This window comes from Marinobacter antarcticus, assembly GCF_900142385.1.
GTDB classification, from domain to species: domain Bacteria; phylum Pseudomonadota; class Gammaproteobacteria; order Pseudomonadales; family Oleiphilaceae; genus Marinobacter; species Marinobacter antarcticus.
Genome location: NZ_FRAQ01000002.1, coordinates 57,672 through 115,342, shown reverse-complemented (window position 1 = coordinate 115,342; position 57,671 = coordinate 57,672). Strand labels below are relative to the sequence as shown.

Annotated in this window: 47 protein-coding genes and 3 tRNA genes (2 of these 50 cut by a window edge); 22 read left to right on the top strand and 28 right to left on the bottom strand. The window is 55.5% G+C overall.

Annotated features, from left to right (window positions below; genetic code table 11):
* Positions 1–828: the end of a gamma-glutamyltransferase gene (ggt, locus tag BUA49_RS11900; RefSeq protein WP_072798023.1), read on the top strand. Its footprint begins 939 nt before the window's first position; 828 of the gene's 1,767 nt are visible here — the last part of the coding sequence; the start codon falls outside the window, past its left edge; the stop codon is at positions 826–828.
* Positions 829–841: 13 nt separating this feature from the next.
* Here ggt and BUA49_RS11895 read toward each other — a convergent pair whose 3' ends face one another.
* From BUA49_RS11895 to yghU, 4 genes are all read right to left on the bottom strand, one after another.
* Positions 842–1,846 carry an XdhC family protein gene (locus BUA49_RS11895; RefSeq protein WP_072798021.1) on the bottom strand — a complete coding sequence of 335 codons (1,005 nt, stop codon included), beginning with the start codon at positions 1,844–1,846 and terminating at the stop codon, positions 842–844.
* Positions 1,847–1,851: 5 nt separating this feature from the next.
* On the bottom strand, positions 1,852–4,182 hold the full coding sequence (locus BUA49_RS11890; protein WP_072798019.1) for a xanthine dehydrogenase family protein molybdopterin-binding subunit: 2,331 nt from the start codon (positions 4,180–4,182) through the stop codon (positions 1,852–1,854).
* Entirely contained in the window at positions 4,179–4,643 is a 465-nt protein-coding gene (locus BUA49_RS11885) for a (2Fe-2S)-binding protein (protein ID WP_072798017.1), read from the bottom strand. Before BUA49_RS11885 ends, BUA49_RS11890 begins: the two co-directional genes overlap by 4 nt.
* A gap of 85 nt (positions 4,644–4,728) precedes the next feature.
* A complete protein-coding gene (gene yghU / locus BUA49_RS11880; protein WP_072798015.1) occupies positions 4,729–5,610 on the bottom strand; it encodes a glutathione-dependent disulfide-bond oxidoreductase in 882 nt (293 codons plus the stop codon).
* Between the two features lie 212 nt (positions 5,611–5,822).
* Between yghU and BUA49_RS11875 the strand changes: the two genes are divergently transcribed.
* From BUA49_RS11875 to BUA49_RS11855, 5 genes are all read left to right on the top strand, one after another.
* The gene (locus tag BUA49_RS11875; RefSeq protein ID WP_072798014.1) at positions 5,823–5,996 is read left to right on the top strand and encodes a DUF2897 family protein; all 174 of its coding nucleotides are present in this window, start codon (positions 5,823–5,825) and stop codon (positions 5,994–5,996) included.
* 209 nt (positions 5,997–6,205) lie between these two features.
* Positions 6,206–8,113 (top strand): ATP-dependent zinc metalloprotease FtsH, encoded by a 1,908-nt coding sequence (gene ftsH, locus BUA49_RS11870; RefSeq protein ID WP_072798012.1) that lies wholly within the window; start codon positions 6,206–6,208, stop codon positions 8,111–8,113.
* Between the two features lie 102 nt (positions 8,114–8,215).
* The gene (imuA, locus tag BUA49_RS11865) at positions 8,216–8,905 is read left to right on the top strand and encodes a translesion DNA synthesis-associated protein ImuA (RefSeq protein ID WP_072798011.1); all 690 of its coding nucleotides are present in this window, start codon (positions 8,216–8,218) and stop codon (positions 8,903–8,905) included.
* 5 nt (positions 8,906–8,910) lie between these two features.
* Complete coding sequence (locus BUA49_RS11860; protein WP_072798009.1) at positions 8,911–10,329, top strand: Y-family DNA polymerase; 1,419 nt, start codon at positions 8,911–8,913, stop codon at positions 10,327–10,329.
* Complete coding sequence (locus BUA49_RS11855; RefSeq protein ID WP_072798007.1) at positions 10,329–13,451, top strand: error-prone DNA polymerase; 3,123 nt, start codon at positions 10,329–10,331, stop codon at positions 13,449–13,451. The genes BUA49_RS11860 and BUA49_RS11855 overlap by 1 nt, the downstream gene beginning before the upstream one ends.
* 61 nt (positions 13,452–13,512) lie before the next feature.
* Here the strand turns inward: BUA49_RS11855 and BUA49_RS11850 are convergent, their stop codons facing one another.
* From BUA49_RS11850 to dbpA, 4 genes are all read right to left on the bottom strand, one after another.
* On the bottom strand, positions 13,513–14,835 hold the full coding sequence (locus BUA49_RS11850; protein WP_323807517.1) for a sodium ion-translocating decarboxylase subunit beta: 1,323 nt from the start codon (positions 14,833–14,835) through the stop codon (positions 13,513–13,515).
* A gap of 14 nt (positions 14,836–14,849) precedes the next feature.
* Positions 14,850–16,637 carry a sodium-extruding oxaloacetate decarboxylase subunit alpha gene (gene oadA, locus BUA49_RS11845; protein WP_072798004.1) on the bottom strand — a complete coding sequence of 596 codons (1,788 nt, stop codon included), beginning with the start codon at positions 16,635–16,637 and terminating at the stop codon, positions 14,850–14,852.
* 45 nt (positions 16,638–16,682) lie between these two features.
* Positions 16,683–16,934, bottom strand: coding sequence for an OadG family protein (locus tag BUA49_RS11840; RefSeq protein ID WP_072798002.1), 252 nt, complete (start codon positions 16,932–16,934; stop codon positions 16,683–16,685).
* Between the two features lie 217 nt (positions 16,935–17,151).
* A complete protein-coding gene (gene dbpA, locus BUA49_RS11835) occupies positions 17,152–18,525 on the bottom strand; it encodes an ATP-dependent RNA helicase DbpA (RefSeq protein ID WP_072798000.1) in 1,374 nt (457 codons plus the stop codon).
* A gap of 107 nt (positions 18,526–18,632) precedes the next feature.
* Here dbpA and BUA49_RS11830 point away from each other — a divergent pair, with 107 nt between their 5' ends.
* Both BUA49_RS11830 and BUA49_RS11825 read left to right on the top strand, forming a co-directional pair.
* A complete protein-coding gene (locus BUA49_RS11830) occupies positions 18,633–19,169 on the top strand; it encodes a DUF2058 domain-containing protein (RefSeq protein ID WP_072797998.1) in 537 nt (178 codons plus the stop codon).
* Positions 19,170–19,288: 119 nt separating this feature from the next.
* Positions 19,289–19,747 (top strand): hypothetical protein, encoded by a 459-nt coding sequence (locus BUA49_RS11825; protein ID WP_072797996.1) that lies wholly within the window; start codon positions 19,289–19,291, stop codon positions 19,745–19,747.
* A gap of 85 nt (positions 19,748–19,832) precedes the next feature.
* On the opposite strand, the gene BUA49_RS11820 is transcribed toward BUA49_RS11825, so the two are convergent.
* Positions 19,833–21,560, bottom strand: a complete 1,728-nt coding sequence (locus tag BUA49_RS11820; RefSeq protein ID WP_139248783.1) for a choice-of-anchor F family protein — start codon at positions 21,558–21,560, stop codon at positions 19,833–19,835.
* A gap of 296 nt (positions 21,561–21,856) precedes the next feature.
* Between BUA49_RS11820 and BUA49_RS11815 the strand changes: the two genes are divergently transcribed.
* The gene (locus tag BUA49_RS11815) at positions 21,857–23,713 is read left to right on the top strand and encodes a methyl-accepting chemotaxis protein (protein ID WP_072797992.1); all 1,857 of its coding nucleotides are present in this window, start codon (positions 21,857–21,859) and stop codon (positions 23,711–23,713) included.
* A gap of 6 nt (positions 23,714–23,719) precedes the next feature.
* On the opposite strand, the gene BUA49_RS11810 is transcribed toward BUA49_RS11815, so the two are convergent.
* Positions 23,720–24,460, bottom strand: a complete 741-nt coding sequence (locus BUA49_RS11810) for a 5-oxoprolinase subunit PxpA (RefSeq protein WP_072797990.1) — start codon at positions 24,458–24,460, stop codon at positions 23,720–23,722.
* Between the two features lie 241 nt (positions 24,461–24,701).
* Between BUA49_RS11810 and dsbD the strand changes: the two genes are divergently transcribed.
* The 6 genes from dsbD to BUA49_RS11780 all read left to right on the top strand — a co-directional run bounded on the left by dsbD (position 24,702) and on the right by BUA49_RS11780 (position 31,177).
* Positions 24,702–26,516 (top strand): protein-disulfide reductase DsbD, encoded by a 1,815-nt coding sequence (dsbD, locus tag BUA49_RS11805; RefSeq protein ID WP_072797989.1) that lies wholly within the window; start codon positions 24,702–24,704, stop codon positions 26,514–26,516.
* 12 nt (positions 26,517–26,528) lie between these two features.
* On the top strand, positions 26,529–27,341 hold the full coding sequence (locus BUA49_RS11800; protein WP_072797987.1) for a TlpA disulfide reductase family protein: 813 nt from the start codon (positions 26,529–26,531) through the stop codon (positions 27,339–27,341).
* A 256-nt stretch (positions 27,342–27,597) separates the two neighbouring features.
* On the top strand, positions 27,598–28,620 hold the full coding sequence (locus tag BUA49_RS11795; protein ID WP_072797984.1) for a TRAP transporter substrate-binding protein: 1,023 nt from the start codon (positions 27,598–27,600) through the stop codon (positions 28,618–28,620).
* Positions 28,621–28,715: 95 nt separating this feature from the next.
* Complete coding sequence (locus tag BUA49_RS11790; RefSeq protein WP_072797977.1) at positions 28,716–29,255, top strand: TRAP transporter small permease; 540 nt, start codon at positions 28,716–28,718, stop codon at positions 29,253–29,255.
* A gap of 4 nt (positions 29,256–29,259) precedes the next feature.
* Positions 29,260–30,564 (top strand): TRAP transporter large permease, encoded by a 1,305-nt coding sequence (locus BUA49_RS11785; RefSeq protein WP_072797976.1) that lies wholly within the window; start codon positions 29,260–29,262, stop codon positions 30,562–30,564.
* A gap of 55 nt (positions 30,565–30,619) precedes the next feature.
* Positions 30,620–31,177, top strand: coding sequence for a winged helix DNA-binding protein (locus BUA49_RS11780; protein ID WP_072798650.1), 558 nt, complete (start codon positions 30,620–30,622; stop codon positions 31,175–31,177).
* A 120-nt stretch (positions 31,178–31,297) separates the two neighbouring features.
* Here BUA49_RS11780 and BUA49_RS11775 read toward each other — a convergent pair whose 3' ends face one another.
* From BUA49_RS11775 to alaS, 9 genes are all read right to left on the bottom strand, one after another.
* Positions 31,298–32,692, bottom strand: a complete 1,395-nt coding sequence (locus BUA49_RS11775) for an MBL fold metallo-hydrolase (protein WP_072797975.1) — start codon at positions 32,690–32,692, stop codon at positions 31,298–31,300.
* Positions 32,693–32,705: 13 nt separating this feature from the next.
* Positions 32,706–33,614 carry an LOG family protein gene (locus BUA49_RS11770; RefSeq protein ID WP_072797974.1) on the bottom strand — a complete coding sequence of 303 codons (909 nt, stop codon included), beginning with the start codon at positions 33,612–33,614 and terminating at the stop codon, positions 32,706–32,708.
* 94 nt (positions 33,615–33,708) lie between these two features.
* Complete coding sequence (locus BUA49_RS11765) at positions 33,709–33,930, bottom strand: P-type ATPase (RefSeq protein WP_139248782.1); 222 nt, start codon at positions 33,928–33,930, stop codon at positions 33,709–33,711.
* 166 nt (positions 33,931–34,096) lie between these two features.
* Positions 34,097–34,173, bottom strand: a tRNA-Arg gene (locus BUA49_RS11755).
* A 56-nt stretch (positions 34,174–34,229) separates the two neighbouring features.
* A tRNA-Arg gene (locus BUA49_RS11750) sits at positions 34,230–34,306 on the bottom strand.
* A 74-nt stretch (positions 34,307–34,380) separates the two neighbouring features.
* Positions 34,381–34,470 (bottom strand) — tRNA-Ser (locus BUA49_RS11745).
* A gap of 126 nt (positions 34,471–34,596) precedes the next feature.
* Positions 34,597–34,797 (bottom strand): carbon storage regulator CsrA, encoded by a 201-nt coding sequence (csrA, locus tag BUA49_RS11740; RefSeq protein WP_072797972.1) that lies wholly within the window; start codon positions 34,795–34,797, stop codon positions 34,597–34,599.
* 147 nt (positions 34,798–34,944) lie between these two features.
* A complete protein-coding gene (locus tag BUA49_RS11735; RefSeq protein ID WP_072797965.1) occupies positions 34,945–36,183 on the bottom strand; it encodes an aspartate kinase in 1,239 nt (412 codons plus the stop codon).
* Between the two features lie 109 nt (positions 36,184–36,292).
* The gene (gene alaS / locus BUA49_RS11730; RefSeq protein WP_072797963.1) at positions 36,293–38,923 is read right to left on the bottom strand and encodes an alanine--tRNA ligase; all 2,631 of its coding nucleotides are present in this window, start codon (positions 38,921–38,923) and stop codon (positions 36,293–36,295) included.
* A 140-nt stretch (positions 38,924–39,063) separates the two neighbouring features.
* Between alaS and BUA49_RS11725 the strand changes: the two genes are divergently transcribed.
* Positions 39,064–39,603, top strand: coding sequence for an RDD family protein (locus BUA49_RS11725; protein ID WP_072797962.1), 540 nt, complete (start codon positions 39,064–39,066; stop codon positions 39,601–39,603).
* A 17-nt stretch (positions 39,604–39,620) separates the two neighbouring features.
* Here the strand turns inward: BUA49_RS11725 and lptG are convergent, their stop codons facing one another.
* Together lptG and lptF are read right to left on the bottom strand one after the other, a co-directional pair.
* Positions 39,621–40,682: an LPS export ABC transporter permease LptG gene (lptG, locus tag BUA49_RS11720; RefSeq protein ID WP_072797960.1), complete on the bottom strand. Its 1,062-nt coding sequence runs from the start codon at positions 40,680–40,682 to the stop codon at positions 39,621–39,623.
* Positions 40,675–41,778, bottom strand: coding sequence for an LPS export ABC transporter permease LptF (gene lptF / locus BUA49_RS11715; protein WP_072797958.1), 1,104 nt, complete (start codon positions 41,776–41,778; stop codon positions 40,675–40,677). Before lptF ends, lptG begins: the two co-directional genes overlap by 8 nt.
* A 248-nt stretch (positions 41,779–42,026) precedes the next feature.
* On the opposite strand from lptF, the gene BUA49_RS11710 reads away from it, so the two are divergent.
* The 5 genes from BUA49_RS11710 (at position 42,027) to BUA49_RS11690 (ending at position 48,635) form a co-directional block, all read left to right on the top strand.
* The gene (locus BUA49_RS11710) at positions 42,027–43,517 is read left to right on the top strand and encodes a leucyl aminopeptidase (RefSeq protein WP_072797956.1); all 1,491 of its coding nucleotides are present in this window, start codon (positions 42,027–42,029) and stop codon (positions 43,515–43,517) included.
* The gene (locus BUA49_RS11705) at positions 43,507–44,049 is read left to right on the top strand and encodes a DNA polymerase III subunit chi (protein WP_072797955.1); all 543 of its coding nucleotides are present in this window, start codon (positions 43,507–43,509) and stop codon (positions 44,047–44,049) included. Before BUA49_RS11710 ends, BUA49_RS11705 begins: the two co-directional genes overlap by 11 nt.
* 96 nt (positions 44,050–44,145) lie before the next feature.
* Positions 44,146–46,998: a valine--tRNA ligase gene (locus BUA49_RS11700; protein WP_072797953.1), complete on the top strand. Its 2,853-nt coding sequence runs from the start codon at positions 44,146–44,148 to the stop codon at positions 46,996–46,998.
* Between the two features lie 38 nt (positions 46,999–47,036).
* Positions 47,037–48,035, top strand: coding sequence for a ketopantoate reductase family protein (locus tag BUA49_RS11695; protein ID WP_228704500.1), 999 nt, complete (start codon positions 47,037–47,039; stop codon positions 48,033–48,035).
* 42 nt (positions 48,036–48,077) lie between these two features.
* Positions 48,078–48,635, top strand: a complete 558-nt coding sequence (locus BUA49_RS11690) for a cob(I)yrinic acid a,c-diamide adenosyltransferase (RefSeq protein ID WP_072797952.1) — start codon at positions 48,078–48,080, stop codon at positions 48,633–48,635.
* Positions 48,636–48,648: 13 nt separating this feature from the next.
* On the opposite strand, the gene BUA49_RS11685 is transcribed toward BUA49_RS11690, so the two are convergent.
* The 4 genes from BUA49_RS11685 to BUA49_RS11670 all read right to left on the bottom strand — a co-directional run bounded on the left by BUA49_RS11685 (position 48,649) and on the right by BUA49_RS11670 (position 54,739).
* Positions 48,649–50,679 (bottom strand): methyl-accepting chemotaxis protein, encoded by a 2,031-nt coding sequence (locus tag BUA49_RS11685; RefSeq protein WP_072797951.1) that lies wholly within the window; start codon positions 50,677–50,679, stop codon positions 48,649–48,651.
* A 102-nt stretch (positions 50,680–50,781) separates the two neighbouring features.
* Complete coding sequence (locus BUA49_RS11680; protein WP_072797950.1) at positions 50,782–51,669, bottom strand: histidine kinase; 888 nt, start codon at positions 51,667–51,669, stop codon at positions 50,782–50,784.
* The gene (ampD, locus tag BUA49_RS11675; RefSeq protein ID WP_084063595.1) at positions 51,670–52,269 is read right to left on the bottom strand and encodes a 1,6-anhydro-N-acetylmuramyl-L-alanine amidase AmpD; all 600 of its coding nucleotides are present in this window, start codon (positions 52,267–52,269) and stop codon (positions 51,670–51,672) included.
* Between the two features lie 124 nt (positions 52,270–52,393).
* Positions 52,394–54,739 carry a DUF1631 domain-containing protein gene (locus tag BUA49_RS11670; RefSeq protein WP_072797948.1) on the bottom strand — a complete coding sequence of 782 codons (2,346 nt, stop codon included), beginning with the start codon at positions 54,737–54,739 and terminating at the stop codon, positions 52,394–52,396.
* 235 nt (positions 54,740–54,974) lie between these two features.
* Between BUA49_RS11670 and nadC the strand changes: the two genes are divergently transcribed.
* The gene (gene nadC, locus BUA49_RS11665; RefSeq protein WP_072797947.1) at positions 54,975–55,814 is read left to right on the top strand and encodes a carboxylating nicotinate-nucleotide diphosphorylase; all 840 of its coding nucleotides are present in this window, start codon (positions 54,975–54,977) and stop codon (positions 55,812–55,814) included.
* Positions 55,815–55,844: 30 nt separating this feature from the next.
* Here nadC and BUA49_RS11660 read toward each other — a convergent pair whose 3' ends face one another.
* The 3 genes from BUA49_RS11660 to hda form a co-directional block, all read right to left on the bottom strand.
* On the bottom strand, positions 55,845–56,180 hold the full coding sequence (locus BUA49_RS11660) for a YqcC family protein (RefSeq protein WP_072797946.1): 336 nt from the start codon (positions 56,178–56,180) through the stop codon (positions 55,845–55,847).
* A gap of 11 nt (positions 56,181–56,191) precedes the next feature.
* Positions 56,192–56,989: a ParA family protein gene (locus BUA49_RS11655; protein ID WP_072797945.1), complete on the bottom strand. Its 798-nt coding sequence runs from the start codon at positions 56,987–56,989 to the stop codon at positions 56,192–56,194.
* An 84-nt stretch (positions 56,990–57,073) separates the two neighbouring features.
* Positions 57,074–57,671, bottom strand: the 3' portion of a protein-coding gene (gene hda, locus BUA49_RS11650; RefSeq protein WP_072797944.1) for a DnaA regulatory inactivator Hda. Its footprint extends 119 nt past the window's final position; only the last 598 of its 717 coding nucleotides appear in the window; its start codon lies beyond the right edge, outside the window; it ends in the stop codon at positions 57,074–57,076.

Genomic DNA, 57,671 nt, shown 5'->3' with positions numbered 1-57,671 from the left:
ATTCTTGAAGGCTTTCCGATCCAGGAGTTGGGTCACAACTCCGCCGATACGATTCACTACATGGCGGAAGCCATGAAACTTGCCTATGCCGATCGCGCAGAATATCTGGGCGATACGGATTATGTAGACGTGCCGTTAAAGGGCCTGACCAGCAAGTCTTACGCTGAAGAACTGCGCCAGGGCATAAAGCAGGACAAGGCACGCCCTGCAGACGAGATTCACCCCGGCCAGCCAGCCGGCTACGAAAGCCCGGAAACCACGCACTTTTCGGTTGTCGATCAATGGGGCAATGCGGTATCGAACACCTACACCATCAACTTCAGCTACGGCTCGGGGATCACCGTGCAAGGCGCCGGCTTTCTACTCAATAACGAAATGGATGATTTCAGCGCCAAGCCGGGTATCCCCAATGCCTACGGTCTGATCGGCGGCGAGGCAAACAAGGTGGAACCCGGCAAACGCATGCTCAGCTCCATGTCGCCCACCATCGTTCGCAAAGGCGAGCGCAACTTTCTGGTAACCGGCAGCCCGGGAGGCTCGCGCATTATCACCACCACACTGCAGGTGATCATGAACGTGATCGATCACGGTATGAACATACAGACCGCCGTAAGCGCACCCCGAATCCATCACCAGTGGCTTCCGGACGAAATCCGCATCGAGCAGGGTATCAGCGCGGACACCGTGCATTTGCTGGAAAGCCGCGGCCACAAAGTGGTGACCAATTCAGCCATGGGGGCCATTCAGAGCATAATGATAGGAGAAGACGGCACCCTGTACGGCGGCGCAGATCCGAGACGCAGCACCTCCTCGGCCATGGGCTACTGACACGCACGCTCCATCAAATTTTGCTCCTTGATAGATCAGAAAGACTTCGCCCTCGCCTTACGCGAACGATGTCCGCCATGATAGCCAGTGCAATTTCGGACGGAGTCTTGCTTCCAAGGTTGAGACCGATTGGCATATGAATCCGTTCGATTTCCGCCTCGCTGAGCCCACCGGTGCGACGAAGGCGCTCAGTGCGGGTTTGAGAGGTACGAATAGAACCCATGACACCGATATAGCTGACAGAGGTTTTGACGGCTGCCATCATGGCCAGATCGTCAATGCGGGGATCGTGGGTGACCGCAACCACTGAGGTGGATGGGTTGCAGGCGCCCGGTGACGCAATGTACAACGAAGGAAGCTGAGGGATGAACTCGACACCCTCGGGCAGATTAAGCCCCCGGGTGACTTCTTCCCTTGGATCGCAGAGCACCACCCGGTACCCCAGACTGATAGCGAAACTCGCACAGGCCTCGGCAACGGTTGAATACCCTGCCAGGATCAGCTTGGCGATGGGGCCAACACGAATGCTGACAAGCTCCTCAGCCTCTTCTCGTGCCACTCGCGGCCCAGTTGGCTCAGCCTCCTCCACCCAGTGGCTGCCATCCGTCAACCTGACATGCCGGGCGAGCTCCTTCTCACCCGACAAGGCATCCCTGACTAGCTCAAGATGGGCCAGGCTCTCACGCTTGGCGAGCATTCGCTCCACCAACACTTCCAGAATTCCGCCGCAAGGCAGGCGAATACGGGCGCTCTCTGGGCCGTCACCCGGTGCGCCATAGCGCACGATGACGGCAGGTAGCTCATACTCGCCGGCAGCCAGACGCTCCAGGAAGTCCTCTTCAACACAGCCGCCCGAGAGTGACCCCAGATGATCCCCACTCGAATTGGCAACCATCAAGGAGCCAGGCTCCCTGGGCGATGAACCGAAGGTGGACAACACCGTACACAGCCAGACTGTCCTGTCATTCGCCAGCCATTCGATGGCTTGTTCAACCACCCGATAATCCAGGCTTTGCATAGGCGTTAGCTCAGCTGGTTGCCGACAGGAAGACGCCGGATGCGTTTTCCGGTGGCCGCATAGATCGCATTGCACAGTGCGGGCGCCACCGGCGGCAAGCCAGGTTCGCCCACACCGCCCATGGCGTCGTCGGGATTGTCGATCAGGTGCACCCTGACCACTTTCGGTGCGTCCGGCATTCGTGGAATCAGGTAGCTGTCAAAGTTGTCCTGCTGGGCAACGCCATTCTTGAACGTCACCTCGCTTTGCAGGGCGACACCAATGCCCATCACGCAGGAACCCTCCATCTGCGACCGGATTCGTTCCGGATTGGCCTGGGGCCCGCAGTCGAAGGCAATGTCCGCCCGATGAATGGTCAATTTACCCTCATCGTCCACTTCCACGTCAAAAACAATAGCCGTGTAGGAGACAAAACTGTGATGGAAAGCCAGGCCCAGGCCACGCCCCTTCCCGGTCTTGCGACCCCAGCCCGCCTCTTCAGTGGCGCGTTCAATTACCCGGCGCATCCGGCCCACGTCTATCGGGTACTTGTCCGGGTCCTCACCGTAGTTCCAGCCATCACCGACGGTCAGGTTGTGAATTTTCCGGTCTGGCCCAAGCAGGTCCAGAACATAGTCCCGGTGGTCCTTGCCGGCTGCCACGGCCATTTCATGCGCAAAACTCTGGATGGCCCAGGCGTGTGGCAGATTGTACACCGAGCGAAACCAGCCAATACGCACATGAGCCGGCGCGGGTGGGTTTTCCAACCGGATAGCGGAAATATTGAATGGCATGGTGTTGAAGCCCATGCCCTGCTCGAATTCCGCTATATGCTTGGGATCCGGGGCAAAGAGCGAGGTGATGCTGGGAGACAGGGTCCGGTGGCGCCAGCTGGTCGCCTTGCCCTCCCCGTCCAGACCCGCTTCCAGATGATCTACGGAGACCGTATGGAAGTAGGTATGGCTGATATCATCCTCGCGGGACCACTGCAGTTTGATGGGCTGCCCCTCAAACTCCTTCGCAAGTCGAGCCGCCTCGATCACGAAATCCGGTTTCGACTTGCGGCCGAAGCCGCCACCGAGCAGTGTCTGATGAAGGGTTACATTTTCCAGATCTATGCCCAGCATCCCCGCGATACCTTCCCGGGCCGCCCTTGGATGTTGAACCGGAGCCCAGGCCTCGGCCTTACCGTCCTTGATCATCACCACTGCCACTGGGGGCTCCATTGGGGCCTGTGCCATGTGGGGCATATAGTAAGTTGCTGACACACGCTTTTTAGCCTTTTGCAGGGCGGCCTCGACATCGCCGGATTGGCGGATAACTTTGCCGGGGGATTGTGCCGCCTTTTCCAGAGACTCCCGGTAAGCATCGGAGGTGTAGTCGGCATTATCCCCGGCCGGAGCATTGTCCCACTCGATCTTCAGGGCCCTGCGGCCTTCCATGGCGGCCCAGGTATTGGTAGCCACCACGGCAATACCACCCAACGGATTGAATGCCGCGGGCTGACCAGTGCCTTCAATGCGGATCACTTTTTTGACACCGGCAACTTTCAGTGCATCTCTGTCATCGACGTTTTTTACTTTGGCACCGTAAACTGGCGGGCGAGCCACGACCGCGTAAAGCGTATTATCCAGGTCGACATCGGCACCGAAAATCGCCTTTCCGGAGACAATATCTTCACCATCAATGGCCTTGGGGTGGGCGGATTTCAATTCACCGTTAATCAGCCCGGATTCCTTGCCAATAAAGCGCAGCTCACTGTCGGATTTCAGAACCAAGTCATGCCGACCGGGAACATCCAGCTCTCTCGCTGCTTCTGCGAGGTCGCCGAAGCCGAGTTCCCGGCCTGTGGCTGGATGCACTACTTTGTGGATCCCGGCCCGCACCTCATGCACCGGTACATTCCACTGGTTGGCCGCGGCCTGCTCAAGCATCAGTCTGGCCGCGGCCGCAGCCCGGCGCATGGGCTCATACCAGTGACGCATGCTGCGGGAGCCATCGGTATTCTGGTTGCCGTACTTATCCTGGTCTCCCTCCGCCTGTTGCACCTGAACCTGATTCCAATCCGCGCCCAGTTCGTCGGCAGCCACCATAACCAGACTGGTACGGATACCCTGCCCCATCTCGGCACGGTTGTTGACGATGGTGACCAGGCCGTCCGAATCGATATGAATAAACACATTCGGGTTATCAATCCAGCCACCGGGCATAGCGCCGGCGCCAAACTGGGCCTGCTCATTGGCCAGCGCCAGATCCCAGCGGGCTGCCAAGAGCAGCGCAGAGCCCCCTGCCAATCCTTTCAAAAGACCGCGACGGCTGACATTGGCGAGTAACAATTTATCGTCTGGCTGGCTCATGAGCTGGCCTCCTCTGTGTCCGCAGCCCGTTCAATGGCCGCCAGGATGCGATTGTAGGTTCCACACCGACACAGATTGCCTGCCATGGCGTCGACAATTTCCTGGGTTTGTGGTGCCGGCGTTTTCTTCAGCAGAGCCGTGGCGTTCATGATTTGGCCACCCTGGCAATAACCGCATTGCGCCACGCCCAAATCCAGCCAGGCCTGCTGGACTTTCTGGCCAACGGGATCGTCGGCCATAGCCTCAATAGTTGTTATCTCGCCCTTGGCGGCGGAGACCGGCGTGACACAGGACCGTATCGCTACCCCGTTCAGGTGAACGGTACAGGCACCGCACTGAGCAATACCGCATCCAAACTTGGTGCCTTTCATGCCGACAACATCCCGAATGGCCCAAAGCAGCGGCATGTTATCGGGAACGTCCAGCTCGTGCTGTTGTCCGTTTATGGTCAGGTTAATCATTGATCTCTCCCGTCATGATGTTGTCGGAGCTCGGGCAGCAGGCGTGGATATGGAACAACTGGGTCCCGAAAAATCGCCTGCCCCGTCAGGCGTGCCCAAGGCTCGCGGCAAGTTTGTCCTGGGTTTTATTTTCAAAATCGCTTGCATCATGGCGCTCATGAAGCTGATCTTCAGGCTCGCCCCAGGCACGATTCACTAAACGTCCGCGCTGAACACCCGGTCGCTTTTCAATCTCTTTGGTCCAGCGCTGCACATGGTTATAAGTATGCGCCTCAAGAAACTCTGCGGCATCATAAACCTTGTTGAGCACCAGAGCGCCGTACCAAGGCCAGATCGCCATATCTGCGATGGTGTATTCGTCACCGGCAATATATCGGTTGTCCGCCAGCTGGCGATCCAGCACGTCCAGTTGCCGCTTCACCTCCATGGTATAACGATTGATGGGGTACTCGTACTTCTCGGGAGCATAGGTAAAGAAATGCCCGAAGCCGCCGCCGACAAACGGCGCACTGCCCATCTGCCAGAACAACCAGTTAAGCGCCTCAGTGCGTCCGGCAATATCCGAGGGCAAAAACTGGCCAAACTTTTCTGCCAGATAAAGCAGAATGGAGCCTGACTCAAACACCCGGACAGCGGGATCCTGAGTGCAGTCCAGCAGCGCCGGAATCTTGGAGTTCGGATTGACGTCCACAAATCCGCTGCCGAACTGCTCGCCCTCGTTAATGCGTATCAGCCAGGCGTCGTACTCGGCACCGCTGATGCCCTGCTCAAGCAACTCTTCCAGCATAATCGTGGCTTTCACACCGTTTGGCGTAGCCAGCGAGTACAGCTGCAAAGGATGCTTGCCTACAGGCAGTTCTTTGTCGTGAGTCGGCCCTGCAATGGGGCGGTTAATATTTGAAAAAGCGCCGCCGCTTGCAGACTCCCACTTCCAGACCTTTGGTGGGGTGTAGCTGGAATCGCTCATACTTGGGGTCCTTGTTTGCCTGAGTGCTTGCTATCGGATTTATCTATGCCAAGCCCTTGAGTCTCGCTGTGTGCTTTTCAAAATAAGCTTCAGCCGCCTCCCCGGTTTCCGGCATACACTGCCATAATGGTGAAAAGAAATGGAATGTTCCGCCAACCTGGCTGTTGATGTTCCACTATAAAGAAATTCTTCCGAACAAAGGAGCCAGACGTATGCCAGTAATAGGTTGGGTTTTTCTGCTCGCTGCCGTGACTCTGATCGTAGGAGGCCTTGTCATACTGCGGAACTCTGCAAACAGCGGGCATATCCCGAAGGACAAAATGGATAAAATCCGCAAGCGTAAAGCTGAACTCGAAGCGCAGGAAAAAGCAGATGATCAGTGGTAAGCGGCGTCCGTTCTCGCGGTCACAAAGTGGTGACCCATTCGGCTATGGGGGTCATTCAGAGTATCATGACTGGAGATGACGGCACCCTGTACGGCGGCGCAGACCCGAGACGCAGCACCTCCTCGGCCTTGGGTTACTGACACATGAACTGCTAACAAAGCGCCATGGGTAGATACAGCGGTAGATACGGAGGATAACCGAAGATCAAAATGACCACACAAAATACTCCCGAAAAACAGACACCACCGGTTAATCAGCAGCCGGAGATACCCAAGCAGTATTCATTTCTCTGGCTCAGCGCTGCCATTTTCCTGGCGTTTATGTGGCTACAGGACAGCGGCGCACCAAAGCTTCAGGAGCTGGCATACTCCGAGTTCAAAACCGCCGTTGTTAACGACCAGGTCTCCGAGGTAACACTCAAGGAAGAGAATATAACCGGCCTGTTCAGCGATCAGGGCCGGGCTTCCTTCAGCTCCGGCGACAACATACAAGGCTCAAGCCCTGGGTTTAACACTACCCGGCCGCCGATGGATGACCCCGAACTGCTCACGATACTGGAGGCACATGATGTCACCATTCGGGCCACGTCTTCGGGACTACCTTGGTGGCAGGAACTGATTCGTGGCTTCCTGCCCTGGATATTGATGCTGGCCCTGATGTACTGGTTCTGGGGTTCCGCACAGAAGCGTATGACTCAGGGTGGCGGCATGTTTGATTACGGCCGTTCAAAAGCCCGCCGGGCGGTGAAAGAAACCTCAACCACAACACTGAATGACGTGGCCGGTATTGAGTCGGCCAAAAGGGAAATTGCGGAGATTATCGACTTCCTGAAGTCTCCGGATAAATACCGGGCACTGGGTGCGTCGATGCCCAAGGGTGTTCTTCTGGTAGGCCCGCCAGGTACAGGAAAAACCCTTCTTGCCCGCGCGATTGCAGGAGAAGCGGAAGTGCCCTTCTTCAGCATCAGCGCTTCAGAGTTCATTGAAATGTTTGTGGGTGTGGGCGCCTCAAGGGTCCGGGACATGTTTGCGAATGCCCGCAAGGAAGCACCAGCACTGATTTTTATTGATGAGCTGGATGCAATCGGCCGCTCCCGGGGCGCAGGCGTCGGTGGCGGGCACGATGAAAGGGAGCAGACGCTGAACCAGATTCTCACGGAAATGGATGGTTTCGAATCCCACGAGAATATTCTTGTACTGGCCGCCACCAACCGTCCGGATGTTCTGGACAGTGCCCTGCTCCGCCCTGGCCGCTTTGATCGCAAAATCACTCTGGATCTTCCACACAAGGACGCACGGAGTGCCATCCTCGCGGTGCATGCCCGCAAAGTGCCCCTGGCTGCAGACGTAGACCTGGAGCAACAGGCGGCCCGCACAATCGGTTTTTCCGGTGCAGATCTGAAAAACCTGGTGAACGAAGCAGCCCTGACAGCCGCCCGGGAAAACCTGAGTGAGGTTACGACTCACTGCTTTGAGCTCGCCCGCGACCGCATCGTTCTGGGCGAAGAACGCGACGCCCGGCTGTCACCGGAAGAGCGGGAAGTTGTTGCCTACCATGAGAGCGGGCACGCCATCATGGCCTACTACATGCCAAAGGCCGATCCTCTCACCCGGCTCACGATTATTCCCCACGGAATGGCTATGGGTGTTACCGAGCAGACGCCTAAAGAAGATCATTACAACTATTCCGAAAGCTATCTCAGAGACCGCATCAAGGTCATGCTGGGTGGACGCTCAGCCGAAAAAATTATCTATGGAGAAGTGACCACCGGTGCCCAGAATGATCTCAAGGAAGCCACCAAGCTGATCCGCCGGATGATCGGCCAATGGGGTATGAACGAAAAAATAGGGCCTCTGGGCCTGAGCATTGGTGAAGAGCACGTATTCCTTGGCCGTGAAATGGGCTTGCCCCGAGAGTTCAGTGAGAAGATGGCGGAGCTGATTGACGCTGAAATCCAGTCAGAACTCCTGGCTCTGGAAAAAGCCACTATCGATTTCCTCACTAATCACAGGAATCAGCTTGAAGCGCTGGCCAAGGCCGTTCTAAAGCAAGAAAACCTCTCAGCGGAAGACGTCGAAAAAATCCTCCACAAAGAGGCTGCCCGAAAAATCGCCTGACCCGTCAGGCGTGAGTTCGGTTACTCATTTTATTAACCTGCTTCTTGAAATAAGCTCGCCTTCAGAATACTGTATATTTAAACAGTACTTCGAGATTTTACCATGAGCGAGCTTCTTAACACGCTAATGCAAGATGCCCGTGTCTGGCAGGGACACCGGCACAATAAAACCACTCAACCGGCAGAGCTGACCGGCTATCAGGTTCTGGATAACCAGCTCGGTGGCATTGGCTGGCCCCGGGGTGCTTTAAGCGAATGTCTGCTGGATGCCCCCGGCATCGGCGAGCTGACTCTGTTAATACCATTGATGCAAAGGCTGTCGCAGGCAGGTAAAACCGTATTCTGGCTGAACCCTCCGCACACCCCTTATGCCCCGGCGCTGGCGCGGGAAGATATCAACCTGGATCAGGTGATCATGATCCACACCAAAAACAAGGGCGATTTCCTGTGGACTCTGGAAAACTGCCTGCGTTCTCCGGTCACGGGCCTGGTGATGGCCTGGCCCGGCAAGCTGGCTGCCAGCGAAATCCGGCGTTTGCAGTTGGCGGCCGAAGCCGGCAGCAATGTTTGCGTACTTTTTCGCGAGCGACACTACACCGAGCAGAACTCTCCGGCCGCCCTGCGCCTTGAGCTCGAGCCAGACGATCAACAGGGCCTGAAAGTGAATGTGGTAAAGCGCCGCGGCAGCTGGCCAGGCCAGCATTGTTCGCTTGCCATGACTCACCGGGCGGGCCTGTTTCATCGTGAAGCGCCCAGTGTGGTTCAGGGCCCCTGGCCCACATCGGCCCGGTAGTTTCTATGCTCTGGTTGTATCTGCACTTTCCTCATCTACTGCTGGACCACATTCGTCGTTCCAGTGAAAACGAGTCTGCGCTAGTGATTGTGGAGGGTTCCGGGCAAAACGTAATACAAGCCTGCCCGGCTGCCCGGGACCTGGGCGTGACCGCCGGCATGCGTCTGAAAACAGCTGTCAGCCTGGTGCAGAATCTGGACATAATAAGGGCAGACCAACAGCAGGAGGCCCGGATTCTGGAAGACCAGGCCCTCTGGCTGTACCGCTATGCGGCTCACATTGTTCTGGTTCCGCCAAACGGTTTGCTGGCTGAGATCGGCAGCCTGCAACGGCTATACGGTGGCCTGCCAGCGGTCTGGCAAACGGTAGAAGAAGTGCTGCACGAACGCCAGCTTACCGCCTGGCCAGGCATTGGCCACACACCACTGGCCGCACGCTTGATTGCACGTAACGGCAAGGGAGCATGCACGTCCGATAAAGGCCATATTCTCCACACTCTTGGTCAGATGCCCCTGCTGGCTGCGGAGTTTGACGGGCGCACCAGCACCCGCCTGCAACGGCTTGGGCTGAATACTCTGGGCGAGGTATTCAGTTTACCGCCGACAGAGATGGCCCGCCGACTGTCCCCGGAAACTCTGGCATATATCCAGAAAATCCAGGGTTCCAGGCCCGACCCAAAGGCACCCTGGCAACCGCCCCATTACTTCCGGCAGCAGGCAGATTTTGTGCAGGAAATTGAACGGTCACAGGGACTTCTGTTCCCGTTGCAGCGCATACTCTCTGAACTGGAAAAGGATCTGTGCTGGCGCCAGCAGGATACCGACAGCTTGCTGCTGGTGCTCCGGCACCGGCACGCAGAACCAACGCGCCTGCACATTCGCACATCCGGCCCGGAACACCGGGCGGAAGCATTTCTCAACCTGACAAGCCTGCGGTTTGAGCAGCAACCACTCCAGGCTCCGGTCATATCGCTGCGATTGACCGTGAAACGGTTTCTTGGACGGGAAACGCCCGGTGGGCAGGATCTGCTGGGCGAAAGCCAGGATCTGAACGAAGCCTGGCACACTCTGATGAGCCGCCTGCAGGCAAGGCTTGGAGATAACGCCCTTAAGCAACTTGCGCCCCAGGCAGATCACCGACCCGAACGGGCATGGAGCGCTTCAGAAGTGCGGCGAACAAGCCGTGCAACGGCAACAACAGCCAACCCGCTGCCCCGCCGGCCCTTATGGCTTCTGCGGGGGCCGCAACCGCTTACGGAAACACCGAAAACCTGGTTCACAGGCCCGGAGCGGATCAGTGGCGGCTGGTGGGACGGCCAGCGGGTACACCGGGATTATTACATCGCCCAACTGAATAATGGACAGCTGGCCTGGGTGTTCCGCGATGTGCGGGATGGCTGGTTCATACACGGGTGGTTTGGCTGATGAATGAACCTTCCTACGCCGAGATGTTCTGTTTCACCAACTTCACCTTTCTGACGGGGGCATCTCACCCTCATGAGCTTGCGGAACGCGCCGCAGAGCTTGGATATACCGCCCTGGCAATTACCGATGCCTGTTCGGTGGCGGGCATCCCCCGTGCCTGGGCGGCACTGAAAGAGAGCTCCGTCAAGCTGATTACCGGGAGCTGGTTTGAACTGGACGACGCCCCTCCCGGAGCCCACACACCCCGGTTTATTCTTCTGGCCCGCACCCGCAAGGGCTATGGACAGCTTTGCCAGCTTATAACCACCGCTCGCCGCCGGGCAGAAAAAGGGCAATACCAGCTTTTCCATGGTGACGTGGAAACACATGCTCTGGATGACTGCCTGTGCCTGTGGCTACCGCCCTCACCGGCTGAAGCCGATGCGGATCAGGCCCTGTCCTGCGGCGAATGGTTACTCCGGCTGTTTGAGCACCGCCTCTGGATTGCTGCCGCCCGCACCCTGGAATCCGGAGAGGAACAACAACTGGCCCGGGCCAGCTGGCTTTCTGAGCACCTGCGTTGCCCGATTACCGCCACTGGCGAAGTTCATATGCACAGCCGGGAACGTCAGCCACTGCAGGATGTGCTCACCGCCTTGCGCAACCACGCCAGCCTGGAAAACGCCGGCCTCTGCCTGTTCCAGAACGGTGAACGCTATCTGCGCCCGCTACCGGTACTGCAACGACTGTTTCCCGAAGCCTGGCTGAAAGAATCTTTGCGCATTGCCCAACAGTGCACCTTTGAGCCCGGCAGTCTGCGCTACGAATACCCTCCGGACCTTGTGCCGGAAGGAGAGACCCCGGCGGCTTATCTGAAACGATTAACTCAGGAAGGTGAACGCAAGCGTTATCCGGAGGGCACGCCATTGTCTGTTCAGGCCTTGATCCGCAAGGAGCTTGGGCTGATTTCGGAGATGAAGTACGAGCACTACTTTCTCACCATCCACGATATTGTTGCCTTTGCCCGCAATCGCGGCATTCTCTGCCAGGGCCGGGGTTCTGCTGCAAACTCCGCAGTGTGTTACTGCCTGGGCGTTACCGAAGTAAACCCGGCCCGAGTCGAGCTGCTGTTTGAACGCTTTATATCCAAAGACAGAAACGAGCCGCCGGATATCGACGTAGATTTTGAACACGAACGCCGGGAAGAAGTCATCCAGTACATCTACCGGCGGTACAGCCGGGAGCGAGCCGCACTGGCTGCAACGGTTATCCGCTACCGCCCCCGCAGCGCCATTCGCGACGTTGGCAAAGCCCTCGGGTTTGACCCGGCACTGGTGGAACAGCTACTGGAAGGCATCGACTGGCGCGACAAAGCCACCAACTGGCGCCAGCAAATTCTCGACAAACGCCTGACCCGCAACCCGAAGGTCGCCGATCAGTTCTTTACCCTGGTAAACACTCTGCTCGGTTTTCCCCGCCACCTGTCACAACATGTGGGCGGCTTTGTGATCAGCTCAGGGCCGCTGGCCGAACTGGTACCGGTTGAAAACGCTGCCATGACCGACCGCACGGTTATCCAGTGGGACAAAGACGACCTGGAAAGCCTGGGCCTGATGAAAGTGGATATTCTCGCGCTGGGCATGCTCACGGCTATCCGCAAAGCCCTGGAACTGATCAGTAAACAGAAAGGCTTTCCCTTCCGCATGCAGGACATTCCCCAAGAAGACCGGGCCACCTATAACATGCTGCAAAAAGGCGACAGTATTGGCGTATTCCAGGTGGAATCCCGCGCCCAGATCAACATGCTGCCCAGGCTGAAACCTGAAACCTATTACGATCTGGTGATCGAAGTTGCTATCGTTCGCCCCGGCCCCATTCAGGGCGATATGGTGCACCCTTACCTGCGCCGGAAACACGGATTGGAACCGGTGGATTATCCCAATGACGCCGTCCGCAGCGTTCTTGAACGCACCTTGGGAGTACCCATTTTCCAGGAACAGGTCATAAAACTGGCCATGGTTGCCGCCGGCTTCACTGCTGGCGAAGCCGACCAACTCCGCCGGGCCATGGCCGCCTGGAAATCCCACGGCGACATGACTCCCTTCCGGGAAAAACTCATCACCGGCATGCTGGAACGCGGCCACGACGCTGATTTTGCTGAACGCCTCTATCTGCAGATCTGCGGCTTCGGCGGCTACGGCTTCCCGGAATCCCACGCAGCCAGCTTCGCCTTGCTTGTTTACGTCTCTGCCTGGATCAAACAGCACTATCCAGCCGCCTTCTACTGCGCCCTTCTGAACAGCCAGCCCATGGGTTTCTACTCGCCATCACAACTGGTACAGGACGCCCGACGCCATGACGTTGTCGCACTACCTCCAGACATAAACAGCAGCCATTGGGATAACATCCTGGAAGGCCCTGACCACCAACTGCGCCTGGGCCTGAGACTCATCCAGGGGCTCTCAGCAAACGCTGCCGAACGCCTGTGCCAGAACCGCCCCGAAACCGGCTACCGATCCTCCGCCGAGTTACGCCGCCTGGCAGGCCTTAACCAGCGCGAAATGGAACTGCTGGCCGGCGCCAACGCCATGCCCGCCTTCGCCACAAACCGCCATCAGGCATACTGGCAACTACTGGGCCACGAAAAACCCGCAGAGCTTTTCGCAGCAGAAGAAGACGACGAAAACTACGAATCAGAAACCTGCGCTCAACTACCGGAGCCATCCGAAGGCCAGAACGTACTAGCCGACTACGCCAGCCAGGGCCTGACCCTCCAGCGCCACCCGCTGGCTCTGCTCCGGGAACAAGGCCATTTACAGTTCTGCCTCAGCGCCGAACAACTCAAAACCACCAAAGCCGGCATCCCGGTACAGGTTGCAGGCCTCGTAACCGGCCGCCAACGCCCGGGCTCCGCCTCCGGCGTTACCTTCGTCACCCTGGAAGACGAAACCGGCAACGTGAACGTCGTCGTCTGGCTGGAAACCGCCCGCCGGCAACGCAAACCGTTACTCACCGCAAGGCTGTTACACGTGAAAGGCATTCTGGAAAGAGAAGGAGAGATTGTTCACATCATGGCAGGAAAACTCTCGGATCTGAGCCATCTGATACAGACACTCCCGGTCAACTCCAGAGATTTTCATTAGGCAGACCTGAAAAACGAAAAACCCCGCACAAGGCGGGGTTTTTCGTACTACGAAGAAACGATCAGCTAAGCAGCTTGATCATCACACCCGCAGCAACAGCAGAACCAATAACACCAGCAACATTCGGCCCCATGGCGTGCATCAGCAGGAAGTTCTGCGGATTCGCCTCAAGACCAACCTTGTTGGAAACCCGCGCCGCCATTGGCACCGCAGATACACCGGCAGAACCAATCAACGGGTTGATTTGTTCCTTGGTCAGCTTGTTCATCAACTTCGCCATCAGAACACCACAGGCAGTACCAACACAGAATGCCGCCATGCCCAGCAACAAAATACCCAGAGTCTGCAGATCCAGGAACTTGTCAGCGCCCAGCTTGGAGCCAACAGAGAGGCCCAGGAAAATGGTCACAATGTTGATCAGTGCATTCTGGGACGTGTCGCTCAAACGCTCGACCACCCCACATTCACGCATCAGGTTACCGAAGCAGAACATACCCAGCAGCGGTGCCGCATCCGGCAGGAACAGCGCAGTCGCAACCAGCACCACAATCGGAAATACGATCTTTTCCTTTTTGCTCACCGGTCGCAGCTGAGACATCTTGATCGAACGCTCTTTCTCCGTTGTCAAAGCCTTCATAATAGGCGGCTGGATCATCGGAACCAGAGCCATATAGGAATAGGCAGCAACCGCGATCGCACCCAGCAGGTGCGGCGCAAGAATACTTGACACATAGATAGACGTCGGGCCGTCAGCACCACCAATGATGCCAATAGCCGCCGCTTCAAGAATGGTGAAGTCCATAGCACCGCTCCAGTTGAGCAGCGCCGCACCGATAACGGTGCCGAAAATACCGAACTGAGCAGCCGCGCCAAGCAACAGAGTCTTCGGGTTCGCCAGCAGCGGACCAAAATCTGTCATGGCACCAACGCCCATAAAGATTATCAGCGGGGCAGCACCACTAGCGATAGCAACCGAGTAGAAGTTGTAGAGCATGCCGTTGGTATAACCCAGGCTCTGAGCAACGACACTGGCCTGCTGAACCGTCGCATAATCTGCGCCCTTGTAAGCCGCCTTGAAGGCCTCTAAAACCTCCGGGGTGACAACCTGGCTTGGCTGGAAGCCTACATCCAGAACGCTCGCAAGCGCTAAAAGTGTATCCGGATTCGCAATATGGATCGCATTTTCAGCGGCAGACAGGGCTAGCCCTGCCTCCGGAATATTCGCCAGAATGCCACCGAACCCGATCGGAATCAGCAGCAAAGGCTCAAAGCCCTTACGAATCGCAAGGAACAGCAGAAGAAGACCGACACAGATCATGAAGAACTGGCCGATTGATAGATTAAACAGGCCGCTGCCTGTCCATAACGTCATTAATTTATCCATGGAATGCTGGCCCTTTATGCGATTGTCAGCATTTCATCATCAGGAGCGACGGCATCACCGACCTTGATGAAGACTTCGCCGACAGTGCCGGCCTTTGGTGCGCGAATCTCGGTTTCCATTTTCATGGCCTCGAGAATAATCAGCACATCGCCTTCTTCAATGGCGTCACCCGGTGAAACCAGTACCTTGAAGATGTTGCCACCAAGAGGCGCGATAACAGGCTCGCCTTCACCTGCTGCCGGAACTGGCGCAGAAGATGCTGCGACCGATGTGGAAGCACCGCCCTCACCCTGAATCTGGGAAATTTCACCACCCTCAGAAACCGCAACCACGTACTTCTTGCCGTTAACATCAACAGTGTAGGTTTCGGGGCCAGTGGATTTCTTCGCAGGTAGCGCATCTTCAGCCGTGGGAACCGGCTCAAAGGCATCCGGGTTACCACGGTTTTCCAGGAACTTCAGACCAATCTGCGGGAACAAAGCATAAGTCAGAACATCATCAACGGTGTTATCCGCCAGTTTGATGCCTTTTTCATCCGCCAGCTTCTTCAGCTCGTCGGTCAGCTTATCCATTTCCGGCTCAATATTGTCAGCCGGACGGCAGGTAATGGCTTCTTTACCATCCAGAACCCTTTCCTGCAGTTCCTTGTTGAACGGCGCCGGCGCGGAGCCGTATTCGCCTTTCAGGATAGCCGCAGTTTCCTTGGAGATGGATTTGTAACGCTCGCCAGTCAGAACGTTAAGTACAGCCTGAGTACCAACAATCTGGGAAGTCGGCGTAACCAGCGGGATGAAACCCAGGTCTTCACGAACCTTGGGAATTTCGGCCAGTACTTCGTCGAACCTGTCAGCCGCGTTCTGTTCCTTGAGCTGGCCTTCCATGTTCGTCAGCATGCCGCCGGGAACCTGGGCAATCAGGATGCGGGAATCGGTACCCCGGAGGCTACCTTCAAACTTCGCGTACTTCTTACGAACTTCGCGGAAGTAGCTGGCAATCTCTTCAAGCAGATTCAGGTCAAGGCCGGTGTCACGGTCTGTACCTTCAAGAATGGCAACAACCGCCTCAGTGGGCGAGTGGCCATAGGTCATACTCATTGAGGAGATGGCCGTATCCACGTTATCAATACCGGCTTCCGCTGCTTTGAGGGCTGTGGCGGTAGACATACCGGTGGTCGCGTGGCACTGCATGTGAATCGGGATATCCAGTTCTTTCTTCAGGCGGCTAACCAGATCAAAGGCCACGTACGGCTTGAGAATGCCCGCCATGTCCTTGATGGCAATGGAGTCCGCGCCCATGTCTGCGATTTCCTTCGCCAGCTCAACCCACATTTCAATGGTGTGCACCGGGCTGGTGGTATAAGAAATCGTGCCCTGTGCGTGCTTGCCCGTCTTGCGAACAGCTTTGATAGCAGTTTGCAGGTTGCGCGGGTCGTTCATCGCGTCAAAAATACGGAAAACATCGACACCGTTCTCGGCGGCACGCTCTACAAACCGCTCAACCACATCGTCTGCATAATGCCGGTAACCCAGCAGGTTCTGACCACGCAGCAGCATTTGCTGGGGCGTGTTGGGCATGACTTTTTTCAACTCGCGAATGCGCTCCCAGGGATCTTCTCCCAGATACCGGATGCAGGAGTCAAAGGTAGCGCCACCCCAGGATTCCAGGGACCAGAAACCGACCTTGTCGAGTTTCTCGGCAATGGGCAGCATGTCGTCAAGCCGCATACGGGTGGCAAGCAGGGACTGGTGGGCGTCACGAAGTATAACGTCCGTAATCCCCAGCGGTTTCTTTATGTCAGTCATCGTGTCAGCCTTCTGTTTAAAGGTTCTATCTAATCGGTTACCGGGTCACTTCTTGTGGCGCGACCGGAACTGTGCAATCGCCTTCTTGATCGCCTCTGCCGTATCAGAATCAACTGATGCAGCTGCCTTGGTCTTGGCGCGAGGCGTTTTGGCCGGGGTTACCGGCTCGGGCGGTGCAAACCGGGTAAGCAGTTTGGACATAAGCAGAGTCGCGAACACCAGAACAATGAGGAACGCGAACACGAAACCCATACCCGCAACCATCAGATCGACGGCTTGTGACATCAGCTCATCCATATTGAATAGCTACCTGTTATTGGTTTATGGATTTTCCCGGGTAACCGAAACACCTAAGACTTAGGTCTTATGGTGCATCGAAACAAACCGGGAGACAAAATCCTGCGTAATTTACCGGTTTCGCACGCAGTGAGCAACCGAAATGCAAATGACTATACGGACTTTCCGAGTGTTCACTGCCATCTCCGACTCACCGGGAAAGCCTGCAATAATGATCTCAGACCAGCCTGACTCTTAGCTTGCGACCCTTTATCTTCCCGTCTTCAAGGCGCTTCAGGGCGCGTCCGGCCTGCCCCGCTTCTACAGCGACGAAACACTGAAAATCAAACAGATCAATCTTGCCAACAGATTTACCATTCAGCCCGGCCTCTCCGGTCAGCGCGCCAAGCACATCACCCGGCCGGAGCTTTTCCTTGCGTCCGGCGGCGATGCAGAGTGTTTTCATGGCAGGCACAACCGGTTTCGGCGGAACCGAGAGTAAAATCTCCGTATCACCCCAAGTGACCGGGCTGCCGCGCTCAGTCTCAAGACGATTGATCTTGTGGCCCTGAGCCGGGCTGCACAAAGTAACCGCCAACCCAGCCTCACCTGCACGCCCCGTGCGCCCTACCCGATGGGTATGCACCTCCGGATCCCGCGCCGGCTCGGCGTTGATAACCAATGGCAACGCTTTGATATCCAACCCGCGGGCCGCGACGTCTGTCGCTACCAGAACCTGACAGCTCTGGTTTGCAAAACGCACCAGTACACTGTCACGCTCACGCTGCTCAAGATCACCGTGCAACGCAAGGGCCGAGAAGCCCTGGAGACCCAGTTCTTCGGCCAGCTCATCGCACTGCTGCTTCATGGAACAGAACACCAGGCAGGAAGCTGGCTGATGTTCTGACAGCAGGCTAACAATGGCATGAGTACGCGCCCGGGCAGGAATTTCGTAAAACAGTTCCCGTATATCAGCATTCACGCTTTGAGCCTCTGCCCGCACATCCACGGGATCCCTCTGAAAGCCAGCGCTGAGCTTGCGGATAGACTCAGGCCAGGTAGCTGAGAACATCAATGTCTGGCGCTGCTTCGGCGTATAACCAAGAATCTCTTCCATGGCGGGCTGAAAACCCATATCGAGCATCCGGTCTGCTTCATCCAGAACCAGGGTCGTGAGGCGTTTCAGATCCAGGGTTCCTTTGCGCAGGTGATCCGCGATCCGCCCCGGAGTGCCCACGACAATGTGAGCCCCATGGGCCAGGGAGCCAATCTGTGGCCCGATAGACACACCGCCACAGAGCGTGAGAACCTTTATATTTTCCTGCGCCCGCGCCAAGTCCCGCAGTGCTTTCGCTACCTGGTCCGCCAGTTCCCGGGTCGGGCACATCACCAGTCCCTGAACCGCAAACAACTTTGGCTTGAGACTTTCAATCAACCCGATACCGAAGGCCGCCGTTTTACCGCTGCCGGTCTGCGCCAAGGCGATCACGTCACGCCCGGCCAGGCAGTGAGGCAGTGCCCGGACCTGAATGTCCGTAGGCTTCGAAAAGCCCAAATGGGCAAGATTGGCCTGCATGGCTGCAGACAGATCAAGATCTTTAAAGGAAGGCATACAAGAAAATCCCGGAATCAGCGGTTGCTGGTTAAGAAGGTAGACACGAGGGCGTATACTGTCGAGACAGAATACCAGAATTTATGACCAATTAATGGAGTTATCCCATGGCGTCCCTGCAGGATCAGCTATTGAAAGCGGGCCTGGCCGACCAGAAAAAAGCCAAGGCTATTCGCAACGAGAAACACAAACAGCGCAAACAGCAGCCCAAGGGTACCGTGCAGGTCAATGAGACCGAGATCCGTGCTCGTCAGGCCCGTGAAGAAAAAGCAGAACATGACCGTCAGCTTAACCTTAAACGCCAGCAGGAAGCCGAGAAAAAAGCCATCCAGGCCCAGATACGCCAACTGGTGGATACCAACCGGCTGGATCGCAGCCGGGGCGAAACGTCTTACCAGTTCGTTCACGACAAAAAAATCAAGAAACTGTATGTAGACGACATCCTGGCCGACCAGTTATCACGCGGCCGGCTCGCGATTGTGTTCGTCAATGATCAGTACGAAATAGTCGCCGACGGCGTAGCCCGCAAGATTATAGAGCGTGATGAGCAGGCGGTCGTTGTACTCCACGACCGCAAAACAGACGATGTGGGGGACGATGATCCTTACGCGGGCTATGAAATTCCGGACGATCTTATGTGGTAATCATCGGGTCGGTTTCCTCCTACCCGCCCCCAAATGGCGCATAAGTATTTATAATGACTCTCACTGCCTTTGCTGTGAGCCTATACTGAAAGTACGGAATAAACCCGAGGGATTGAACAATGAAACTGAAAACATCACTTATTCGCACGGCCGGCGTCGCTATTCTCGTTACCATGGCGAGTTGGCCGCTAGCAGCTCAGGAAAATGAAGAAGTATTTGGCCGGGAACTGATGACCCGGACAGAGTTGCAGGAGCACCGTGACACCCTGCGCAACCTGAACACCGATGCCGAACGAGCTCAGTATCGCCAGAAACACCATGAACGCATGATGCAGCGTGCCCGAGAGTACGGCGTCGAACTCAAGAATGGCATGGGACAAGGTTCCGGCAAAGGCATGGGTAACGGCCAGGGCAAGGGTTCCGGTCAAGGCCAGGGTATGGGCAACGGTCAAGGCATGGGTACAGGCCAGGGCATGGGCGCCGGTCAAGGCATGAGTTCAGGCCAGGGCAAGGGCTCCGGGGGTAACGGCAAAAGCCAGGAGTATAAGATCAAGGGGTCCGGTGGTGGTAACCAGTAACCCGGATTCAATTTTCCAGGTAACAAAAAAGCGGGGCTGAAAATCAGCCCCGCTTTTTATTTATGCCTTGTTAATGGCAAATGGTTCAGGTGTTGCTGAGACGCTTGCGCGCCCACAGACCACCCAGAGCCATCAGGACCATACCAGGCAGAACCGGATCAAAGGGCGAGCCCGGTGCACCGGCGCTACAACCAAAAATCGTGCCGCCACCAGAAGAAGAAGCGGTCACTTCAGGGTCGGTTGGTTCTTCTTCAACCGGAGTTATCGGAATCTCCGGAACATCAACAACATCATTCAGCCCCGTGACGCGCAGAGTGAAGGTACAGTTTGTGTCGACACCGTCACTTGTGCAGGTTGGCCATGACGATGTATCCGCCACGCTGATGGTGGTATTGATGTTGACGTTTGCCAAATCCTCAACAGGACCCTGAACATAACCGGCGACACGCTCCAGATCAGCATTGTTGTTAATCAACGAGTTCATCTCGTCCAACGTAATCCATGAAGAATCTGAGGCCAGCTGATAAAGGCCATCCTCGCCTTCATCCGGGAACCAGGTTGCGTAAAGCGAGCTATTGGTAGAGTCAATGACTGTCACCGGCTTATTTACCCATTGGTCGAAGAGATCAATGGTTACAGCCTTGCCATCAATCAAAACGTTGAACGTTCCGTCATACAGAGCAGCAGCGGTGGACTGCTCAAGCGAGATCGCATCGGGAACATTATTATCAGGGTCTTCTTCGCCTAACGTATCAACGAGAGGCAGAACATCGACGGCCAAAGCCGGATCGAAGTTGATGCTGTTCGGATCCCAACGGTCGGCAAGGGTATCCGGTGTATCGTCCCCGTTTGTATCAACCAGAACGATTGGACTAAATACCTTTTTAAACGTCTGCCAACCACTCTCCTCTACCGTATCGGCAGTACCATTATCCCAGGCCAGCAGGATAGAATCGTTTGCCGGGTTACCGTCATGATCGATAAACCAGCCGGTCGGCACTGCACTCAGCGTACGCCAGTCACCGAAGAGATTCGCATATGGAGCCGGCATCGCGCCATCAGTCTCCGTTGTATCTTGATCCAGCGACGTTGCTACCGATTCTACAAACGCGCTAACAGTCGTACTGAAGAACGGCAAGCCTTCCACCTTACTACCCCCAAACAAGCCGCCCGGAGATTTTCCCAGATCACCTATGGTCAGTTTGGTGGTCGCGTCAGCAAAGCCAAATGACAAGCCGTCATCGGCTGATGAAGGAGTGAATGCGTTACCTACACCGAAGCCAGTCTCGAATCGGAATGCGTTCAAATCACCATCGACACTATTGGTGCCATCCGTCAGATTTGAAAACTTGCCAATAACCCGGTAGAGCTTATCTGAATCATCAGCGGACACATCTAAAACAAGGTCAATGGGCGCGTTGGTTTCGGTGGTCTTCAGCTTGAAACGCTTACCCGAATCGGGGGGAGCCTGGCAGTTGAGATTATTGGGCGCAGCCTGAAGCTGACGATCCGGTTGCGCCATAATGCAACCGGCAAAATCATAGGTATTCTGGGCCGTAAACGGCTCGTTATAGACTGCAATCCCCAAACCCACATTGCCAAAGTCATTGACCGGGTCAATCCAGCCAAAACTCGCGGTTCCCTCTGTATCTGTATAAACCAGAGTTTTACCCTCCACCGGTGGAACCGACAGATTATCCTCATTAACACTATCAACCGTCGCCGCAAATGCCGCCGGCGAAAGCCCCAAAATTGAACACATCACCGCACTCGCGAGCGGTTTTTTCGAGAATTGTCTTGTTGGAATTTTCACGGCGCATCACCTTTTAACAAACAGAGAAGGAATAAAAGAGACCACTAGGCAGCCTACTTAGGCACTCTATATCGCGGACACAGAATATTCAAATTACCTTTGGGAATATCCCATGATCGCACTCTGCAATCATATGTTACCTAAAACAAATTGATTCTTATCCCCAGTACCTACTTAATAGAGACACAATAAAAAGCTCGAACATCGCTTTTGCGTATCAAAAATACTTCTCCCTGATCTGTTGGATGAGCCCGACCGGTAGAACGGGTATTGCTCACAAGCCCTAAGGACACTGCATGACACTTCGAAACTTCTTCGGCAACATGGCCATCCGAACGAAACTGGCGGGCGGGTTCGCCCTTCTGCTGCTGCTCACTATTCTGGTAGGAGTGGTTGGAAATCGCGCACTGGAGACATACAGCCAGCGATCCGACATCGTGGCCATGCTGGGCCAGGTCAACACAGGCCTCGCAGAAGCGAGGGTCGAAGAGAAGAACTTTTTGCTGTCGGGTGAGGCAGAGGATGTCCAGGCATCCCGGGCCCGCGGCGACGAGGTTCTTGCGATCACCCGCCGCATCAAGCCTTTACTCATTGTTAACGCAGACATCAGCATCCTGGAAAGCATTCAGACTGATATTGAGCAATATCAGTCGCTGATGAGCAATGTGGAGTCAAATATCAGTCAGCGGGAGGAAGCACTCGGCAGGCTTGAAACAAAAGCCCGGGTACTGGGTTCTTCGCTCAAAGCACACAGTTCGCTGTTTTTTGCATCGGCGATGTTTGAGGATATGCGTCGTTCGGAGCGTAAGTTCCTCGTGGAGCGTGATCCCAAAAGCGTCAAGTCGTATCTTGAGGATGCCAAACGGATGCAGGGCCCGCTAAAATCAGCCGCCATCAGCGCGGAAGAAAAGACGCAGATCGCCAAGGCACTTGAATCCTACACAGCCGAATTCCAGAGCGTCGTGAGCCTGACCGAATCCAGCGAACAGTTATCGCAGGACATGGTCACAACGGCCAGCCGTGTTATCGATTCGGCGAACAGCCTGCGCGAGAGGCATGCGGGCAAGATGGAATCTGACCGCCATCAGGCCACAACCCTGATTTTTGGTGCAACCGGCGTAGCAGTGTTGCTTGGTATTCTGATGGCTTACCTGATTACCAGGGCTATCACCTCCCCTATCAATCACGCCGTTGCAATCGCTTCGGAGGTTGCCTCCGGCAACCTGTCGGTTCGTATCGACAACAACAGGACGGACGAGATAGGTCGCCTGATGGCCGCTCTGGCAACGATGGTCAGTGGTCTGCGGGAGCTTGTCAGGAGCATTGAATCCGGAGCAACTAACATCGCGGCGTCTGCCGAAGAGCTTTCAACAGTTACCAGCCAGACCAGCGACGGAATCAACCGCCAGAAACAGGAAACCGACCAGGTTGCGGCAGCGATGAACGAAATGACGGCAACCGTTGCCGACATTGCCCGCAACGCCGAGCAGGCATTTACAGTTGCCTCCGATGCCGTCGATCAGGCTACGGAAGGCGAACACGAGGTCAGGGAGACCGTGAGTCAGGTGAACAACCTGGCTCAGGAAGTCAGCCAGAGCATGGAAATCATCCAGGGCCTGCAAAAGGAAACGGCCAACATAGGGACTGTTCTGGATGTCATAAAGTCTGTTGCAGAACAGACAAACCTGCTGGCACTGAACGCCGCGATTGAAGCTGCCCGGGCAGGTGAACAAGGCCGTGGCTTTGCCGTTGTTGCTGATGAAGTGCGCTCCCTGGCCCAGCGAACCCAGAGTTCTGCTCAGGAAATCGAGACCCTTGTGTCATCTCTGCAAAGCAGTGCAGGAAATTCCGTATCCGCAATGGAATCCAGCGCAACACTGGCTTCTGAAACACTCAAACGGGCCACGGCTACGGGTACGTCCATCGAGCGGATCACGCGATCGGTAGAAGAAATCAAGCAGTACAATAATCAGATTGCGACGGCATCGGAACAGCAAACGTCTGTAGCGGAAGAGATCAACCAGAACATCACCAGCATTCGTGACGTTACCGATCAATCGGCGGCATCCTCCAATCAGACCGCCAGCTCCAGTTCGGAGTTGGCAAAGCTGGGCAGCGAGTTGCAGACTCTGGTATCCCGGTTCAGGCTCTGAAAACGCTCAGATTGCCTGTTCATCCAACGCCTCACGAATAGCGCGCACGGCGGCAACTGACTCCGGGTTGTCGCCGTGAACGCACAAGGTATCCGCCTCAAGGTATAGCGGCTTTCCAGTAATAGTCTGGATCGCCTCGCCCCGGGAAATGGCCAATACCTGGCCCAGGATAGTGTCAGAACTATGATGCACTGCGCCCTGAGTGCTGCGGGGTACAATGTATCCTTCTTCGTCATAGGCGCGATCGGCAAATGCCTCCAGCAGCAATTCGACTCCGTACTCGGCACAAACGGCTCTCAACGGCTGGTTGTCTGCGGTCGTCATCGCCATGAGTGCAAGGTTCCCGGGAGACTTGCTTAGCGCACTGAGAATAGCCCGGAGAACAGGTTCATTCCGCATCATGTCGTTATAGAGCGCACCATGTGGCTTTACGTAACTGAGGCTCCCTCCCTGCGCGGCGGCAATCTGGTTGAGAGCTCCCACCTGATAAAGCACCATGGCGTAAATTTCATCTGGGCTGCAAGCCATTGAGCGTCGCCCGAAACCCTGAAGATCTGGGTACGCCGGGTGAGCCCCCAGGGCTACTTTGTGCCGCAGCGCCAATCCCACCGTATTGTACATAACCAGTGGATCCCCGGCGTGGAAGCTGCAGGCTATGTTCGCCTGGTCGATATACGGCATCACCTGCTCGTCCAGGCCCATCGTCCAGGCACCGTAACTTTCACCAATATCACAATTCAGTAGCATGTCCGCCTCGCGATTCAATCTGAAAGAGCCAAAATCCCCGAATGAATGGTACTACCATGAGCAGCATGATGCTGCTCTCCAGCATTCCCGACTCAGCCACCGTATGCACTTCACGCTGAATCAGCTCTCTTAATGTTGCCTTAATTATTTGTCCGCAGACTACCCACTCACCATTAAGAGCGTCTGCGACGCCTGACCGATTCAGGAGAGATTCGTGAGAGTAGTCCGATCATGGTTATTGATGCTAGCCACCCTGATAATTTTGGCAACAAGCCTGTCAGCTTTCGGCCAGTCCACGTTGGAGAATAACAGCGAGTTTTTGCCCGTAGACCAGGCCTTCCGGTATAGCCTGCAGGACAATCGTGACGGAACCCTTACCCTGTCCTGGGATATTGCTCCAGGCTACTACCTGTACCGTAAAAGGATGCAGGTTGAAGGCCACGATACTGGTCTCAGCAATGTAAACTACCCCTCGGGCACAATCATTACCGACGAGTTCTTCGGCGATTCAGAAGTCTACTTCAAGCATGCTGATGTGCTGATCGAAGCCGGCGAGGCCACCGCTCTTGACCTGAGCTGGCAGGGCTGCGCAAAAGCAGGGCTGTGTTATCCGCCACAATCGGTGAGCGTAAACTTCTCGGGCCAGCAGGTTCAGGCGCCGGACATCAGCGAGCCTGGCAGCAGCAATGGCGCCGTCGGCCAGAACAGTTCCGGAGACAAGACCTCACCCACAGCCAACAATGAACTGGCTGACGACCAGTCACTGGCCAGCCAACTTGCGGGCAGCGGGCTTTTGTGGAACCTGGTGATCTTCTTCGGCCTGGGGCTTCTGCTGGTTTTTACACCCTGCGTTCTACCGATGATTCCGATCCTTTCTGCGGTCATTGTTGGTAGCGATGCCCGGCGCGGTCAGGCCTTTTTACTCTCACTGGCATTCGTTGTCACCATGGCAATAACCTACGCCCTGCTGGGCGTTGCCGCTGCAATGGCCGGCGCAAATCTGCAGGCCATATTGCAGACACCTTTGTTTATCGCGCCTCTGGCCGTGATCTTCGTGTTGCTGTCACTATCCATGTTCGGGCTGTATGAGCTGCAGCTACCCGCGTTTATCCGCGACCGACTGGATCGCGTCAGCAGCCGGCAACAAGGCGGCAGCCTGGGCGGTGCAGCGGTTATGGGCTTTTTCTCTGCGCTTCTCGCCAGCCCCTGCATGACTGCGCCCCTTGCCGGTGCTCTGATTTACATTGCCGACAGTGGCAATGCCACCTTTGGCGGTCTCGCACTGCTTGCTCTGGGGCTGGGCATGGGTACACCGCTTATCGCGCTGGCAACGATCGGTTCCGGATTGCTGCCAAAACCTGGTGCCTGGATGAACGGTGTGAAAGCCGTATTCGGGTTCATTCTTCTGGCTACCGCCATCTGGTTTCTTGAACGTATTTTCGACGACTCCCTGATTCTCGCCCTTTGGGGTGCATTGGCGTTAGCCATAGGGCTGTCCGTGCGACAGGTTGTTAACACTCACAGTAAAGAGGTCTCGCTAAAAGCTTTAATAAGCAGCGTGGGCGCGATCGTCACCCTCTGGGGAGCTCTGATGATGATCGGTGCCTCCGCCGGCGGAACCCAGCCCTGGCAACCATTAGCGATACTGGCTGGTTCCGGCAACGCCACGCCGGTTGCCGGTAAACTTCACGCACGCTTCGACGATTTCAAGTCTGTCGCCGATCTGAACCGGGCAGTCGCGAATGCCGGCAGGAAAGGCCAGTGGACGCTGGTGGATTTCTACGCTGACTGGTGTGTCTCCTGCAAAGTGATCGAAGACGAGGTTTTTGGCGACCCCGAGGTTGTGGCGGCACTTTTAAACATACAGCTACTGCGCGCCGATGTGACCGCTAACGACAAGCTGGACCGGGAACTCATGCGCGAACTGCAGGTCGTAGGCCCTCCAACCATTCTTATTATTGGCCCTGACGGCCAGGAATATCGTGCCCAGCGCACCACCGGCGAAGTTTCCGCCAGGCAATTCCTGGAACGCCTTGCAGCTGCGAGCCAATCATGACAAGGAGTGATAATGTTATCGGTCAATCTTGGCCCACTGAGCCTGCCTCTGGCTCAGCTTCTGTTGATCAGTGCGTTTATAATTGCGCTGATGGTTGGTGCTATCACCGGGCGCAAAGAAGGTATTCCCATAGCCGGAACCCTGTCTGATATTTTCCTGGTTTCTCTGGTGGCAGCGCGTATCGGCTTTGTCATCCAGTACTTCGAACACTACCAGGAAAACCTCTGGGGCATCATTGATATCCGGGACGGGGGCTTTCACGTCATCGCCGGCCTGCTCGGCGCACTGGCACTGACCATCTGGAAGCTCTGGCGCCACCCCAAAATCCGCAGACCACTGGCGATTGCTGCAGCTTCGGGCCTGCTGACCTGGGGCTCTGTTTCACTGCTGGTAACCTTGATGGAAAGCAGCTCCAGAGGCATACCCGAGGCCACGTTCACTCTGCTGGACGGCACCCCGGTTGCGCTGGCAGAAGTGGCTGATAACAAGCCGATGGTAGTAAACCTATGGGCCAGCTGGTGTCCGCCGTGCATCCGGGAAATGCCGGTACTGGAACAAGCCCAGCAGAACAACCCTGATGTCATCTTCGTATTTGTGAACCAGGGCGAACAGCCCGAAACCATTACCCAATTCATGGACCAGCATAAACTCTCGCTGCAAAATGTTTTGACGGATACCAGCGCCAGCCTTGGCCGGACTACAGGCAGCCAGGCCCTGCCAACAACGCTCTTTTACGACGCCAACGGCCAGCAGGTAGACGCCCACCTTGGAGAGCTGTCGTACGCAACCCTTGCTCACAATCTCAGTAGCTTTGACACCGACTGAACCTGGCCCGGTGAAACGGAAACTAGTATGGGCAGCCCAGAATCCCACTTTATTGATATTTTATCGGTATAATAGCGACAATATACCCTCACTTTCTTGGCAATAAGTTTGACAGCATGAGGGCTCGCGACTAGTTTTGATCAGATAAAGCACAGAACCGGTTTTGCTAACGACCTTCAGATCTGTGCTTTAAAAAATACAACAACCGACACAACTGATGTCCACCCGTGGATGTCTGCGCCAGGAGGCAAGCATCATGAAAAATAGCACTACACCCTATCGCCAACGCCCTGTTTCTGCCCCTTATCTCAAGCGATTTAGCAGCGTGCTTACAGCCGCAGCCCTGACACTGGCAGTTGGCAGCGCTCAGGCCGCAGACTGGGATATGCCCACACCCTATGGCGACTCCAACTTTCACACCGTCAACATCCGCCAGTTCGCTGACGATGTGCGGGAAGCTACAGACGGCGAGCTGGACATTACGGTTCATAGCAGTGGTTCTTTGATAAAACATCCGGAAATCAAAAACTCCGTGCGTCGTGGACTGGTTCCCATCGGTGAACTGATCATGTCGCGGCTTGCCAACGAAGATCCGCTGTTTGAAGTCGACTCCGTACCCTATCTCGCGAGTGATTACGACCAGGCCTGGAAACTGTGGCAAGCATCAAAAGATGTACTCTCCAAGCGCTTGGAGAGCCAGCGTCTGAAGCTTCTTTTCGCAGTGCCTTGGCCTCCTCAGGGCATTTACACCCAGTTTGAGGTGAAAACCGGTGAGGAACTGAAAGGTGTAAAGATGCGCGCCTATAACAAGTCCAGCGAAAGGCTCGCAGAGCTGCTTGGCGCACTGCCAACTCAGGTCGAAGTGCCGGACATACCAACAGCGTTTGGAACAGGTCGCGTTGATGCGATGATCACTTCCCCTTCTACCGGTGCCAACACCCGAGCCTGGGATTACCTGACTCATTTCAACCATGCCCAGCTGTGGCTACCCAAAAACATGGTGGTTGTTAACGCAAAGGCCTTTAACAGTCTGCCGGAAGACGTCCAAAAGGCACTGGAAAGCGCAGCCGAAACGGCAGAAAAGCGAGGCTGGGCAGCCAGCAAAGCGGAAACTGACGCTAAAATTAAAATCATGCGCGACAACGGCATTACGGTATCTGAGCCCTCGCCAGAACTGGTCAAACACCTACAGAAAATCGGTGACACCATGACTGAGGAATGGCTGGAACGCGCCGGTGAGAGCGGCCAGGCTCTTGTTGATGCATATCACAAGCAGTAATCATAACGCTGTGTCACGGCAACCAGGGATTGGCTGCCGTGGTGATTGCACAGGCTCCTGCCCTGCCACGAAGACTAAACCAAGAGAGTAGCCCCATGCGCAGAGCGCTTGATGCATTTTACAGGCTGGGCGGCGCACTTTCAGCCCTGCACCTGACCCTCATCATGGTATTAATCGTGGCACAGGTGCTGGGTCGCGTACTCGACAAGCTCCTGGTGTGGGCAGGCTTCAACGCGCTGGGACTCAATGTACCAGGGCTTGCAGAGCTGGCTTCATTCCTGCTGCTTGGTGCAACTTTTTTTGGTCTCGCCTATACATTCTGGCAAGGTGGCCATATCCGCGTCACGCTAGTCCTTCAGCACTTACCCAAATCCTTACACCGAGTCATGGATACGGCGGTAACTCTGGCTGCCGTTGTTATTACCGGCTTTGCCACATGGCACAGCGCACGCCTGGCATTGGACAGCTACGATTATGGCGATCTCTCCATCGGCATGGTGCCTGTGCCACTCTGGATCCCTCAGGCCGTAATGACTGTGGGCCTGCTCTGGTTGTTGGTTGCTTTACTGGACGCATTTTTTTCACTCGCCAGTGGCCGTATCCTCCAGTTGCAAAACGAAACACCTCAGGAGTAGGCACATGGATATGATCTGGGTGAGTGTGCTGCTGCTTTGTCTGCTTCTGGCATTTCTGGGCGCAGGGCTATGGGTTGCGTTTTCATTAACCGCTATTGGTTGCATTTCGCTGTATTTTTTCAGCGGCATCCCGGTGGGTGCCAGCCTGTCCACGGCGTTTTACAGTGCCAGTGTGTCCTGGGATCTGGCTGCGCTTCCAATGTTTATCTGGATGGGGGAGGTACTGTTTCGCTCGCGCCTGTCCGAAGAGATGTTTCGGGGCATTTCACCCTGGGTTGGTAAGGTGCCCGGTCGGCTCCTGCACACCAACATTATTGGCTGCGGCATCTTCGCGGCTATATCCGGCTCATCAGCCGCTACAGCTGCGACCATCGGCAAAATGTCGATCCCGGAACTCAGCCGGCGGGGCTATAACAAAAACCAGATTCTCGGAACACTGGCCGGATCTGCCACGCTGGGCCTGCTGATTCCTCCTTCGATTATCCTGATCGTTTACGGAGTAGCAACCGAACAATCCATCGCCCGTCTCTTCGTTGCCGGCATTCTGCCCGGGTTGATGCTGATGTGTCTGTTTGCCGGCTACGTCATGATCTGGTCGCTGATGAACCCTTCCGGCGTGCCCGCAGGCGAATCCGAATCCTTCTCTTTCGGGGACAAAATACGCCGCAGCCGCCCTCTTATTCCAGTGATGCTTCTGATTATCGGGGTTATCGGTTCTATCTACGCGGGCCTTGCATCGCCTACAGAATCCGCAGCCATCGGCGTGGCTCTGGCACACCTTCTGTCCTGGAAAAGTGGCTCAATGAGCCGGGACACCTTTGTCAGCGGGTTGATGGGAACGGTAAAAACCTCATCAATGATTGCCTTCATTCTGGTGGGAGCCCACTTTCTGACAACCTCGATGGGCTTTACTGGTCTCCCACGGGAACTCGCGGCCTGGATAAACACTCTGGGTTTATCGCCCTATATGTTGCTGATGGCACTAACCCTGTTCTTCATTCTTCTGGGGTGCTTTCTGGACGGTATCTCGGTTGTGGTTCTTACAACATCGGTGATTCTGCCAATGGTTGAGGCCGCAGGCATTGATCCTCTGTGGTTTGGCATTTACCTCGTGATCGTTGTGGAAATGAGCCAGATAACCCCGCCGGTGGGGTTCAACCTCTTCGTCATCCAGGGGCTGACCGGAGAAAACATTCTCCGTATTGCCTGGGCGGCACTGCCTTACTTCCTGTTAATCCTGAGCGGCGTAATACTGATTACCCTGTTCCCGCAGATTGTGACCTATCTGCCTGGAAAGATGGGGAATTAGCAAAGCCCTGAACTGACAAGCCAGAGAAACACTGTTTACAGAGATTTGTTTCATGATGAAAAAAACCAATGATCCCTCGCACAACCCGGACCAGGGCGACGCACACCGAAAAGTGGGGCCAATTGTCTCGTCCGCCCACCTGGCCTCCGATAGTGCAATGGAATTATCTGAACTGGAATTCGGCCTGATTGTCGCTGGTAACGCCTTTAATCGCTGGATGGTGCGCTGTATGAACGCTGCTGGCCTGCCAGAGTTAAGCCCTCTGGATATACTGGTGCTACACAGCGTGAACCACCGCGACCGCGCGAAAAAAACCGCTGACATTTGCCTGGTGCTGAATGTGGAAGACAGCCATACCGTAACCTACGCCCTCAAGAAACTACTGAAGCACGGAGTGGTAGGGTCAGAAAAGCACGGTAAAGAGACTTTCTATTCGGCCACTGAAAAAGGCAAGTCCGTGTGCCACCGCTACCGCGAAATCCGCGAAGAGTGCCTGGTGGATTCATTACGGACTTTAGGCTTCTCAGGCGCCGATACCGGAGCGGTGGCGGGCTTCCTGAGAGGGATATCCGGGCTTTACGACCAGGCGGCGCGCTCTGCTGCATCGCTGTAAGTCGTAGCGCCCGCACCGGCAAACCCTGCCGGCCAGCAGGTTGATCATGTTGATGCTGCGGGAAGCATAGAACCAACACCGGACATCATGCCACCGTGGCTATCAGCCGCTGCTGTCAGCCTAAAGGGGATACTCTTCATGTAACCCGGGCATAATGACCTCAGTATTGCTGAGCTGGCCCGCAAAGGATTCCATAGCATCTTGCTCACCATGAACCAGGAACGTCCGCGCGGGACTCCCCGTTCGGCGGTGCCAGGACAGGAGCTCGTCACGATCAGCGTGAGCAGAGAATCCGCCAATGGTATAAATGTTGGCACGCACCGGAATATGCTCGCCAAACATGTGGATTTCTTTGGCGCCATCCACAATCAGCCTGGCCAGGGTGCCTCTTGCGGCAAACCCGACAAACACGATGCTGGAGTCCTTCCTCCACAGGTGGTGTTTCAGGTGGTGACGTACCCGGCCACCGGTGCACATGCCGGAACCGGCCATTATGACCGCACCCCCGCCAACCCGGTTGAGTGCCATAGACTCGGACGTCTGGCGCGTGAAATGGAGCCCGGGAAAGTTAAAAGGATCCTGTCCGTTGGTAAACAGATCGCAGGCCTCCTGGTCATAACACTCGTCATGACGACGGAATATTTCCGTGGCAGAAATCGCCATGGGAGAATCCAGAAAGACCTGGATTGAACCCGGCAGGCTACCGTCCTTCACCCCTTCCCGAAGGTAATAGAGAATTTCCTGCGCCCGTTCCAGGGCAAAGGTCGGAATAATGACATTTCCCCCCGCAGCAAAGGTGGTGTTTATTGCTTCGTAAAGTTCTTCAATAGACGGCTTCAGCGTCTTGTGCAGACGGTCACCATAGGTCGTCTCCATCACCACGACGTCCACGTCTGAAGGCGGGTTCGGGTCACGCAGAATGGCGCGTCCCTGGTAACCCAGATCACCGGAGAACAGCACCCGCTTCTTTTCTCCGTTCTCCTCCAACTCCAGCAAAACGGATGCAGAACCCAGAATATGACCGGCATCGGAAAAGGTCACCCGGATGCCCTCATCCAGCTCTATGGGCTTTTGATAGGTTGCCGTTCGTCCAAAATAATCGAGGCAGTTGAGCGCATCCAGAACCGTGTAAAGCGGGCCGATCAACTTTTCTTTATCGTGCCCGTGTCGCGCATGTCTCCGGGCCTGCCGCTCGGCCTCCTCCTCTTGCAGACCCGCCGAATCCAGCATAACAAGCTTGGCGAGCTCCCTGCTCGCTGAAGTCGTGATAATTTCGCCACGGAACCCCCGGTTCACCAGCAGAGGAATTCGCCCGCAATGATCGAGGTGAGCGTGGGTAAGCAGCAGGTAGTCTACATCCGCAGGATCAAAGCCAAGGGCCTCCCGGTTTTCTTCATTCAATTCACGCCCGCCCTGGTAAAGCCCGCAATCGATCAATATCTGCTTACCGCCACATTGCACAAGATGACACGAACCGGTGACACCCAGATCAGCGCCGTGAAATGAAATTTTCATCAGTCTGTTCCTTCTAGTGATTGTCAGGTAGAGGGTTTCCGCTGGCTCGATGCCAGTGTCGGATTCCTTCCCATATTTCTTCGGCCACAAGGAAATCCACATCCACCGCTTTTCGCCAGAATGACTCGCCCACCAGCACCACCGGTAAAGGCGCAATCGTGCGAGTCTGAACCAGAGTCAGAGTTTCGAACAGCTCATCCAGGGTGCCATAGCCACCGGGGAAGGCGACCAAAGCCTTCGCCCGCTTGAGGAAATGCAGTTTACGCATGGCAAAATAGTGAAATCGAAAACAAAGGTCCGGGGTAATGTAGGGATTCGGAAACTGCTCGTGTGGCAAAGTGATATTCAGCCCTACAGATTTGGCCCCCATGTCAAAAGCGCCACGATTCGCCGCCTCCATTATACCCGGCCCACCCCCCGTAACCAACGTGACACGTGGATCTTCCGGGCCTTTGCCACATTGTGCCACCAGCTTTCCGAGTTCCCTGGCCTCCTCGTAGTAACGGCTTTTCGATTCAATGGACCGGGCCACAGAAAGGTGGCGCTGAACTTCCTGATTCCCGGGATCCGCCGCCAGCGCCTCCTCCAGAGCCCTGACTTTGCGCCGAGCGGCCTCTGGCTGATGCAGGCGGGTACTGCCAAACACCACGATCGTGTGCTCAATTCCGTGTTTCTGGAGCAACAACTCGGGCTTCAGATAGTCAATCTGCAAACGTACACCGCGGGTATCATCCTGATTCAGAAACGAGACATCGCGGTCCGCCTGACGATAGCCTGGGCTGGTAATCAGGGCTTCAACCCTCGCGAGTGCTTCCGGATCATCCTCCGCTGCTTTCGGGCTTTGCCATGGCAGAGGTTCCCTTCGTTCAATTGGATGAACGGGCGGTGGCACAGCCCCACAGGGAGCTCCATCTTTGGACATAAAATTCGTCACCTCATCGCAGATTCATTGATTCAAACGTCACTCAACTGTGCCCTCATGCCGCAACATGCGATAGGTAAGGACCTTGATTGCATCATTTACCATCCGCCAGGATCACATTGCCAATCTTGATACGGATAACGTCCCCGGGCACCAGTTCGCGGAAGGGTACCGTTTTATACTCGCCCTCCCGCAATACTGTCGCCTCTCCGGCCAGCCCCTGCTTCAGAGCCTTTAATGCAAGGATCGCTGCAATCTCGATCATCCATGGAATCGGCCCCCAGAAACGACGGAAAATCCGGTGCCAGAAAGACACTTCCTTTTCCTGAACTTAGCACCGGTGATGATCCGGTAAACAAGGAAAGAGGCGAGTGTGGGCTACCCCCCCTGTTTAAAATAGTAGGGCGGGGGTCGGCTGTCCACGTTGCAGAAATGGGGAGGAAACAAAAAACCCCGCACAAGGCGGGGTTCTTTGTTTGATATGGCGCGGCTGGGAGGATTCGAACCTCCGACCGCTCGGTTCGTAGCCGAGTACTCTATCCAGCTGAGCTACAGCCGCCTAAAATCTTTTTCTCGAGATTAGACAGAGTCTACTCAAGAGGGTATTGCAAAAAGTGGTGCGGCTGGGAGGATTCGAACCTCCGACCGCTCGGTTCGTAGCCGAGTACTCTATCCAGCTGAGCTACAGCCGCACATTCATCACTTAAATCACTTATTGTGGTTGGTCGCTACTTCAACCTGTTCTCCCTTTCCTATTTAAAAGAAATGGCGGAGAGGGAGGGATTCGAACCCTCGGTACGCTTGCGCGTACGGTTCCTTAGCAGGGAACTGGTTTCAGCCACTCACCCACCTCTCCTTGAGAACGGGGAGCATACTACCATAATTTTTCTGTTTTCATAGGGTTGACAAGATTTTTTTAGCCCTCATTTTCCCTGAATACAAAAAACCGCCCGAGTTTTGCCTGAACGGGCTTTTGCAATACTCAACTGTTGCCAAGCTCCTCCGGCTCATCCACGCCTTTTTCAGACTGGATACGCTGGTAAATTTCTTCCCGGTGCACTGCAACTTCTTTCGGTGCATTTACGCCAATACGCACCTGATTGCCCTTTACCCCAAGCACAGTGACTGTAACGTCATCACCGACCATCAGAGTTTCGCCAACACGGCGAGTTAAAATCAACATATCCCTTACTCCCTATCCAGAGCTACCTGTTCCGACAAGTAATATTTTAGTTAGTTCGACGCTTATAGTGAGAACACTGGTAAACCAGACGACACAAACCCTTTATACGACCAAACACAATCATAAGGCCAGAAAATGGGTCTCTTTTTATAAGGTTTCTTCTACCCCAGGCTTGTCGAGCTCAAATGCACTGTGAAGAGCACGAACCGCAAGCTCAAGATATTTTTCGTCAATCACCACCGAAATCTTGATTTCCGATGTGGAAATCATCTGAATATTAATACCCTCAACAGAAAGTGCCTCAAACATTTTGGTTGCCACTCCCGCATGAGAGCGCATACCTACGCCGACAATACTGACCTTGGCAATTTTGCTATCACCACTGACTTCACGGGCACCCAGCTCGTCCGCAACCCGCTGAAGCACTTCTTTCGCGCGTTTGAAATCGTTACGGTGAACGGTAAAGGTGAACGCAGTCCGGTTATCCTCACCAACGTTCTGGACAATCATGTCCACATCAATGTTGGCATCACTCACCGGCTTCAGAATGCGTAATGCGCTACCCGGGGTGTCGGGCACACCCGAGATCGTAACTTTGGCTTCATCACGGTTAAAAGCGATGCCGGAGACGACCGGTTGTTCCATGGCGGTATTTTCCTCAAGTGTAATCAGAGTACCCTCACCTTCCTGAAAGCTGGAGAGAACTCTTAACGGAACGTTGTATTTGCCCGCAAATTCTACGGCACGAATCTGGAGCACTTTGGAGCCCAAGCTCGCCATTTCCATCATTTCTTCGAATGTAATGCGCTCCAGACGGCGGGCACTATCGACCACTCTGGGATCGGTGGTATAAACGCCGTCTACATCGGTATAAATCTGGCACTCATCTGCCTTCAGTGCGGCAGCCAGAGCGACCGCAGTGGTGTCAGAACCACCCCGGCCCAGAGTCGTAATATTGCCATTCTCATCTACGCCCTGAAATCCAGCAACCACCACAACACGGCCGGCATTCAGGTCTTCACGCATACGCTGCTCATCAATCTGTTTGATACGGGCCTTGGTGTGCGTATTGTCGGTGAGTATCCGAACCTGGGATCCGGTATAGGAGCGAGCATCACAACCGCGCTTCTGCAGCGCCATGGAAAGCAGAGCGATCGTTACCTGCTCGCCGGTTGAGATCAGAACGTCCATCTCACGGGGAACAGGCTCTTCCATAATATCGTTGGCCAGAGCGATCAACCGGTTGGTTTCGCCACTCATGGCAGAAACCACGACCACAATATCGTGGCCCTCACGGCGGAAACCGCAGACCTTCTCCGCAACTGCTTCTATGCGCTCGGTTGTACCTACCGAGGTGCCACCAAACTTCTGAACCAACAGCGCCATTGTCGTTCCAATATCTGAATCAGGGATCTGTGACAGAGCGGGAAGCTCTGCCCGTCAAAAAACAAGCGGCCAGAATTATAAACCCCGACCGCTTCAGAAAAACAGTTGCTTAAGCGATATTTTTCTCAACCCACGCCGGCACGCCGGCAAGGGCTTCCGCCAGCTTCGAAGGATCGCTGCCACCGCCCTGAGCCATATCGGGCCGGCCACCGCCTTTGCCATCAACCAAACCAGCCAGATGCTTCATCAGATCACCCGCCTTGATTCTGCCCGTTGCGGATTTTGTCACACCCGCAACAAGGGTCACCTTTCCGTCATCAACGCTGGCAAGCACAACTACGCCCTCACCCAGCTTGTTTTTGAGCTGGTCAGCGGTTTCCATAAGCGCCTTGCGATCTGCACCTTCAAGCTCAGCCGCAACCACTTTCAGGCCGGCGACTTCTACCGCAGAGTCGGCAAGGTCACTTCCTGCCGAACTGGCAAGCTTTGCCTTCAGCGCATCGATGTCCTTCTCGAGCTGCCGGTTGCGCTCAATGGTCTGCTGAACCTTATCGATAACCGTTTCCCGGCTGCCTTTTACCAGGCGGGCCGCTTCGCGCAAAGTGCGCTCGGTATCATCCACCCACTCAAGCGCACCAAAGCCGGTAACCGCCTCAATACGGCGAACGCCGGAAGAAATACCGCTCTCCGATGTGATGCGAAACAGACCGATATCACCGGTACGCCCAACATGAGTACCACCACACAACTCAACAGAGTAGCTATCCGCACCCATACTCAATACGCGGACAACGTCGCCGTACTTTTCACCGAACAAAGCCATGGCGCCTTTCTCCTGCGCCTGCTCCATATCAGTAATGTCGGTCTGCACCGCCGTGTTGCCGAGAATCTGCTCATTTACCTGGCGCTCGATTTCTTTCAGCTGCTCCGGCGTAACTGCCTCGAAGTGCGAAAAGTCGAAACGCAACTTGTCGGGATCAACCAGTGAGCCCTTCTGTCCAACATGCTCGCCCAGCACTTTGCGCAATGCTGCATGCAGCAGGTGCGTGGCAGAGTGATTGCGCCGAGTCCGATCGCGGCGGGCGTGATCAATACGTGCATCCACTTCCAGGCCCGGGAACAGCTCACCCTCTATGAGAGTGCCCACATGCAGGTGGTTATCGCCGTCTTTGCGGGTATCGGTTACCTTGAACCGACCGCCACTCCAGGTCAGTAACCCGGTATCACCTACCTGACCACCGGACTCAGCATAAAAAGGTGTGCGTTCGAGCACCACAACCGCTTCATCACCGGCCTCTGCCGTTTTCTGTTCGCCGTTAACGATCACAGCACGGATGCGCTCGTGGCCATCAATCTGATCGTAGCCGGTAAATTCGGTTTTGCCATCAATGCCAAGGCCGGCTGCGTTGTAATCCATACCAAATTTGCTGGCCGCCCTGGCCCGCTCACGCTGGTTCTCCATGGCTTTTTCATAGCCTTCATAATCCAGCGTCAGACCACGCTCACGGGCTATGTCGTTGGTGAGATCCACGGGAAAACCGTAGGTATCATACAGCGCGAAGATGGTTTCCCCTGGAATGACATCGCCTTTCAGGTCAGCAATGTCCTGCTCAAGCAGGCGCAGACCTTTGTCCAGAGTTTTTACAAATTGCTCTTCTTCCTGCAGCAGAACTCTCTCGATCTGCTTTCGGCTGCTGACCAGTTGCGGAAAAGCCTCCCCCATCAATTCAACCAAAGCGCCGGTTAACTTGTAGAAGAACGGGCCTGTAGCGCCCAACTTGTTGCCGTGACGGGCTGCACGACGAATGATACGCCGCAGTACAAAACCACGACCTTCATTTGAAGGCATTACACCGTCGGAAATCAGGAACGCACAGGAGCGGATATGGTCGGCAACCACGCGCAGACTGGCCTCGGTGGTTGCAGCGCCGCCAAGTAAAGTGGAAGCGGCCTTCAGCAGATCGTCGAAGAGGTCGATTTCGTAGTTGCTGTGTACGCCCTGCAGAACAGCCGTAACCCGCTCCAACCCCATGCCCGTATCAACGGAGGGCTTCGGCAGATTGAGCATTTCACCATCGGCGGTGCGGTTGTACTGCATGAAGACCACGTTCCAGATCTCAATATAACGATCGCCATCCTCTTCTGGACTTCCGGGAGGGCCGCCGGCTACATCCGGGCCATGGTCGTAGAAAATTTCGGTGCAGGGGCCGCAAGGTCCGGTATCGCCCATCTGCCAGAAGTTATCTGACGCATAGCGAGCGCCGCCGTTGTCTCCGATACGGACAATGCGATCCGCCGGCACGCCCACTTCTTTATTCCAGATATCGTAGGCTTCATCATCGTCGGCGTAGACCGTCACCCACAACTTTTCAGAAGGCAGGTTAAGCCACGGCTCTCCGGTCAGGAACGTCCACGCATAGTTGATTGCTTCACGTTTGAAGTAGTCACCAAAGCTGAAGTTACCCAGCATTTCAAAAAACGTGTGGTGACGAGCGGTGTAACCGACATTTTCCAGGTCGTTGTGCTTACCGCCAGCACGGACGCATTTCTGGGAGCTGGTTGCGCGGTTGTAGTCGCGTTCCTCACGGCCAAGGAATACGTCTTTGAACTGGTTCATTCCCGCATTGGTAAACAGCAGTGTCGGATCATCCGCCGGCACCAGCGAGCTGCTTGAAACAATGGAGTGACCTTGCTGTCTGAAATAATCGAGAAATGCCTGTCGCAACTCAGCGGTTTTCATAGCCCTTTGATACCTTTCCAGAAATCCCGCCATGAAACGGCCGGATCCGCGATTGAATACGAATACTTACATGCGTGTGCAAATCGGCTACTCTAGCACACGCCGAGTACAGGAAAAACGTGAAACACACAGGAGACCCCATGCCCCGTCGCTTCCACGCCGCTGATGAATTACTTCCTCCAGCAACATTTCTCAAACGACTACTGGCCATTGTTTACGACGGCCTGATCAGCATTGCGGTACTTCTGGTTACCACTTGGGCGTACACCATGATAACCGGCTGGATTACGGGCTGGGATCGTCTCGAACAAAAAGCGGAAGCGGGCCAGTTATCCGGAGACCCCGGCCTGACGTTCGTACTGTTTCTGGTGATGTACCTGTTCTTCGCCTACTTCTGGACACGCATCGGGCAAACACTTGGCATGCAGGTATGGCGCATACGCATCGAAAATCTGGACGGTTCCACCGTAAGCTGGAGCCAGGCGCTTCTCCGTTATGTTACCGCTGCTGCCGTATTTTTTCTGGCCCTGCTGGCAGGCTACTACCTCGGCTCCGCGACACTGTTCCTGAGTATTCCGGCGATGATTGCGCTGTTCTTTCCAGTAAACGGGCTTTCAGTAACAGACAGGTTGTCAGATAGCGTCGTCGTAGCCCTGCACAAAAAAACGAAAGCGGGCTGAGCCAAGACATCAGAATGCTAACCAGCCCGGCGCATCAGTACTGCACCGAATACCGCACTAATCGCAATCGGCACAAGAATCGCAAGAACCGGGTTAAACCCGTAAACCAGGCTCATGGGGCCCAGCAGATCCTGCATGTATTTAAACAGAAGCCCCACGAGCAGGCCGGTAAACACACGAAAACCCATAGTGACCGAGCGCAACGGCCCGAATATAAAGGAAATCGCGACCAGCACCATCACCCCGGTTCCCAGCGGCATCAGAGCTTTCTTCCAGAAGGCTAGCCAGTATTGAGAGGCGTTTAGTTCCTGATCGCCAAGATAGCTGGCGTAGGTGTACAGGCCAGTCATTGAAAGGTTTTCCGGCTTAACGATCAGCACACTCAGTACGTCCGGCGAAAGACCGGTATCCCAGCGCAGAGACTTATGATTCTCGCGGCTCGTTGAGTCACCCTCAAGGCGCGTGGTGGTAGAGTTTTCCAACAACCAGTAATCGCCCTGGTAGATCGCCCGCTCTGCAAAGCTGGCAGCCATCAACTCCCGCTGATCGTTAAAACGGAACAGAGAAATACCGTGTAGCACTCCATTTGGTTGTACCGCGTTAAGGTGCATGAAGACATTGCCTTCGCGGTGCCACACCCCATGAGCCGCGGCTACATTCTGACCAGCACCGAGAGCAACCGCTTTATAGCTCTGGGCAGCCCGCTCCGCTGGGGGTGCCAGGTATTCACCGATAAGAACACCAGCCAGCACAATCACCAGCGCCGGCTTCATTGCCGACCAGACAACCCGCTTGATAGAAACACCGGCTGCGCGAATCACTGTGAGCTCTGATGAGCTGGCCATTGCGCCAAGCCCGACCAGGCAGCCCATAAAGGCGCCCAGCGGCAGATAGTCGTATATCCGGCGCGGTAACGTAAGAACCACGAACCAGAGCGCATCCAGAATCTGGTAGTTGTTCCGGGTGTCGTCCAGCTCAGCAACGAAGGCGAAGATCAGGTCCAGAGACAGCACTACAACCATCACCAGGAGCATAGCCCCGCCAACATTGCGCATCACATAGTGATCAATTTTACGCATGGGCAGCTCCTTCGCGCTTCACCTTTCTTTTATGAAGCCAGGCTGGGCCAAACTGCAGCCAGAGGCCAAGAGCAAGGAAAATAGCGTGCACCCAAAGCATGCCGATCCATTCAGGCACCTTGCCTTCCGACATCGCATCACGGGCAACAATCAACAGTCCAAGGTAGGCAACGTAGACCAACATGGCCGGCAGAAGGTGGAAGAACCGGCCCTGCCGGGGGTTTACACGGCTGAGCCGAACCGCCAGCAACGTCACAATCGGAACAATCAGTGGTAATGAAAAACGCCAGTGCAGCAACGCACGATCTCGGGGGTCATCCGAACGCATCAGCTGGCCGGTTGTAACGGCCTTATCCAGCTCAACATCACCGCTGCTGCCACTGCGAATCTTCAGACCATAGGCCTCGAAACCGGTAATCTGATAGTCCAGTTTGCCGGCTACCCCGTCGAAGCGGGCACCGTTTTCCAGGATGAGGAACCGGCTGCCGGTTTCCTCATCAATCAACTGGGATCCGGAATCGGCGGTAATAATGCTCACGCCTGTTCCGTCACGGCCATACTCGGCGATAAACACACCTTCAAGGCGACGCTTGTCATCACTGAGGGCCTCGGTATAGGTCACTCGCCCACCCGACGAAAGCTTCTGAAAACGACCCGGGGCGAGCAATTCGAACTCCGTCACCTTGGCCTGTTCGGCAAAAATATTCTCAACCTGCTTCATGCCCCAGGGCGAAATCACCAGGCTCATGCTCCCAACAATCAGCATCACAACCAGACTGCCCATCAGGGTTTTTGAAAGCAGCTGGCGATCGCTGACGCCACAGGCGAAGAGAACGGTCATTTCACTTTCCAGGTACATACGCCCGTAGGCGAGCAATATGCCAATGAACAGCCCCAGAGGCAGGATGAGCTCAAGAAACCCGGGAAAACGGTAGGCCATGATTTCAAACAGCACGCCGGGGGCAATCTTACCCTCAGCGGCACCGGCCAGATATTTAATAAAACGCCCGCTCATGAACACCAGCAGAAGGATGCCTGAAACGGCAACCATGCTGACCATAACCTGACGTATGAGATAGCGGAAAATAATGCTCAAAACGGTTTCTCTGCCCGTGTAAACCGGAACATGGAGGAATAGGAAAACTGCGCGTATTCTATGTAACCTCGGGGCTGAATGACAGTGCCGAGATGTTAAGGCCACGACAGATTATGTGCCGGTAAAGCGAACTAACCTGCTCTCCCTGCTTGATAATCCGCCCGCAAGCCCCAATGCTTGGGGAGTCAGAACAAATCATTCTCGCCGCCAACAACTGCGGCCTCCCCGGACAACCAACAGGAGTTTTCATGAACTTCAGCCTCAACAGTAAAGCCATTGCAAGCACCAAAGCCGACTGTCTGGTCGTCGCCCTGCCAGAAAAAGGCGACTGGCCAGCCTCTACTACTGAGGTGGACGGCGCATTGGGAGGACTGATAAGCAAACTCCAGAAAGCCGGGGATATCAGTGGCAAAAATGCAGAGACCAGCATGATTCCGCTCAGCGACCAGCAGTGGAGCCGGCTACTTATTGTCGGTACCGGGAAGGACACCGACCGCAATAGCGCCAACTTCCGCAAGGCGCTGATCGCAATGACGGGCGCCCTCAAGGATGGCCCTTCAAAAAGCGTACTTATCAACCTGGCAGACACTGCGCTGACCGGCGCCGAAAACCTGGGCTCGGAACCGGCAAAACTCAGCCTGATCGGCCGCACACTGGAAGACCAGCTTTACTTATTCAGCGACTTCAAGAGCGAAAAGCCGGCCGCGCGCAAACTCAACAAAATTCTGGTGGCCGCTTCAGACACTGGCAAGGCCCAGAAAGAAGCGTTCAACCTGGGACTGGCGACAGGCCGCGGCATGAATTACACCCGCAACCTGGGTAACACGCCACCGAATATCTGCCACCCCGTGTGGCTAGCCGAACAAGCCAGCAAGCTGGCGGCCGACCACGACTGCATCAAGACAGAAATCCTTGATGAAAAGCAGATGAAAAAGTTGGGTATGAACTCCCTTCTGGCCGTCGGCCAGGGCAGCACCCAGCCACCCCGCCTGATTATCATGGAGTACCGGGGCGGCAAAGCAAAAGACAAACCTCACGTTCTTGTGGGCAAAGGCATCACCTTCGACACCGGCGGTATCAGCCTCAAACCAGGCGCCGGCATGGACGAGATGAAATACGATATGGGCGGCTCCGCAGCGGTATTTGGCGCCATGCAGGTACTTGCGGAGATCCAGCCGAAAATCAACGTGGTTGCCGTTATCGCTGCCGCTGAAAACATGCCGGATGGCAATGCCGCGCGCCCGGGCGATATTGTGACCACTATGTCTGGCCAGACCGTTGAAATTCTCAACACTGATGCCGAAGGCCGCCTGGTTCTGTGCGACGCTCTCACCTACGTGAAGAAGTTCGACCCGGAAGTGGTGATCGACCTGGCCACCCTCACTGGTGCCTGCATTATTGCCCTTGGCCACGAGGCTACAGGCCTGCTGGCAAACAATGACGAGCTTGCCAACGAACTGCTGGCCGCCGGTGATCGCGCCAGCGACAAAGCCTGGCGCCTGCCACTCTGGGATGAGTACCAGAGCCTGCTAGACAGCAACTTTGCCGACATGGCCAACATCGGCGGTCGCTCGGCCGGCACCATTACTGCTGCCTGCTTCCTGTCGCGGTTCACCAAGGAATACCGCTGGGCACACTTAGACATCGCCGGTACCGCATGGCACTCCGGCAAAGCCAAAGGCTCCTCCGGTCGCCCGGTTCCCCTGCTGATCGATTACCTGATGTCCCATGCCGGGTAGTAATGTGGAAAGCAATCCGGCAACACAAACCGGCAGCTATGCTGCCGGTAACTCCAGCCAAGAGGCTGGAGGGGAGGCAGGACAGGAAGAAAGAAACCAGCGCTACTGGTTCCACATACTCCTCCAGGACACCCCTGCCGCACGCAACCTGCACGCAACCAAGCTTGTAAACAAAGCCTGGCAGCAAGGCGACCGGGTGTGCATCGTATGTGATACCGCACAACAGGCCGAAGAACTGGACGAACTACTCTGGAACCTCAGCCCCGACGCGTTCATCCCCCACAGCATCGTGTCCGACTCCGCCACAACCTTTACCGACCCTGTCGGCATCCTGCTGTGCCCGCCGGTGGCTGAAGACTGGGATACCGTCATCATCCTCTCGGAGACTCTTCCGGCGAACGCAGACCGGTTCAAACGTCTCGCTCTGGTGGCCCACAATGATCCCGCGATTCTCAACCAGGCCCGGTCACACTTCAAACAACTCAGGGCGCTGGGTATCGAGCCCAGAGTGCACGATCAAAGAAAGCGTTAGCCTCGCTCTCGGGTTCGCCGCAATCCGGCCAACCATGTATAATCGAACGTTTCAATTCCCCCTTTGAATCAACCAAACGGTCACCAGCAAAAATCCATGGAAAAAACCTACCAGCCAGAAAACATCGAGCGCCAGTGGTACGAAAACTGGGAATCCAAAGGGTACTTCCGCCCCAGCGGTGAAGGTCAGCCCTACAGCATCGCTATCCCGCCACCCAATGTGACCGGCAGCCTGCACATGGGCCACGCCTTCCAGCACACCATTATGGACACCCTGACCCGCTATAAACGCATGCAGGGCCATAACACCCTGTGGCAGGTAGGCAGTGACCACGCAGGCATTGCCACCCAGATGGTTGTTGAGCGCAAACTCGCCGCTGAAGAAGGCAAAACCCGCCACGATCTGGGCCGCGATGAATTCATCAAGCGTATCTGGGAGTGGAAGGAAGAGTCTGGCGGCACCATCACCGATCAGATGCGCCGGTTGGGTAACTCGGTAGACTGGGATACCGAACGCTTCACTATGGACGACGGTTTCTACAAGGCCGTGCAGGAAGTGTTTATCCGCCTGTACGAAGAGGGGCTGGTATACCGTGGCAAGCGTCTGGTGAACTGGGACCCCAAACTGCACACCGCCATTTCCGATCTGGAAGTGGAAAACAAAGAAGAGAAAGGTTTTTTCTGGCACCTGCGCTACCCCCTGGCCGACGGCGCAACCACGCAAGATGGTAAAAACTACTTGGTCGTTGCCACCACTCGCCCGGAAACCATGCTGGGTGATACGGCCGTAGCCGTTCACCCGGACGACGAGCGCTATCAGCACCTGATTGGCAAGTTCGTGATGCTGCCACTGGTAAACCGCCGCATTCCAATCATTGCCGACCACCATGCCGATCCGGAAAAGGGCTCCGGCTGCGTGAAAATCACCCCGGCTCACGACTTTAATGACTACGCCGTGGGCAAACGCAACAACTTGCCGATGATGAACGTGCTGACACAGGATGCAAATATCCGTGATCAGGCAGAAGTGTTTAACAGCGACGGCAGCGAAAACACCGAGCTGGACGCTTCCCTGCCCGCGAATTATGCCGGGCTGACTCGGGAAGACGCGCGCAAGCAGATTGTGGCTGATATGGACGCCGCCGGTCTGGTTCAGCAGGTGGAAGACCACGTGTTGAGCGTACCCCGCGGCGATCGTTCCGGCCTGATCATCGAGCCGATGCTGACCGACCAATGGTTTGCCGATGCCAAAACCCTGGCCAAGCCGGCCATTGAAGCGGTTGAAGACGGCCGCATCCAATTTGTACCAAAACAGTATGAGAACATGTACTTCTCCTGGATGCGCGACATTCAGGACTGGTGTATTTCCCGCCAGCTTTGGTGGGGCCACCGCATTCCGGCCTGGTACGACGCAGACGGCAATATCTACGTAGGCCGCAGCGAAGACGAAGTTCGCCAGAAGCACAAACTGACAGCAGATTTTGTGCTGAGGCAGGACGACGACGTACTGGATACCTGGTTCAGTTCTGCCCTGTGGACTTTCGGCACTCTGGGCTGGCCGGAAATTACTGAGCGCCTGAAAACCTTCCACTCCACAGATGTTCTTGTCACGGGTTTTGACATCATTTTCTTCTGGGTTGCCCGGATGATTATGATGACCATGCACTTCATGAAAAATGAAGACGGCACGCCCCAAGTACCGTTCAAGACGGTTTACGTCACGGGTCTGATCCGCGACGAGCACGGCGACAAAATGTCCAAATCCAAGGGCAACGTGATTGATCCGCTGGACATGATTGATGGCATCGACCTGGCTCCGCTATTGGAGAAGCGCACCGGCAACCTGATGCAGCCCAAGCTGGCCAAGAAAATTGCCAAACAGACCGAGAAGGAATTCCCGGAAGGTATCTCGGCGCATGGCACTGACGCCCTGCGTTTCACCCTGGCGGCCATGGCCACCACCGGCCGTGACATCAACTGGGATATGAAGCGCCTGGAAGGCTACCGCAACTTCTGCAACAAACTGTGGAACGCCGCCCGTTATGTGCTGATGAACACCGAAGGCGAAGACTGCGGCGCTAACGGCGAGCCGGTGGAACTTTCGCTGGCCGACCGCTGGATTATCAGCGCCTTGCAACAGTGCGAGCAGGACGTGACCCGCCATCTGGATCAATACCGCTTTGACCTGGCCTCACAGGCGCTGTACGAGTTCATCTGGAACGAATACTGCGACTGGTATCTGGAGCTGTCCAAGCCTTCCCTGAGCGACGAAAACGCCAGCGCCGAAGCCAAACGCGGTACCCGCCGCACTCTGGTTCGCGTGCTGGAAACCGTTCTGCGCCTGGCTCACCCGATCATGCCTTTTATCACGGAAGAAATCTGGCAGCGCATTGCGCCGCTGGCAGGAAAATCGGGCGACAGCATTATGCTGCAGCCGTTCCCGCAGGTGGATGCCAGCAAGCAGGATGATCAGGCGGTTTCGGATATTGAGTGGCTCAAAGGCGTGATTGTGGCCGTGCGCAACATCCGCGGCGAGATGAACATTTCCCCGGCGAAAAAGATTCCGGTTCTGTTCCGCGGCAACAGCGCAGAAGGTCAGCGCAGGATGAACGAGAACCGCCAGTTCCTGAGTTCTCTGGCCAAGCTGGAAAGTCTGGAGTGGTTTGAGGGTGATAAAGCGCCCATGAGTGCCACTCAGCTGGTTGGCGATATGGAAGTGCTGGTACCTATGGCCGGCCTGATCGATAAAGACGCGGAGCTGAAGCGCCTGGACAAGGAGCTCGAGCGCCTGCAGAAGGAAATCGGGCGCCTGGAAGGCAAGCTGAACAATGAGAAGTTCACTGCCAAGGCGCCGGCGGAAGTTGTGGCCAAGGAGCAGGAGAAGCTGACTGAGGCTCGGGGTAATCTGAGCCGGCTGGAGCAGCAACGCGCAGACATTGAGGCCATGTAGTTATGGTGTCTGCGGGTGAGCGTTCCGGGAGTGGCGGGTTGATCGCCATTCTTGGAGCGGGTTCTTTGGGGCGGCTTTGGGCCGCCCTTTTGCCTTCTGAGCATTGTGCTTTCTTGCCGCGCCTGTCCTGCAATCAGCCTGAGAGAAATCAGCCTCGGTGGAGCTTCAGCCGTCAGGCGGGCCTCCCCGAAACACGCTGTGAATACGTCCTTGTACGCTCTGTTCCGCCATCCATGGCTCCACAAGGTTTCGGGGAGGCCCGCCTGACGGCTTCGCCAAGCCTTGTGCGTACACGTATCCCGGTATCACGGCGCTGGCTGGACCCTATTGAACATGTAGGGTTGTTGCTGGTAACAACCAAGGCTGGCGATACGCTTGCAGCCCTGAATGACTGGTTACCTCATATTTCAGAAGACACGCCTGTTGTTTTGTTTCAGAACGGTCTCGGTAGCCAGCAGGCGGTTGCTGAACGCTGGCCGGGGCGGCCGATTTTGGCTGCCAGCACGACTGAAGGTGCAAATCGGCCGTCGCCGGATATGCTGGTTCATGCAGGGGCTGGGGATACCTGGGTGGGTGCGCTGACGGCCTCTGCCGCCAACCACTCAGCGAGCGTTGTTCAACAACTGGCTGCGACCGGTTTGCGGGTTCATTTAGAAGAGAACATTTTGCAGCGGCTCTGGCAGAAGCTCGTGATCAACGCGGGTATCAATCCGTTTACAGCTCTGCTGGACTGCCCTAACGGCGATATTCTGGACTCATCTCTGTATCAGCAAAATATTGACGGGCTTTGCCGGGAGATGTCTCTTTTGCTGCAGACTGAAACCTCGGAGACCATTGCGCAGGAGGTCCTGCGCGAGCGGGTTGAAACGGTGGCGGGGAGTACCGCCAGCAATACGTCGTCCATGCGGGCGGATGTTAAGGCAGGACGTAAAACCGAGATCGATTTTATCAATGGCTACCTTGTGCAATGCGGAAAACGCCATGACATTGCCACACCAGTAAACCAAATGCTGACTGAGCGAGTAAAAGCTCTGTAATGCTTTTATCCAATCAGCGTTTAACCAATAAGGAGTACCTTCATGGGCAATCGCCTTTCCAAGATTTACACCCGCACCGGTGACGACGGTTCTACCGGCCTGGCCGATGGTAACCGTATTGCAAAGAATGCTCAGCGCGTTGAGGCGATGGGCATGGCCGATGAGCTGAACTGCCACATTGGCCTGCTGATTGAAACTCTGGACAGCGATGATGAGATGCTGGAATCCTTGCGCCGCATTCAGCATCACCTGTTCGATCTGGGCGGTGAATTTGCGATTCCGGGTAGCAAGGTGATCAATGATGAGCACATCAGCTGGCTGGAAAACCTGCTGGATGAGCTGAACGAGCCTCTGCCGCCCCTGAAGAACTTCATCCTGCCCGGCGGAAGCCCTGCTGCGGCGCAGTGCCATATGGCCCGCGCAGTGTGCCGCCGCGCTGAGCGGGTTGTGGTCGCCCTCAGCCATGAAGATTCCATCAACCTGCTGGCACGCCAATATCTGAACCGTTTATCAGATCTGCTGTTTGTCGCATCGCGGGTATTGGCGCGCCGTGGAGGCGCTGAAGAAATTCTGTGGGATCAAAAGAAGTCGGGCATGTAATGTAGCCCCGACCTCAGACTTTAAACGCCTCTACAAGCCTCTGAAGAGAGGCCGTCAGCTCGGACATCTGGCGGGATGAGGCCAGGGTTTCTTCAGCGTTAGCGGCAGTCGATGTCCCCAATTCACCAATGTGGGCGACACTGGCATTCACATCTTTGGATACCGCTGACTGCTCCTCTGCCGCCTGGGCAATTTGATGACTCATGTCCACAATCACAGAGATACCCTGAGCAATCCGGCTAAGGGCCTCCGTTACTTCTCCGGATTTCTCAACCGTTGTCTGGGTTACATCCCGGCTATTGGTCATGGCAGCTACAGCATCTTTCACGCCACTCTGAAGCCGTGAAATCATGTCCTCGATTTCTTCAGTGGACTTATGAGTACGCTGGGACAAAGAACGTACTTCATCGGCAACGACCGCAAAGCCGCGGCCGTGCTCGCCCGCACGGGCCGCTTCAATTGCAGCGTTCAGGGCCAGAAGGTTGGTCTGACCAGCTATCGCCTTGATTTCCACCAGAACCTGGCTGATGTTGTCGCTGTCGTCGCTAACCCGGTTGATCACATCCACCGCACCGGAAATCTCGGTCGCCAGGCGGTTGATGCTTTCCACGGTATCCGAAACAACACCACGGCCAGTTTCCGTATCCTGCTCAGCAGCCGTGGCACTATCTGCAACCCTATGGGCGCTCTCTGTGACCTCATTCACAGCCTCAACCATCTGGCTCATAGCTTCATTGATCTGTCCGCTTTCTGCCATCTGGCGAGCCACTGCTTCGCTGTTGGCGGAGGCCGTATCATTGACTCGCGCAGCCTGCTGGTCAACTTCGGAGGTTGTCTGGCCTACAGAGCGTATCAGGTCGGCTATTCGATCCGTCATGCTGTTGAACTCGCCGGTCAACTCGCCGAGCTCATCGCGGTTATCAAGTGATATGTGGGTGGTCATGTCCCCTGCAGCCACCTTGCGTGCCGCCTCACTGAACCGGTTGATTGCGGTGCGCACAGACATGAAAAACCCAACATAGAGATACACGACAATCAGCAGAACAACGATCAGTGCCACTACGATCAGGCGACGCTGGATCACTTCCTGCTCCAGGCTTGCATTCAAGTTGGTTTCTATCTCATCAAAAGCAGCAGTTTTCACCACGCTATAACCCGCCAGCTGTGCGGAAATACGCGAGTCATAATCCTGCCAGGACAGCTCCAGTCGCATGGGTGTGATGATATTCAGATCAAGCAGCTCACGGACGTTCAGAAGGCTTCCATCAACCTTCTGAAATGCATCGCCCGCCCGAGATGCTAACGCCGGAGCCGCATCTGCAGCGATCGTCAGCGCCGGAGAAAGCAACGAACTACGATTTGTAAGGCCGTCATAGATTTCGTTGAGCGTTTCACTTAAAGCATAGCCAACCTGCCCTTCGACCAACGCATAGAACCCGTAGGATCGTGCCTGCCCGATAACGCTGCGGGCATCCGGCAGAGTTTCACGGATCAGCCCAAGAATAAGCAGGCTTTCTCTCGATGCGCCCTGGCCCAGCCCTGATGTTTCTATGGTGGCGGGAAGAAGCGCCAGAACTTTCTGGACAAACTCTTGGTAATACTTGAACTGGGGGTCAAAATTGGTCTGGTAATTGTCATCTGCTCGGAGGTTCTGCCAGTCAACCCTGACGGCTTCAACCTGATCTGACCAGGCGCCGGATGCATCAAATGAGCGTGTTTCTGACGTCAGGCTTTCCAGAATGGAATTGATATCTCCGGCTGCATCATCCGAGCGAGCCATGATGGCGCTCTCATTTTTAGCCACCGCTGGCGCACGGTAATCCCGGTAGTCCATTGACGCGTCTACCAGACGATCTATCTGGCGCAGTTGCTCGAGGCCCTCCACGCCACGGGTCATGGCCTCAACCGAGCGGTTGAGCTCAGTCATCACCAGCCAGGACAACCCACCAATCGGTAAGAGGAACAGAATGCTGATAAGACTGAACTTGTACAGCATTGGCAACCGGTTCATCAGTGCTACAGCGGGATTAATAAGTTGCTTCACATCGGCTCTCTCTTTGAAACACAAACAACTGAATTATAATTCTTTTTTTGTTATCGCCCGAACACCTGAAAACTTGAGTGCAATCTCTTGTGGCCTGATACCTCAAACAACCCCTGCAATAACCAGCAATGCCAGCACACAGATCCAGACCAACATACTCCGGTTAAGCAAGCCCCTAACCGCACTCAGACTACGCCCGCCAAAACTGGCCCACTCATCCGGGTGAACCCGGGAAAATCTTCCTGGATCAAGAGCATATCCGGTTAACGACCCGTTGGCAGCGATCATGAGTACTTCTGAGGTTTTTTCAGTGATGCCGGTAATCACTGGCCTGGCTTCAGCCAGCCATCCAGACAGGTCGCCGGCAATCCCGAAGGTTATTGAAAGCAGCCTTACCGGTATCCAGCCAACCCACTCGCAGGCTTTGAGATACCTCGGTCTTGCAGCCGCCTGAGGCCACTGCTGTGCCAGGGCCACAAGTCCCCGCACTAAGATTGCCAGTCCGATACCACCCACCACATACCAGAACGCAACAAGGAAGAAACGTTGAAACACCGCCAGCATCAGCGCCCGGGACAGGGACAGATGCATGACTTCAGGTGCAGTCGCAGCTCCGCGCTCACTGGCAGGCAGGCGTTCCTGTATATGATGCCAGGCTGCCTGCATGTCGCCCTTTTTCCAGGCTTCCGCATAAGGCTCAACCGACAGTCGCCAGCCTGGCGTGCCCATCATCAACACGAGCACAAAAATTTCGAGCGGATACGCAGCAATTCGCCAGCCGTATAGCGCCAGAATATATACGCACAGCCCTGCAAGCAGTGACGGCACCGCCACAAGAACCAGGCCGCGCAGAATATCCGATTCGCGGCCGGCTTTCACAACGCTGCCCTGATGAAGCCAGCGCCGCCAAAGTTCATCACTGGAAATCACATTGAGACTGTCAAGACGTCGCCGCACCAGATAGGCAATAAGAAACACCACCAGAGTCATTCACACAGCTCCTTTTTGAGACTGTTCGCCACGGTGTTTGGCAGACTGAGCAACCTGCAGAGAAGCCCGGAAATAATGCCATTCAAACGCTGGCCCGGGATCTGTCTTGCGACCGGGTGCTATGTCACAGTGGCCGGTAATACGATCGCTGGTAATGTCCGGCCAGGCTGAACTGATCACTGCCGAGAGCTCTGTCAGCGCACGATACTGCTCGGGCGCATAAGGAATGTCATCCGCGCCCTCAAGCTCAATCCCAATGGAAAAGTCGTTGCACTCCTCAACGCCCTGAAAGCACGAGCGCCCGGCGTGCCAGGCTCTCTCCAGCAAGCTGACAAACTGCACCACAGCTCCATCCCTGCGAATCAGGGCGTGGGCCGAAACACGCATGTCAGCAATGGTTAAAAAATACGGGTGCTCTGCCGGATTCAGACAGTTCGTGAAGAAGTCTTCAATGTAGCGCCCACCAAACTGACCAGGAGGAAGGCTGATGCTATGCACTACCAGGAGACTTATAGCCGCGCCTTCGGGGCGGGGGCTGCAGTTCGGCGACGGGCACCAGCGGGCAGATGAAAGGCGACCCGTTTCACGGAGAACCTTTATGTCTTCGCCGTAAACGGTCGCGTCAGAGTGATCAGAAGCTGAATAAGGCAAGATGAATCCATAATTATCAGAGCATTACACTGTGTGTTTGATTGAATCACAAAGTAAGGCCTGTTACCACGGATCAATCCCTGCGGCTGCTGCGCAGGTTGTCGATGATGGATTCCAACGCCCTGTCGAAGATCAACCCATCATCAAGCATGGTGACGGTTCCACTCGCCATGGCGGAAGCCAGCTCCTGACGACGATACTCCGCAACCTTCGCCCCACTGCGATTGACAAAAATGTACTTGCCTGTAGCCCTTATAAAGGCTGCCAGCTTGCAACGGAGCCTGGTTCCGTCACGGGTGAGTTCAATCCAGGCGCCAACACGAAGACTGTCTGTCTGTTTCAGCCATTGCGGGGAAACCACTTCTGCATCTTGCAGAGCAGACGCTCCATCGGCAGGATCTGAAAGCACAGAGGGCGACATTAAAGCTGCGTCTGGTTCAGTCACTGCCGCCGGCTCTACCCGGGCAACCGGTTCAGCAGCTTCTGGCGCCCGGTTTATCTCGGGCGCAGCTCGCGCTTCGGTTACAGGCGTGTCTTCGACCACCGAAGGTACGGGCCGGGATGGTGCAGTAGCCAGACGCTGAAACACGTCAACGTGAGCCAGTTCCAGATCGCGAACCGCCGTATCGGTTGCAAATGGATCCCAGGAGATTTCCTGAAGGGCTACACGGAGATCGTCGACAATAGCCGGGATAGCTCTGAGAAGTTCACTTCGGGTTGAGTCGTCAACTGGCTGAGGATCGACACTCCAGACAAGGTGTCCAGTCAGTTCACGGGCATCTGCCCAGCGCTCACTGTCCTCACCTTCCCGCAACAAGACCCACTGAAGGTACTTTGTCCAGGCTTCGTTCAGCATCTCGAAAACAGGTTCAGGAATGTCTCTTCCGGACGCAAGATTCTTTACCAGTGATTCTGCAACCTGACATGCATGCTCCTGGCGCGCTCTGCCCTCCTCTGCATCACGCAGGCGCTGTTCTACCAACTCGCGCCGACGGCGATCAAGATCCGTAAAATGACTGAAATCTTTCAGGAGCTCATCGAAAAGCGAAACATTGGTCGTAAACTCGTTCAGCACCCGATCCACAACCGACCCGATTTTCTCATGCAGCGGATCGCGCTGCCCGGGACGCTTCTCACTCCAGCCCATGGCAGAAAGAGCCATTTCATTCAGCAGCTTGCGAACAGGGTGACCACCCCGGTTGAAAAAGTTCTTGTCGCTCAATGCAACCTTCAATACCGGTATCTGCAAACGACCAATCAGCGCTTTCATTACCGGGTGCAACTGCCGGTCTTCCAGAATAAAATCGAAGAGCATGGACACCAGATTGATAACATCGCTGTCCACCTGGCCGATACTGGCTTTCTGGCCATTAGCCGTTTGAAGAATAGACTGAAGTTGCTGATCGAGAGAAGCGACTTCACCACCTTCCCACTGGCCACTGGAAGCCTGCGCCTGGCTAAGACGAGCCATCAGCCGGTCAGTATCGAGATAGGCTTCACCTGCCGCATCCGGCTCGGCTGTGGCATGGGAGTTGCCCCTATGGTGCAGGAGCGCGCTCAATTCAGAAAACGTTGCATGGGAAACACCGCCCTGGATCTGGTCATAACCATAATTCTGCCCGTTGCTCAGCTCGCCCGTCTCCTCTCCAGCTCCGCGCCGAACAGAGCTTGGAGGTACCGGCGCCGAGGTCGCTGATCTGGCGCCGGAAGCACCTACTGCAGAGCGGGCCGGGGCCCGTTTTACGTCGGGAAGAATGCCTTCCGAAATCAGAGTGCGGTTAGCTTCCTGATAAAAATCACCGAGCGTGTCTGCCAGCAAGCGGTCAAACAGTTTCAGCACAACGAGTTTTGCACGGATATCGATATCCAGATCAGCACAGGCATCAGCGAGGCCCCCGCAGATAACTTCCGGGCTGAGAGGCATCTGGTTAGCAGCCAACTCCACTCCGGGAACCAAATGATTGACCCGCAACGACAAAAGCTGAATCGGGGCCTGGTAGCGATTGCGCAGCTTGTTGACCAGATTATCAATAGCGACCTGTTGCTCAAGGTCTGAATGCTCAACCAGGCTGAGTGAATCCTGATCAACCTCGTCCAACGCCCCCCCGGATTGCCGGGGTCGGAACTTTCCAATATCGTTAAATGCCTGGCTGACGTATTGCAGCACTGAGACGGCCATGGCTTTGCGCCGCAGCCTTAGCTCGCGCATGGCATCGAAATAGACAGTCTGATCTTTGTTGGAGCCTGCGCGGTCTGCGAGTTCAAACAAGGCATCGTCAGCGCGCTCGAAAAAGCGCCCGAGTACGCCTTGCAAAGACTGTCCTGAAGTGTCGCGCAGACGAACAAGTGCCGGCGGCAGATCAAACCGCGAAAACGGCTTCTGACCAGAAAAACTGACGACCTTGTTATCCTGCTTCATTGAACGACTCCCGGCCAGGACATGAAAAGCGCATGGCCATAGATTTCAAACTATTCTGATCACACATCATACGACTTGGCTGCGTCACCTTGTGTCAGAATTTGTCACCTTTTGTGCAGACCGGACTTCGGTCACAATTCCTTCAGAATTTGGCGAAACAACTGGCGGACTATAGAATCGTGCTCCCGGAATATTTCAGAACCCTTTGGCCCCTGACACAAGCGGATGCACGACCATGAACTTCACTGAACGCCTACACCAGTCACGAATCGAGACCGTTGCAGCGAGCCTGCGCGAGGATATTGGCGACGGCGATATAACGGCCCGGCTTATCCCGCTTGAAAAACAGGCCACAGGGCGAGTAATTACACGGGAACAAGCAACGATAGCGGGACGCGAGTGGGTGGACGAAGTATTCCGCCAGGTGGACGATTCGGTGTTGCTGGAGTGGCTGGTTCAGGATGGCGAATCGGTTTCTCCCGACCAGGTTCTGTTTCGCATGAAAGGAACCGCCAGAAGCTTGCTAACCGCCGAAAGAGCCGCATTGAACTGGCTGCAGACCCTGTCAGGAGTTGCGACAAACTGCGCAGGTTACGCCGCGCGGGTGGCTCATACCGACGTGCGCCTTCTGGATACCCGGAAAACCCTGCCCGGATTGCGCTTTGCCCAGAAATACGCAGTGACCTGTGGCGGCTGTCACAACCACCGAATCGGCCTGTGGGACGCTTTTCTGATCAAGGAAAACCATATCTCAGCTTGCGGATCCATTGCTGAAGCTATCGCTGAAGCCCGTCGAATAGCACCGGATAAGCCGGTAGAAGTGGAAACCGAGAATATGGCAGAGCTGGAACAGGCGCTCAGCGCCGGTGCCGACATCATCATGCTTGATGAGTTTTCCATGGATAATCTGCGCGCTGCAGTCGCAATGAACAAAGGGCGGGCAAAGCTGGAAGCATCCGGAGGTATCAACCTGGACACACTGGCTCCCATTGCGGAAACCGGCGTCGATTATATTTCGATTGGTGCGCTGACCAAGGACATCAGAGCCGTAGACCTCTCCATGCGTCTGGACTGATCGGGGCTGACAAGCAGCAATCAACAGTGATCAACGGCCTGACAGCAACTGATCAACAGCTTCAAGTTCCCGGATCAGGCGCTGCCCTGATTCGGGACGTCCACGGAAGTATTCCTCGGCCATGGGCGCAATGCCAGAAACCAACGGCAAGGGATGACCATTTTCAATAATCAGCTTCATACGCTCCAGAAACACGAACTGAATCCACTGGGTAAACGCCAGCGTGTCGAGGCAGAACGGTTCTGAACTTGTGAACGCATCCGCAGGCGGGCGCTCCCTCTCCCACACACCAATCTGACGCAACTCCATCTCGATGCCCAGAAGACAATCTGCAACCCGCCCTGTAACGTCACCGGAATCTGTCATAAAAGCCTGTATCAATCTGCCAGAGGCACGAGCTCTACCGCCTCGCCATTCAGCACGCGGTAAAGGTCTTCAAACTGGCGTGTAAGCGGATGTTTCGGCGCCATGTGAATAAGCGGCTGCCGGCACTGGTGGGATTCTTTCATTTTTACCGAACTGGACAAGCGCACCGGCAGTACCGGCAAACCTTCCTCTATCAGCTCATTTACCAGCTGTTTGGGCAGGGTGGCCCGCGGCTGAAACTGATTGGCAACAATACCCTCCACCACAAGTTCATCGTTGTGATCTTCCTGTAGATCACGGATTTCATTGAGGATATTGTAAAGTGCCTGGCGGGAAAAATCATCACAATCGAACGGAATCAGGCACCGCTGAGCCGCGATAAGCGCGGAACGGGAATAAAAATTCAGAGCCGGTGCCGTATCAATGTAAATGGCATCGAAGGATTCGCCCAGCTTTATCAGGGCTTCCCGGAGTTTGTAGATTTTATGTTTTGCCTCCAGCTTACGCTCAAGGAAATCCAGCTCCGGGCTGGACGGCATAACAAAAAGGTTCTTGAACGGCGTGGCGTGAACGAACTCCTCGGGGCGCCGGTTGAATACCTTGAACGCAACCGTCTGCTCCAGCATGTCTGCAACGGTGTCCTTAAGCTCACTGGCGGGTTTACCCAGGAGATAATGCGTCGAGTTTCCCTGGGGATCCAGATCAACCACAAGCGTGCGTTTACCGCGCGCTGCGCTGATCGCTGCGAGGTTGCAGGTAATACTGGACTTCCCTACTCCGCCTTTCTGATTGAATACTACCCGTCTCATGTCGTCTCTCCATCTGGCGCTTCATTCAGCGCCTTATCGTTTGAATACTGTCGCTGTGCTTTGTTGTGGCAAGCTTTTTTGTTCCTACCACTGCATCACCGTTTTCACAAACGGAATGGTAAGGCGTCGCTGAGCCTGTAATGAATTCTCATCAAGGGTATCGAGAATACCCAGCAACTCTCCAAGGCGCCTCGGTGCCCGGCGCATGATAAAACCTGCGACATCGTCCGTCATTGTCAGCCCACGCTGCTCAGCACGAGCCATAAGAATTTTCAACCGGTCATCGTCACGGTAAATTCCAAGCTGAACGGTAAACCCATGATGCAGCCGGGAAACCAGGTCCGGCAAAAGAAAAGGCAGGGAGCCGGGAACTTCCGAGAGACTTACAACCAGCATGTGGCCATCATCGTGCAACCGGTTATACAGGTGAAAAACCGCCTCTTCCCAGTCCGCCTTTCCCGCGACCCTGTCCAGATCATCAAGCGCGACGACATCCATGGCATCGAGCCCCGCAAGTGCTTCCGGCCCAAAGGGCTCCAGCTCAGCAATGCTGATACAGACTGCAGCTTTCCCCTCTGCTTCCGCATGGTGGCAGGCTGCCTGAAGCAAATGGCTTTTGCCGGTACCTGAATCACCACAAACGACGACCACCGGCAGACCAGCTGGCTGTCTGAATACCGAC

Bases quoted from the DNA above. Each gene is read 5' to 3' on its own strand.
- BUA49_RS11895 (WP_072798021.1), bottom strand. From the start codon at position 1,846: ATGCAAAGCCTGGATTATCGGGTGGTTGAACAAGCCATCGAATGGCTG.
- BUA49_RS11890 (WP_072798019.1), bottom strand. From the start codon at position 4,182: ATGAGCCAGCCAGACGATAAATTGTTACTCGCCAATGTCAGCCGTCGC.
- BUA49_RS11885 (WP_072798017.1), bottom strand. From the start codon at position 4,643: ATGATTAACCTGACCATAAACGGACAACAGCACGAGCTGGACGTTCCC.
- yghU (WP_072798015.1), bottom strand. From the start codon at position 5,610: ATGAGCGATTCCAGCTACACCCCACCAAAGGTCTGGAAGTGGGAGTCT.
- BUA49_RS11875 (WP_072798014.1), top strand. From the start codon at position 5,823: ATGCCAGTAATAGGTTGGGTTTTTCTGCTCGCTGCCGTGACTCTGATC.
- ftsH (WP_072798012.1), top strand. From the start codon at position 6,206: ATGACCACACAAAATACTCCCGAAAAACAGACACCACCGGTTAATCAG.
- imuA (WP_072798011.1), top strand. From the start codon at position 8,216: ATGAGCGAGCTTCTTAACACGCTAATGCAAGATGCCCGTGTCTGGCAG.
- BUA49_RS11860 (WP_072798009.1), top strand. From the start codon at position 8,911: ATGCTCTGGTTGTATCTGCACTTTCCTCATCTACTGCTGGACCACATT.
- BUA49_RS11855 (WP_072798007.1), top strand. From the start codon at position 10,329: ATGAATGAACCTTCCTACGCCGAGATGTTCTGTTTCACCAACTTCACC.
- BUA49_RS11850 (WP_323807517.1), bottom strand. From the start codon at position 14,835: ATGGATAAATTAATGACGTTATGGACAGGCAGCGGCCTGTTTAATCTA.
- oadA (WP_072798004.1), bottom strand. From the start codon at position 16,637: ATGACTGACATAAAGAAACCGCTGGGGATTACGGACGTTATACTTCGT.
- BUA49_RS11840 (WP_072798002.1), bottom strand. From the start codon at position 16,934: ATGGATGAGCTGATGTCACAAGCCGTCGATCTGATGGTTGCGGGTATG.
- dbpA (WP_072798000.1), bottom strand. From the start codon at position 18,525: ATGCCTTCCTTTAAAGATCTTGATCTGTCTGCAGCCATGCAGGCCAAT.
- BUA49_RS11830 (WP_072797998.1), top strand. From the start codon at position 18,633: ATGGCGTCCCTGCAGGATCAGCTATTGAAAGCGGGCCTGGCCGACCAG.
- BUA49_RS11825 (WP_072797996.1), top strand. From the start codon at position 19,289: ATGAAACTGAAAACATCACTTATTCGCACGGCCGGCGTCGCTATTCTC.
- BUA49_RS11815 (WP_072797992.1), top strand. From the start codon at position 21,857: ATGACACTTCGAAACTTCTTCGGCAACATGGCCATCCGAACGAAACTG.
- BUA49_RS11810 (WP_072797990.1), bottom strand. From the start codon at position 24,460: ATGCTACTGAATTGTGATATTGGTGAAAGTTACGGTGCCTGGACGATG.
- dsbD (WP_072797989.1), top strand. From the start codon at position 24,702: ATGCTAGCCACCCTGATAATTTTGGCAACAAGCCTGTCAGCTTTCGGC.
- BUA49_RS11800 (WP_072797987.1), top strand. From the start codon at position 26,529: ATGTTATCGGTCAATCTTGGCCCACTGAGCCTGCCTCTGGCTCAGCTT.
- BUA49_RS11795 (WP_072797984.1), top strand. From the start codon at position 27,598: ATGAAAAATAGCACTACACCCTATCGCCAACGCCCTGTTTCTGCCCCT.
- BUA49_RS11790 (WP_072797977.1), top strand. From the start codon at position 28,716: ATGCGCAGAGCGCTTGATGCATTTTACAGGCTGGGCGGCGCACTTTCA.
- BUA49_RS11785 (WP_072797976.1), top strand. From the start codon at position 29,260: ATGGATATGATCTGGGTGAGTGTGCTGCTGCTTTGTCTGCTTCTGGCA.
- BUA49_RS11780 (WP_072798650.1), top strand. From the start codon at position 30,620: ATGAAAAAAACCAATGATCCCTCGCACAACCCGGACCAGGGCGACGCA.
- BUA49_RS11775 (WP_072797975.1), bottom strand. From the start codon at position 32,692: ATGAAAATTTCATTTCACGGCGCTGATCTGGGTGTCACCGGTTCGTGT.
- BUA49_RS11770 (WP_072797974.1), bottom strand. From the start codon at position 33,614: ATGTCCAAAGATGGAGCTCCCTGTGGGGCTGTGCCACCGCCCGTTCAT.
- csrA (WP_072797972.1), bottom strand. From the start codon at position 34,797: ATGTTGATTTTAACTCGCCGTGTTGGCGAAACTCTGATGGTCGGTGAT.
- BUA49_RS11735 (WP_072797965.1), bottom strand. From the start codon at position 36,183: ATGGCGCTGTTGGTTCAGAAGTTTGGTGGCACCTCGGTAGGTACAACC.
- alaS (WP_072797963.1), bottom strand. From the start codon at position 38,923: ATGAAAACCGCTGAGTTGCGACAGGCATTTCTCGATTATTTCAGACAG.
- BUA49_RS11725 (WP_072797962.1), top strand. From the start codon at position 39,064: ATGCCCCGTCGCTTCCACGCCGCTGATGAATTACTTCCTCCAGCAACA.
- lptG (WP_072797960.1), bottom strand. From the start codon at position 40,682: ATGCGTAAAATTGATCACTATGTGATGCGCAATGTTGGCGGGGCTATG.
- BUA49_RS11710 (WP_072797956.1), top strand. From the start codon at position 42,027: ATGAACTTCAGCCTCAACAGTAAAGCCATTGCAAGCACCAAAGCCGAC.
- BUA49_RS11705 (WP_072797955.1), top strand. From the start codon at position 43,507: ATGCCGGGTAGTAATGTGGAAAGCAATCCGGCAACACAAACCGGCAGC.
- BUA49_RS11700 (WP_072797953.1), top strand. From the start codon at position 44,146: ATGGAAAAAACCTACCAGCCAGAAAACATCGAGCGCCAGTGGTACGAA.
- BUA49_RS11690 (WP_072797952.1), top strand. From the start codon at position 48,078: ATGGGCAATCGCCTTTCCAAGATTTACACCCGCACCGGTGACGACGGT.
- BUA49_RS11680 (WP_072797950.1), bottom strand. From the start codon at position 51,669: ATGACTCTGGTGGTGTTTCTTATTGCCTATCTGGTGCGGCGACGTCTT.
- BUA49_RS11670 (WP_072797948.1), bottom strand. From the start codon at position 54,739: ATGAAGCAGGATAACAAGGTCGTCAGTTTTTCTGGTCAGAAGCCGTTT.
- nadC (WP_072797947.1), top strand. From the start codon at position 54,975: ATGAACTTCACTGAACGCCTACACCAGTCACGAATCGAGACCGTTGCA.
- BUA49_RS11660 (WP_072797946.1), bottom strand. From the start codon at position 56,180: ATGACAGATTCCGGTGACGTTACAGGGCGGGTTGCAGATTGTCTTCTG.
- BUA49_RS11655 (WP_072797945.1), bottom strand. From the start codon at position 56,989: ATGAGACGGGTAGTATTCAATCAGAAAGGCGGAGTAGGGAAGTCCAGT.